The organism is Rhizobium sp. NZLR1b, assembly GCF_019685155.1.
In the GTDB taxonomy this organism is placed as follows: Bacteria; Pseudomonadota; Alphaproteobacteria; order Rhizobiales; family Rhizobiaceae; genus Rhizobium.
In genome coordinates, this window is record NZ_JABDWC010000012.1 from 1 (window position 1) to 57671 (window position 57671).

The 57671-nt window shown below is 59.5% G+C and carries 47 protein-coding genes and 1 tRNA gene (1 of these 48 running past the window's edge); 18 read left to right on the forward strand and 30 right to left on the reverse strand.

The window, feature by feature from the left end:
• The first annotated feature begins 49 nt into the window (after positions 1-49).
• Positions 50-126, forward strand: a tRNA-Met gene (locus HJB84_RS17965).
• Positions 127-556: 430 nt separating this feature from the next.
• Here HJB84_RS17965 and HJB84_RS17970 read toward each other — a convergent pair.
• From HJB84_RS17970 to HJB84_RS17990, 5 genes are all read right to left on the reverse strand, one after another.
• Positions 557-1876, reverse strand: coding sequence for a glucoamylase family protein (locus tag HJB84_RS17970; RefSeq protein WP_221116511.1), 1320 nt, complete (start codon positions 1874-1876; stop codon positions 557-559).
• The gene (locus HJB84_RS34120; RefSeq protein ID WP_259671115.1) at positions 1873-2625 is read right to left on the reverse strand and encodes a hypothetical protein; all 753 of its coding nucleotides are present in this window, start codon (positions 2623-2625) and stop codon (positions 1873-1875) included. The genes HJB84_RS17970 and HJB84_RS34120 overlap by 4 nt, the downstream gene beginning before the upstream one ends.
• Positions 2626-2688: 63 nt before the next feature.
• A complete protein-coding gene (locus HJB84_RS17980) occupies positions 2689-5151 on the reverse strand; it encodes a phosphoketolase family protein (RefSeq protein ID WP_221116512.1) in 2463 nt (820 codons plus the stop codon).
• 69 nt (positions 5152-5220) lie between these two features.
• Positions 5221-6249 carry an alcohol dehydrogenase AdhP gene (adhP, locus tag HJB84_RS17985; RefSeq protein WP_221116513.1) on the reverse strand — a complete coding sequence of 343 codons (1029 nt, stop codon included), beginning with the start codon at positions 6247-6249 and terminating at the stop codon, positions 5221-5223.
• A 78-nt stretch (positions 6250-6327) separates the two neighbouring features.
• Entirely contained in the window at positions 6328-6996 is a 669-nt protein-coding gene (locus HJB84_RS17990) for a CBS domain-containing protein (protein ID WP_221116514.1), read from the reverse strand.
• 465 nt (positions 6997-7461) lie between these two features.
• Between HJB84_RS17990 and HJB84_RS17995 the strand changes: the two genes are divergently transcribed.
• Positions 7462-8427 (forward strand): phosphate acetyltransferase, encoded by a 966-nt coding sequence (locus HJB84_RS17995; RefSeq protein ID WP_221116515.1) that lies wholly within the window; start codon positions 7462-7464, stop codon positions 8425-8427.
• Between the two features lie 4 nt (positions 8428-8431).
• The gene (locus HJB84_RS18000) at positions 8432-9604 is read left to right on the forward strand and encodes an acetate/propionate family kinase (RefSeq protein WP_221116516.1); all 1173 of its coding nucleotides are present in this window, start codon (positions 8432-8434) and stop codon (positions 9602-9604) included.
• Positions 9605-9672: 68 nt separating this feature from the next.
• Here HJB84_RS18000 and HJB84_RS18005 read toward each other — a convergent pair whose 3' ends face one another.
• The 3 genes from HJB84_RS18005 to HJB84_RS18015 all read right to left on the reverse strand — a co-directional run bounded on the left by HJB84_RS18005 (position 9673) and on the right by HJB84_RS18015 (position 15687).
• On the reverse strand, positions 9673-11361 hold the full coding sequence (locus tag HJB84_RS18005) for an ABC transporter ATP-binding protein/permease (protein ID WP_221116517.1): 1689 nt from the start codon (positions 11359-11361) through the stop codon (positions 9673-9675).
• Positions 11362-11431: 70 nt separating this feature from the next.
• Positions 11432-13225 carry an adenylate/guanylate cyclase domain-containing protein gene (locus HJB84_RS18010; RefSeq protein WP_221116518.1) on the reverse strand — a complete coding sequence of 598 codons (1794 nt, stop codon included), beginning with the start codon at positions 13223-13225 and terminating at the stop codon, positions 11432-11434.
• A gap of 143 nt (positions 13226-13368) precedes the next feature.
• Positions 13369-15687, reverse strand: a complete 2319-nt coding sequence (locus tag HJB84_RS18015; protein ID WP_221116519.1) for a membrane-bound PQQ-dependent dehydrogenase, glucose/quinate/shikimate family — start codon at positions 15685-15687, stop codon at positions 13369-13371.
• Positions 15688-15941: 254 nt separating this feature from the next.
• Between HJB84_RS18015 and HJB84_RS18020 the strand changes: the two genes are divergently transcribed.
• Both HJB84_RS18020 and HJB84_RS18025 read left to right on the forward strand, forming a co-directional pair.
• Complete coding sequence (locus HJB84_RS18020; RefSeq protein ID WP_221116574.1) at positions 15942-17051, forward strand: acyltransferase; 1110 nt, start codon at positions 15942-15944, stop codon at positions 17049-17051.
• Positions 17052-17643: 592 nt separating this feature from the next.
• Positions 17644-17943 carry a hypothetical protein gene (locus tag HJB84_RS18025; protein ID WP_221116520.1) on the forward strand — a complete coding sequence of 100 codons (300 nt, stop codon included), beginning with the start codon at positions 17644-17646 and terminating at the stop codon, positions 17941-17943.
• Positions 17944-18155: 212 nt separating this feature from the next.
• On the opposite strand, the gene HJB84_RS18030 is transcribed toward HJB84_RS18025, so the two are convergent.
• Positions 18156-18806 (reverse strand): sugar transferase, encoded by a 651-nt coding sequence (locus HJB84_RS18030; protein WP_221116521.1) that lies wholly within the window; start codon positions 18804-18806, stop codon positions 18156-18158.
• Between the two features lie 450 nt (positions 18807-19256).
• On the opposite strand from HJB84_RS18030, the gene HJB84_RS18035 reads away from it, so the two are divergent.
• Complete coding sequence (locus HJB84_RS18035) at positions 19257-20009, forward strand: Crp/Fnr family transcriptional regulator (protein ID WP_207581607.1); 753 nt, start codon at positions 19257-19259, stop codon at positions 20007-20009.
• Positions 20010-20057: 48 nt separating this feature from the next.
• Here HJB84_RS18035 and HJB84_RS18040 read toward each other — a convergent pair whose 3' ends face one another.
• Positions 20058-21080 carry a glycosyltransferase family 2 protein gene (locus HJB84_RS18040; protein WP_207581606.1) on the reverse strand — a complete coding sequence of 341 codons (1023 nt, stop codon included), beginning with the start codon at positions 21078-21080 and terminating at the stop codon, positions 20058-20060.
• A 135-nt stretch (positions 21081-21215) separates the two neighbouring features.
• A complete protein-coding gene (locus HJB84_RS18045) occupies positions 21216-22127 on the reverse strand; it encodes a glycosyltransferase (RefSeq protein WP_221116522.1) in 912 nt (303 codons plus the stop codon).
• Between the two features lie 305 nt (positions 22128-22432).
• Here HJB84_RS18045 and HJB84_RS18050 point away from each other — a divergent pair, with 305 nt between their 5' ends.
• The gene (locus HJB84_RS18050) at positions 22433-22732 is read left to right on the forward strand and encodes a hypothetical protein (protein ID WP_246762687.1); all 300 of its coding nucleotides are present in this window, start codon (positions 22433-22435) and stop codon (positions 22730-22732) included.
• Positions 22733-22836: 104 nt separating this feature from the next.
• Here HJB84_RS18050 and HJB84_RS18055 read toward each other — a convergent pair whose 3' ends face one another.
• From HJB84_RS18055 to HJB84_RS18075, 5 genes are all read right to left on the reverse strand, one after another.
• Positions 22837-24306, reverse strand: a complete 1470-nt coding sequence (locus tag HJB84_RS18055) for a hypothetical protein (RefSeq protein WP_221116523.1) — start codon at positions 24304-24306, stop codon at positions 22837-22839.
• 125 nt (positions 24307-24431) lie between these two features.
• Positions 24432-25811 carry a polysaccharide biosynthesis/export family protein gene (locus HJB84_RS18060; protein ID WP_221116524.1) on the reverse strand — a complete coding sequence of 460 codons (1380 nt, stop codon included), beginning with the start codon at positions 25809-25811 and terminating at the stop codon, positions 24432-24434.
• A 4-nt stretch (positions 25812-25815) separates the two neighbouring features.
• A complete protein-coding gene (locus HJB84_RS18065) occupies positions 25816-26838 on the reverse strand; it encodes a glycosyltransferase family 2 protein (protein ID WP_221116525.1) in 1023 nt (340 codons plus the stop codon).
• Positions 26835-28589: a GNVR domain-containing protein gene (locus HJB84_RS18070; RefSeq protein WP_221116526.1), complete on the reverse strand. Its 1755-nt coding sequence runs from the start codon at positions 28587-28589 to the stop codon at positions 26835-26837. Before HJB84_RS18070 ends, HJB84_RS18065 begins: the two co-directional genes overlap by 4 nt.
• Positions 28590-28722: 133 nt before the next feature.
• On the reverse strand, positions 28723-29424 hold the full coding sequence (locus HJB84_RS18075) for a sugar transferase (RefSeq protein WP_207581599.1): 702 nt from the start codon (positions 29422-29424) through the stop codon (positions 28723-28725).
• Positions 29425-29895: 471 nt separating this feature from the next.
• On the opposite strand from HJB84_RS18075, the gene HJB84_RS18080 reads away from it, so the two are divergent.
• The 5 genes from HJB84_RS18080 to HJB84_RS18100 all read left to right on the forward strand — a co-directional run bounded on the left by HJB84_RS18080 (position 29896) and on the right by HJB84_RS18100 (position 35664).
• Positions 29896-30633, forward strand: coding sequence for a Crp/Fnr family transcriptional regulator (locus HJB84_RS18080; RefSeq protein ID WP_207581598.1), 738 nt, complete (start codon positions 29896-29898; stop codon positions 30631-30633).
• Entirely contained in the window at positions 30633-31979 is a 1347-nt protein-coding gene (locus HJB84_RS18085) for a glycosyltransferase family 4 protein (protein ID WP_221116527.1), read from the forward strand. The genes HJB84_RS18080 and HJB84_RS18085 overlap by 1 nt, the downstream gene beginning before the upstream one ends.
• Entirely contained in the window at positions 31976-33220 is a 1245-nt protein-coding gene (locus HJB84_RS18090; RefSeq protein ID WP_207581596.1) for a glycosyltransferase family 4 protein, read from the forward strand. Before HJB84_RS18085 ends, HJB84_RS18090 begins: the two co-directional genes overlap by 4 nt.
• Positions 33221-33303: 83 nt before the next feature.
• Positions 33304-34785, forward strand: a complete 1482-nt coding sequence (locus HJB84_RS18095) for a lipopolysaccharide biosynthesis protein (RefSeq protein WP_221116528.1) — start codon at positions 33304-33306, stop codon at positions 34783-34785.
• 51 nt (positions 34786-34836) lie between these two features.
• Positions 34837-35664, forward strand: coding sequence for a glycoside hydrolase family 16 protein (locus tag HJB84_RS18100; RefSeq protein ID WP_221116529.1), 828 nt, complete (start codon positions 34837-34839; stop codon positions 35662-35664).
• A gap of 27 nt (positions 35665-35691) precedes the next feature.
• Here HJB84_RS18100 and HJB84_RS18105 read toward each other — a convergent pair whose 3' ends face one another.
• The 6 genes from HJB84_RS18105 to HJB84_RS18130 form a co-directional block, all read right to left on the reverse strand.
• Positions 35692-36771 (reverse strand): ABC transporter ATP-binding protein, encoded by a 1080-nt coding sequence (locus HJB84_RS18105; RefSeq protein ID WP_221116530.1) that lies wholly within the window; start codon positions 36769-36771, stop codon positions 35692-35694.
• Positions 36768-37697 (reverse strand): PfkB family carbohydrate kinase, encoded by a 930-nt coding sequence (locus HJB84_RS18110; protein WP_221116531.1) that lies wholly within the window; start codon positions 37695-37697, stop codon positions 36768-36770. The genes HJB84_RS18105 and HJB84_RS18110 overlap by 4 nt, the downstream gene beginning before the upstream one ends.
• On the reverse strand, positions 37698-38720 hold the full coding sequence (locus HJB84_RS18115) for an SIS domain-containing protein (RefSeq protein WP_221116532.1): 1023 nt from the start codon (positions 38718-38720) through the stop codon (positions 37698-37700). It lies immediately after the preceding gene.
• On the reverse strand, positions 38717-39562 hold the full coding sequence (locus tag HJB84_RS18120) for a carbohydrate ABC transporter permease (protein WP_207581590.1): 846 nt from the start codon (positions 39560-39562) through the stop codon (positions 38717-38719). The genes HJB84_RS18115 and HJB84_RS18120 overlap by 4 nt, the downstream gene beginning before the upstream one ends.
• A complete protein-coding gene (locus HJB84_RS18125; RefSeq protein WP_207581589.1) occupies positions 39562-40446 on the reverse strand; it encodes a carbohydrate ABC transporter permease in 885 nt (294 codons plus the stop codon). The genes HJB84_RS18120 and HJB84_RS18125 overlap by 1 nt, the downstream gene beginning before the upstream one ends.
• Positions 40447-40521: 75 nt before the next feature.
• On the reverse strand, positions 40522-41760 hold the full coding sequence (locus HJB84_RS18130) for an extracellular solute-binding protein (protein ID WP_207581588.1): 1239 nt from the start codon (positions 41758-41760) through the stop codon (positions 40522-40524).
• A gap of 193 nt (positions 41761-41953) precedes the next feature.
• On the opposite strand from HJB84_RS18130, the gene HJB84_RS18135 reads away from it, so the two are divergent.
• The 5 genes from HJB84_RS18135 (at position 41954) to HJB84_RS18155 (ending at position 48037) form a co-directional block, all read left to right on the forward strand.
• The gene (locus HJB84_RS18135) at positions 41954-43159 is read left to right on the forward strand and encodes an ROK family transcriptional regulator (protein ID WP_221116533.1); all 1206 of its coding nucleotides are present in this window, start codon (positions 41954-41956) and stop codon (positions 43157-43159) included.
• Between the two features lie 362 nt (positions 43160-43521).
• Entirely contained in the window at positions 43522-44877 is a 1356-nt protein-coding gene (locus HJB84_RS18140) for an extracellular solute-binding protein (RefSeq protein ID WP_221116534.1), read from the forward strand.
• 227 nt (positions 44878-45104) lie between these two features.
• Entirely contained in the window at positions 45105-45989 is an 885-nt protein-coding gene (locus HJB84_RS18145; RefSeq protein ID WP_207581585.1) for a carbohydrate ABC transporter permease, read from the forward strand.
• Positions 45990-46000: 11 nt separating this feature from the next.
• The gene (locus HJB84_RS18150) at positions 46001-46915 is read left to right on the forward strand and encodes an ABC transporter permease subunit (protein WP_164016154.1); all 915 of its coding nucleotides are present in this window, start codon (positions 46001-46003) and stop codon (positions 46913-46915) included.
• Positions 46916-46927: 12 nt separating this feature from the next.
• On the forward strand, positions 46928-48037 hold the full coding sequence (locus HJB84_RS18155) for a sn-glycerol-3-phosphate import ATP-binding protein UgpC (RefSeq protein ID WP_221116535.1): 1110 nt from the start codon (positions 46928-46930) through the stop codon (positions 48035-48037).
• 48 nt (positions 48038-48085) lie between these two features.
• Here HJB84_RS18155 and HJB84_RS18160 read toward each other — a convergent pair whose 3' ends face one another.
• Positions 48086-48559, reverse strand: coding sequence for a cupin domain-containing protein (locus tag HJB84_RS18160; RefSeq protein ID WP_207581583.1), 474 nt, complete (start codon positions 48557-48559; stop codon positions 48086-48088).
• 174 nt (positions 48560-48733) lie between these two features.
• Between HJB84_RS18160 and HJB84_RS18165 the strand changes: the two genes are divergently transcribed.
• A complete protein-coding gene (locus HJB84_RS18165; RefSeq protein ID WP_207581582.1) occupies positions 48734-49276 on the forward strand; it encodes a hypothetical protein in 543 nt (180 codons plus the stop codon).
• A 3-nt stretch (positions 49277-49279) separates the two neighbouring features.
• On the opposite strand, the gene HJB84_RS18170 is transcribed toward HJB84_RS18165, so the two are convergent.
• The 7 genes from HJB84_RS18170 to HJB84_RS18200 form a co-directional block, all read right to left on the reverse strand.
• Positions 49280-51382: a beta-galactosidase gene (locus tag HJB84_RS18170; RefSeq protein ID WP_221116536.1), complete on the reverse strand. Its 2103-nt coding sequence runs from the start codon at positions 51380-51382 to the stop codon at positions 49280-49282.
• Positions 51383-51491: 109 nt separating this feature from the next.
• On the reverse strand, positions 51492-52367 hold the full coding sequence (locus HJB84_RS18175; RefSeq protein WP_207581580.1) for a 2-hydroxy-3-oxopropionate reductase: 876 nt from the start codon (positions 52365-52367) through the stop codon (positions 51492-51494).
• Positions 52364-53158, reverse strand: a complete 795-nt coding sequence (otnI, locus tag HJB84_RS18180) for a 2-oxo-tetronate isomerase (protein WP_207581579.1) — start codon at positions 53156-53158, stop codon at positions 52364-52366. Before otnI ends, HJB84_RS18175 begins: the two co-directional genes overlap by 4 nt.
• A gap of 10 nt (positions 53159-53168) precedes the next feature.
• The gene (locus HJB84_RS18185; protein WP_221116537.1) at positions 53169-54893 is read right to left on the reverse strand and encodes an ABC transporter ATP-binding protein; all 1725 of its coding nucleotides are present in this window, start codon (positions 54891-54893) and stop codon (positions 53169-53171) included.
• A 10-nt stretch (positions 54894-54903) separates the two neighbouring features.
• Positions 54904-56094, reverse strand: a complete 1191-nt coding sequence (locus tag HJB84_RS18190) for an ABC transporter permease (protein ID WP_221116538.1) — start codon at positions 56092-56094, stop codon at positions 54904-54906.
• Between the two features lie 10 nt (positions 56095-56104).
• Positions 56105-57091 (reverse strand): ABC transporter permease, encoded by a 987-nt coding sequence (locus tag HJB84_RS18195; protein WP_170278817.1) that lies wholly within the window; start codon positions 57089-57091, stop codon positions 56105-56107.
• A gap of 101 nt (positions 57092-57192) precedes the next feature.
• Positions 57193-57671: the 3' end of a family 10 glycosylhydrolase gene (locus HJB84_RS18200; RefSeq protein WP_221116539.1), read on the reverse strand. It continues 1630 nt past the right edge of the window; only the last 479 of its 2109 coding nucleotides appear in the window; its start codon lies off the right edge, out of view; the stop codon is at positions 57193-57195.

Genomic DNA, 57671 nt, shown 5'->3' on the forward strand with positions numbered 1-57671 from the left:
CGGCCTTTCGTGTTATAATACTCAAGCAGATCCAATGGATTTGCCATGGCGCGGGGTGGAGCAGCCCGGTAGCTCGTCAGGCTCATAACCTGAAGGCCGCAGGTTCAAATCCTGCCCCCGCAACCAATCCTTCCATGATCAAACACACAATACCCAAAAACCCGCCTCATGGCGGGCTTTTGCGTTTACGGGGTGGCCGGGAAGATCCAGTAGGCGACCAGGATCCCTCAGTTCGGACCGCTGAAGCGTGGGAATTCGCCACCGTGCTCCACGGAAACGCTTCCCCACGAACCATAGATATTTTGCCTTCGCGGCAGACAGCCGAGGAAGTTCGTGAGCAGCCTGAGCGCATACGCGAAAGCTCGAAATTACTTCACTCCTAACGATTAAAGCATGTCGCGCAAAAGTGTGCAGCGGTTTTGCGCTAATGACATGCGTAAAAACAAAGACCTAAAGCGCGAGGAGCAAATCTGAAAGATCGCGACCCGCTTTAGGCCCGAGATCGTTGACGCTGTTTGTAACATTCGAACCGAGGCCTGTTGCCTCTCGGTTGTTTTCACAGCCACCCGCCTGCAAAACCTGCTTTCCTCAATCCCACCACGATTGGCCGGCAGCGACGCATGATGCTCCACAGCAACCCGCTCCTGTAGTTCTCGATCATCAGAACGACGGGACCTTGATCGATTCCAAAGTGATAGGGACTGACCCATCGTCCGGTGTCACTGTTTTTCACGGCATAGGTTTGGTTGAAAGACGGCTTGAAGCCATAAAGTCGCGTCATGCCAAGATCCATGCGTGCGAAGTTCCAAAGTGTCGGTATGACTATCTCTGGCGCAAAGGGTAGAGAGGCAACAACTGCCCATGGTGATACCGTTCCATCGTCCGGCCCGTATGGCGCGCCGCGAGCGATGTAGTCGAAGAACTCCACCTCTACCCCCCCAACGTTTCGCTTGGTCCAGCCCGGTCCGTCGCTTGCGGTGAAACCCCAGCAATGCTCGCCGTATCCGGCGAAATTCTTGGGATTGCGGATCGCATATTCCTGCTGGACGAATGTCGCGTGGCGACTGTTCTGGAAATAGTCGCTGTCGTGCTCTCTCATAAATTCGTCACGGATGCCACGAAAGTCGATCCACATATGCGAAAGCTGATGGGTAAACAGCGGTCCGGAGTAGAGCAGTTCGCGTCCGTAGATGTTACGCCATTCATAGCTGGCGGTGTAGGCCGCATAGGATTCAAAGGGCAACGGATGGGTCGGTGACCCGAGGCCCAGAATATAGAGAAGCAATCCCTCGTCGTAACCGCGCCAGCGGTAGGGGATAAAACCGATTTCCGGCCGCCAGCCGTGGGTCAAGGTGAGGCCGTGATCACAAGCCCAATCCCAGTCAGCGCGCTCGTAAAGTGCATTGGCCAGGCGGCGAACTTCAGCCTCTTCCACGGAATCGCCATCAAAATAGGCGGCAACGGTCAATGCTCCGGCAAACAGGAACGCGGAGTCGATCGTCGACAGCTCGCATTGCCAAACGCGTCGTCCGGTTTCGATGTCAAGGAAATGGTAGAAAAAGCCCTTGTATCCCGTTGCATCGGGCTCAGGTCCTTGTGGACTATCCAGCAAGAACTTCAATCGCATGCGTGCGATCTTCACCGCGAACTCTCGAATGATGATGCCACGCTCCACGAGAACGGGAATGGTTGCGAGAGCCATGCCTATCGCGGCAATGCTCGCAGGCGCGTCCGGCTGCGTCTTGTCGCGGACAAGGCCGTTGTCCGGATTCGTGCAGTGAAGATAGTAGAGCAGGGTCGTGAACTGCAGACGAGCCAGGTCCTCCTCGGCCGGCATCCTGTTCAGTTCGGGATCCGTCGAGAGCTGCTCTGTCATGGCGAACCAAGGATAGTGCGGACATCATGACGGCGGCCGTCATCTGACAGCGTTATCGTGCTTCCATCGATCCCTTTGCCATCCACGACAAACGAAAGCAGGCTGTGCCCCGGCCCGCTCTTGTTGTCCACATGGATTTTATGGGTTGCTGATCCGTGCTCGAAATCGAGCTCGTAGCCCGGCCAATCCGCCGGATTGCAGGGATCGACCGAAAGAAACTGACCTTCTCTTCGAATGCCGAGAATAGCCTCAAGTTTGGCAAAGGCCGGATGCGCACTGTCGGCACGACGGTTGTTCAGGCAGATTTCGCTATAGCTTGTCAGTTCGAGCTCTTTTGCCTTTGAGCCAAGATTGGAAATTCGAAGCAGGCGCACTTCCGCATCGCAATCTGTCACGACGCATATCGAACTCCGAATATCAATGTCTTCGGTAGAGCAGCGGAGTTCCGCTCGATCACTTTGAAAGGAGTGTTCGTAGATGCAGTCTGTCCGATGGATCGGCTGCCCGCCGACTGACCAGATCTTGTTGTCCGCAAGATCCCTGACGTAGCAGAATTGCCCCCAGCAATCGCGCGTGCCATCCTCGCGCCAGCGAGTCACGTCGAGGTCGAACCGGGATGCGTAGCCCGCGCCTGCCTCGGTGACGAGAGTGCGACCGTTGGAGAGCAAGCCTACCTCTGGAAGCATGCCCATACGGTCATGGCTTCCTTCGGCGTCGTGAGCGCCAACATCCTTGTTTGATCGCATCATAAACGGATCCTTCAAACTAGATCGGTCCCGCGGAGCGATTGATTGGAAAGCCCGCCAATGTCTTCAGGCGTTGTCGCCTTCGGTGGAGGTTGATTTCGGTGCCTTCGTCGTGCCCCTTGTTCCCCATTTCCAGCCGCTGATCGACGGCATGTCATCGCCGTATTTCTCGATGTACTCCTTGTGTTCAAGCAGCTTCATCTGAATGGCCTGTTTGAAGTAGGCGGCGCGGGCACCCAGTTGCGGCAACCGGTCGATGACGTCTGCGACAAGGCTGAACCGATCGAGTTCATTAAGAACCACCATGTCGAAGGGCGTGGTTGTGGTGCCTTCTTCCTTGTAGCCGCGGACATGCAGGTTGCCGTGGTTCGTCCTCCGATAGGTCAGCCGGTGGATCAGCCAGGGATAGCCGTGGAACGCGAAGATGATGGGCTTGTTCTTGGTGAACAGGCCGTCGAAATCCGCATCGGACAGCCCGTGTGGATGTTCCTTGGCCGGCTGCAGCTTCATCAGGTTGACGACATTGATGACCCGCACCTTGATCTCGGGAAGATGCTCACGGATCAATTGGACCGCGGCCAGCGTCTCGACGGTCGGAACGTCGCCACAGCAGGCCATCACCACGTCCGGCTCGCTGCCCTTGTCATTGCTGGCCCATTCCCAGATGCCAATACCCATGCTGCAATGCCTGACGGCCTCGGACATCGTCAGCCATTGCGGCGCGGGTTGCTTTCCTGCAACCACCACGTTGACGTAGTTGCGACTGCGCAGGCAATGATCCGTGACCGACAGCAGTGTGTTGGCATCCGGTGGCAGGTAGACCCGCACCACCTCCGCCTTCTTGTTGACGACATGATCGATGAACCCGGGGTCTTGATGGCTGAAGCCGTTGTGATCCTGGCGCCAGACATGAGAACTCAAAAAGTAGTTCAGTGACGCGATCGGCCTTCGCCACGGGATTTCATTGCATACTTTCAGCCATTTGGCGTGCTGGTTGAACATCGAGTCGATGATGTGGATGAAGGCTTCGTAGCAGGAGAAGAAGCCGTGACGACCCGTCAGAAGGTAGCCTTCCAGCCAGCCCTGGCACTGGTGCTCGCTCAGCACTTCCATGACACGGCCATCAGGCGAGAGATGGTCGTCCTCCGGATAGATCTCGGCCATGTAACAACGGTTGGTGACCTCGAGCACGTCCTGCCAGCGGTTGGAATTGTTTTCATCTGGACTGAAGAGGCGGAAATTTTCGGTTTCGAGGTTCAGCTTCATTACGTCGCGCAGGAATGTTCCCATGACGCGCGCCGCCTCGGCCGTCGTTTCGCCGGGACTCGGAACATCGATCGCGTAGTCCCGGAAATCCGGCATCTTGAGATCGCGCATCACGAGCCCGCCATTGGCATGGGGGTTATTGCTCATCCGGCGCTGCCCGGTCGGAGCCAGTGCCGCCAGTTCGGGCTTGAACCGGCCGGAATCGTCGAACAGCTCCTCGGGACGATAGCTCTTCATCCATTGCTCGAGGATCCGGATGTGTTCGGGCTTGTCCATGTCGCCCATCGGAACCTGGTGCGACCGCCAGTAGCCCTCGGACTTCTTCCCATCTATCTCCGCCGGGCATGTCCACCCCTTTGGCGTTCGAAAGACGATCATCGGCCAGGCGGGGCGCTTCAGGTTGCCGTTCGCTCGCGCATCTGCCCAGATGTTGCGGATCTCGGCAACGGCCGTGTCGAGCACAGAAGCCAGCTCCCGGTGGACCTTGTCGGGATCATGCCCCTCGACGAAATAGGGCTTGTAACCCATGCCCTCGAAGAACTTCCGCAGTTCCTCTTTCGGGATTCTGGCAAGGAAGCACGGGTTGGCGATTTTGTATCCGTTGAGATGGAGGATCGGCAGAACGCAGCCGTCGCGCGCCGGGTTCAGGAACTTGTTGCCTTGCCAGCCGGTCGCCAGTGGCCCGGTCTCGGCTTCGCCGTCACCGACGACGCAGGCAACGATCATGTCGGGATTGTCGAAGGCGGCGCCATAGGCGTGGCTGAGCGCATATCCGAGCTCACCGCCCTCATGAATGCTGCCCGGCGTTTCCGGAGCAACATGGCTTGGAATGCCGCCCGGGAAGCTGAACTGCTTGAACAGCCGCCGCATGCCCTCCGTATCCTTGCTAATGTTCGGATAGAACTCGCTGTAGGTGCCCTCCAGATAGGCATGGGCGACCAGTGACGGCCCTCCATGACCAGGACCGATCACGTAGATCATGTTCAGGTCATCGCGCTTGATCACCCTATTCAGGTGCACATAGAGCATGTTGAGGCCGGGCGACGTGCCCCAGTGGCCGAGCAGCCGCGGCTTTACGTGCTCGCGCTTCAACGGCTCCTTCAGCAAAGGATTGTCCAGGAGGTATATCTGGCCGACCGAAAGGTAGTTCGAAGCGCGCCAATAGGCATCCAGCAGACGAAGTTCTTGTGCTGAAATCGCACTTGGTGGCGGGGGACCGCCCGACACAGTTTCGTTCATTGCTGCCATCTCAGTCGAACCCATCTCAACCTCCCGATCAAACTGACATTTGCCAACCCGTAGATCTATGCAGCTCGCTCCGACGCTCTCCGGTTATGAAAGGGGAATGACGACGCGACCATCGATTTTGCCCGCTTCCATGCGGTGGAATATGTCGTTGATGTTTTCCAAGCTGTCCCAGGAAAAATGAGGCGTAACCTTGCCCTCCGCCGCGAACTGCAGGGACTCGTCCAAATCCTGGCGCGTGCCAACGATTGATCCACGCACGGTGATGCGTTTCAGAACCGTTTCAAAGACGGGTAGTGCGATTTTCCCAGGCGGCAAGCCGACGAGGACCATCGTGCCCTTTGACCGCATGAACCCGAAAGCCTGCTCCATTGCCGGCGGTGAGACCGCCGTCACCAGTACTCCATGAACGCCGCCATTTGTGGCAGCTTGTACCTGCGCGACCGCATCTACAGCCTTGGCGTTTATCGTGATATCCGCGCCGAGTTGCTTTGCCAACGCCAGCTTGTCTTCGAAAATGTCGGCAGCAACAACGTTCATGCCCATCGCCTTAGCATACTGAACGGCCATGTGGCCCAAGCCTCCCACGCCCGAAATCGCCACCCATTCACCGGGGCGCACCTCTGATTCCTTGAGGCCTTTGTAAACGGTCACCCCGGCGCACAGCACCGGAGCGGCGGGACCGAAATCCAACCCGTTTGGCAAATTGCCGACGAAATCAGGATCAGCCAGCCCGAACTCGGCGAAGGTTCCATTCACCGAATATCCAGTGTTGGACTGAGACGCGCAAAGCGTTTCCCAACCGGTTCGGCAATGGGGGCAGTAGCCGCACGCGGCATGGAGCCAAGGCACGCCGACTCGGTCGCCCTCCTTTACCCGCTTCACGCCCGCTCCTACCGCAGCGACAAAGCCGGCACCTTCATGTCCAGGTATGAACGGCGGGGAGGGCTTCACTGGCCAGTCGCCATTGGCCGCATGCAGATCGGTGTGGCATACACCAGTCGCTTCGTATTTCACGAGAATCTGACCGCTTCGCGGACTTGGGATCTCCATCTCTTCGATAACTAGCGGTGCGCGGAACTGTCGAACGACGGCCGCGTTCATGAGCTTTACCATGCGATGCCTCCGTCGGAATATGCCAGCTCCGACAGTCCGGAGCGGCAGTAGGCCTCTATATCGGCAATGCAGTGCTGATCAGCTATCCGGGGCGGTGAAGTGCTCGACTATTCCCCTGACCCCATGAACACCTTCTGCGAGAACCCGCGCCGCTCTTCGGCATTCGGTGGTCTCGACGTTCCCCCAGATGTGCACGATCCCGTCGGTAACCGTCACGCTTAGATCCAAACCTTCCAGTCCGGTGTTTTCTCCGAACCGTGTGACGATACTGCGTTGGATGCCCTCATCCCCTCCACCAGTTTCGTCTTGCCGCGCCACCAGAATTGCCTGAAGCAGGTCTGCGCGACTAACTATGCCGACCAGCTCGCGACCTCTCACGACAGGAATTCGCTTGATGCTCCGCTCGTGCATGAGCTTCGCAACGCGCGCCAGCGAGGCTTCCTCGTCAATGGTGAGAGGATCCGGGGTCATTGCATCACCGACCCGCCACGAGGTGCGCCTGACATAGGCGTTGGCTCGAGCTTCCGATGGCAATGCCATTTCCTCAAGCGAGGCTATCGCTCCAGATACCAACTCCGTTCTGCGGATCAGATCCCCTTCGCTGAGGACACCCAGCAAATGCCCTTCGTCATCAACGACTGGGACGCCGCTGACGTGGTTATCAAGCATGATTTTTGCCGCCTGCCTGACACTGTTGTCAGGCGACACCTTGATAATTTTGACGGCCATTACATCTTTGACGAGCATTCGGCTCCAACTCCTGCATGGACCTCAGGGCGGCGATACGAATTGAGCTAGCTGTAGGCTCGGTAACCGTTTATCGCCCATGGGCAAAGTTGCAGACAGGCGGCATCAGATAACTCCCTACGGGTATCTGGCAAGGTGTATGTTCCCGTAACATACGTGCAGTGGCTGGAAGGAGACGATAAACCGTCACAATGGGTTACTAGGATGGCTTCGGTCGCCGGCTTGTCCTGCACGCCGTCGGGTTTTTCCCGTTCAATTGCGGCTGCCGCAAAGCGGGGCTGGCAAGAAGCAATGTGGGTGCGCTCGCGGCGCTCCCGGCATGTCGCCTGCAGACACGCAGCTTAGCCGGCGCGCCATCCGATTGCCCGAAAACGGCGAGGATCGCACCGGACCGGCAGGTCCAGAACTCAGGATCACGACCCGATATCGGCGGCTGCGATAGAAGCTGTTCTAATGGGGGTTTTCATGACGGATACAGCAGGCATTGTACCGCCGGAGGCGCACCGGAAATATGAACAGCTCGTCGCGCGCGCCAAGCAGGCTCCGCGGATGAACACGGTCATCGTTCACCCCTGCGACGAAGCATCTCTGCGCGGCGCCGTCGAGGCTGCCGAGGAGGGGCTGATCACGCCCATACTCGTCGGTCCCGCCCAGAAGATTGAGGCGGTGGCCGAGGCACACCATCTCGATATCGCAGCCTATGAGATCGTGGACGTTACCCACAGCGATGCCGCCGCAGCTCGCGGAGTTGAGCTGATCCGCGAGGCGAAAGGCGAGCTTCTGATGAAGGGCAGCCTGCACACCGACGAGTTGATGCGTGCCGTGACCGCGTCAGCCACGGGATTGCGGACTGCCCGCCGGATCAGCCACGTCTTCGTCATGGACGTGCCGACCTATTCGGAGCCGCTGTTCATCACGGATGCAGCTATCAATATCGAACCGGACCTCGATGCGAAGCGCGATATCGTCCAGAATGCCATCGACCTGTTTACCCAGGTTGGCCTCGGCAAGCCGCGGGTGGCGATCCTGTCGGCCGTCGAAACGGTAACCTCGAAGATCCCTTCCACCATCGAGGCGGCCGCGCTTTGCAAGATGGCGGAGCGCGGGCAGATCACCGGCGGGCTGCTCGATGGGCCGCTCGCCTTCGACAATGCCATCGACCCCGAAGCTGCGCGGATAAAAGCTATCCATTCGCCGGTGGCAGGCAAGGCGCAGATTCTTGTCGTGCCCAATCTGGAAGCCGGCAATATGCTGGCGAAGAACCTTACATTTCTGGCGCGCGCAGACGCTGCTGGCATCGTGCTCGGCGCCAGGGTGCCGATCATCCTCACGTCCCGTGCCGATTCCGTGCGGACCCGCCTTGCTTCCTGTGCGGTGGCAGTCCTGCTCGCCGAAGCGCGCCGCCGAATGGCGACCATATCGGGTGCATAGTGTGATGGATGTCATTCTCGTCGTAAATGCCGGATCCTCCAGCCTCAAATTCGAGGTCTTTTCGGTCGAAGGTGGCCTTTCAAAACTTTTGAAAGGGCAGATGGAAGGCGTGGGTACCGCCCCGCGTTTACGCATCAAGGGCACCGGCTCAGAGATGCTTGCGGATCATCAGCACAGCCCGAGCGAAGTTCCCGACCTGCCGGCCGCCATGCGGCTCGTCGGGGACTGGCTGCGAGAACGACATCAAGATCGGCTTGTCGCGGTTGGTCACCGGGTTGTGCACGGCGGCCCGGATTATGATCGGGCGGTGCTCATCGATAAAACGGTGCTCGCGGATCTGGAGCGTTATGTGCCGCTCGCCCCGCTGCATCAGCCGAACAATCTGGCGCCGATCCGCGCGATCCGGCAGCGGCGTCCGGATTTGCCGCAGGTCGCCTGCTTCGATACATCCTTCCATCGCGGCCACAGTGCGGTTGCAGATCACTATGCCATTCCTGAACGGTTCTATGCCGAAGGCGTCAGGCGCTACGGCTTTCACGGGCTCTCCTATGAATATGTGGCAAATCGCCTGCGCGAACTTGCACCGGAGATCGCCGGTGGCCGCATTGTCGTCGCCCATCTCGGCAGCGGCGCCTCGATGTGCGCGCTGCTCGGTGGTCACAGTGTGGAAAGCACATTTGGCTTCACTGCTCTCGACGGGCTGCCGATGGGCACGCGTTGCGGTCAGATCGATCCCGGCGTCATCCTCTATCTTCTAGACCAGAAGGGCATGAAGCCCGACGGTGTGCGGGACCTGCTCTACAAGGAGTCGGGGCTCATGGGCCTTTCCGGCGTGAGCAATGATGTACGTGCGCTCCTGGAAAGCCTGCAATCGTCTGCGGCCTTCGCGCTGGAGCACTTCGTCCATCGCATCGGCTTGCATGCCGGCATGCTGGCAGCAGCCCTTGGCGGCATCGATGCCTTTGTCTTCACTGCCGGCATCGGCGAAAACTCGCCCGAGATGAGGAAGAGGATCGTTGCGAAACTCGAATGGCTGGGGGCGAAGCTGGATCCGGAAAGGAACGCCAAAGGAGATCTGCTGATCTCGACGCCAGATAGCAGGCTGCGGGTCTATGTGGTGCCTACGGACGAAGAACTGATGATCGCCCGCCATACGCTAGCTACGACCCGGACCTAGAATGGAATGTCCAACAGCGGCAATGGCGGCATGGAGGAAGTGCGGCAGCACTCGCCCACCATGAGCAATTAGGAATTGCCTAGTTGATCGATCCAGATCCAGGATCCGTCGGCATGATATTCGAGAACTGCATCATAGCCGCTGCGCGCTGCATCGGGCTCCGCGAAGTTGATGCATGCGACCGATCTTTCCGCCAGAAGCCCGAGGATCTGATTCAGCAGTTCCTGCCCGAACATGACCTCGCCCTTCTCCATCAGGACATAGTGCGGCTCGGCCACGAGCGCTCCCGCGATAGCCAGAAGGTGCTGCTCGCGTGGCGACAGCAGTGTCGCCCAGTTCTGTTCCTTGTCGATTTCCCCGGCATCCATGGCGCGTCCAAGACCGAGCTCTTTCAGCAATCGAAGGATTTGCTCTTCCGAGACGTCCCCGGATCGATCCGGCGGTACGAGGATCTGGCGCAACGTGCCGGGAGCAACATAGGGGCGCTGGGGAATGAAATGGATCAAATCCCGCCTTGGACGGTTGATGCGTCCGTTGCCTGATATATTGATCCCCGCTGTGGCCCGGAACAAAGCAATGCCTGCGGCGTCTTCATCGCCGACGACAAGCAATCGCGTGCCGAGCGGGATCGACGTTGACAGCTCTCGCAGCAAAGGCACATCCGAGGGTGCCGTCAGGGTCACATCCTCATAGGCAAGTTGCTCTCCGTTTTCGGTGAACTCAATCCCGGATTCTGCGGGTTCTTGCGCCTCCTCTATGGCGTCCAGCAGAGAGCTGATGCGGGCCACCACGGCGGCGAAATTGGAAATCGAATGGAACTGGCTGACGATGAACGAGAATGCGCCGACCAGCGTCGCAAACGCTGCAGCCGACTGCGTGATGACGCCGAATTCCATGTCGCCATTCATGAAGACTGGAGCAATGATGACGACCGGAATGATCTGTATCATCCAGTTATAGCCGGTGGTGAAGAAGCCGACATTGCGATTGATGAGTATTATTCTCCTGAAATTGCTGGCGAGCTGATCGAACTGTTTGATCAGGAATCTGGCGTGGCGCTCCTCTCCGCCTGCGATCATGACGGATTCCGCGTTTTCCCGCATATGGATCAGGCTGGAGCGGAAGGCCGCTTCGGAGTCGAGCTGGTTGTAGTTCAGGTCCATCAACGGTCGGCCGAGCGCGATCGTCATGTAGGAGCCAAATGCCGCATAGACGACTGCAGCAATGAACAGCAGCGGACTGATCAACCACAGCACACCTGAAAAGGTCAAAATGGTCAACCCGCTGTTCAACAGCATCAGCACGAAGGAAAGCGTGGCAATGGTAAACGCCTTGATGTCGTCTGCGATTCTCTGGTCCGGGTGTGAGAGCTTGCCTGATATGCCGACCCGATAAAAGGTGCCGTCGCTCATGTAAAGCCCGATGGCGCGATGTGTCAGGAATCCCCTCCAGAGCAGAGCAAGACGTTCCTCCGCAAAACGCGCGATCACCGAGACAATCGTCGAGGCGCCAAATACCCCAGTATAAAGCAACGCCTGGCGGACGAATTCGGCAGTTTGCTTTTCGGCAATGGCGGTCATGAAATGTCGCCCAACAAAGCTGTTGAGGACATTCAGTGCGCTGATGCCGCAGAAGAGCGTTACCAAGCCAAGGAGGAGCAGTTTTGCTCTTCCGCCGACATGCGAAGTCATGAAGATTTTCACCGCGTAGGAAAACCTGGCCACGGTTACCTTGAGCGGAGTGTATTGCTGGCTCATGCTCTTCCTCCACAACTACATATCTGCGGCGGATGCAGCTATCGGCATCGTAACCACGGCCGAAGGCGGTTCATCGATCGAGATTCGCGATCGTCAATCCGGCCTTACGCAGTCCTTCCACACGGCGGTTAAAGTCCTCGGGGTTTCGGAAGGGAAGGACGCGGCGGCGGCGCTCGACGGAAAAATTGGGATTGATCTGGAGTGCCTTTTCCCACGCGCGTCGGCACTCCTCCGGCCGGCCGAGGTGGCCGTAGCATGACGCCAGCAGGGCATAGGCGGTTTCCGATTGGGAGTTTTGTTGGAGCCGCAGCTCGATCGCGACGATCGCTTGCTCATATTCACCGAGAGAAAAGCGCGCGTCAGCGAGAAATTGGAAAAGAATTTCCGGATGATGTGGGTCAAGCCGCATCGATGCATCGAGTTTTTCCAAGGCGCCTTCGGGATCGCCGGAGAATATCTGGATATGGGCCATCAGCATCAGGAGCTCGGCGGAATTGGGAGAAAGCGCCAGGCCTCGCAGCACTTCTGCCCGGGCCCGGTCCAGTTCGCGGTTCCACATGCAGGCCATGCCCAGCGCGAAGTGGCTATTGGGTTGTTCTTCCGCCATTTGCACTGCCTGCTGCGCGAGATCCAGCCCGATCTGCAGCGAAGCCTCCGGATCGTCGCTCCAGGCGTTGACGTAGTCGAGCACATGCGTGAAGGAAATGAGGGCTTGGGCCGCCGCGTAGTCCGGATCGATGGCTATAGCGTCTGCAGCCAGGCTGCGGGCGGCTCTATTTCCGGCTCGGGTATGGGCCGACGCCTGCTCACGGCCACGCAATAACAACTCGTAAGCGCCGACGTCGACTGCGCGCCCCTGGCCCAAACGGTCCTGGTCGCCATGGGTGAGGTTCAGCTTGAGCGCTGTCACGATCTCCTGTGTTAGTTCATCCTGAACCGCAAAAATGTCGGTAAGGTCGCGGTCGAACCGGCTGGCCCAGATATGTCCGCCATTGCTGGCGTCGATCAATTGGGCGGTAACACGCACGCGGTTGCCAGCCTTGCGCACGCTGCCTTCAAGGACATAGCGGACACCAAGAGCCTTGGCCATCTCAGGCACGGAAGCTGTCACGTTCTTGTAGATGAAGGATGAATTGCGGGCGATCACGTGCAATTCGGACAACTTCGAGAGGTCGGTGATGATGTCCTCGCTGATCCCGTCGGAGAAATATTCCTGTTCGGCGTCGCCGCTCATGTTGTTGAACGCCAGTACGGCGATGGCGGGCTTGTCATGAACGGCTGCGGCCCATGTCGGTTTCATCGGGGTCGGCTCTCCCGGCTGCCATGCCGGAAGCGGCTTTGAGACAGTTCCGATCTGAAGCAAATAGGCCCGCATCGGCTCCGCGATATTCTTGAGAGGGATTTTGCCGAGATCGGTCACGGCACATTCAAGCCGCGTTTTCACCTGGCGATAGGCATCTTCGGAGAGACAGATGGCGCCGGGCTGGGCAATTCCCTCCAGCCGTGCGGCGATATTGACGCCGTCGCCCATCAAATCGCCGTCGCTCTCCTCGACGACATCCCCCAGATGGATACCGACCCGGAACTCGATGCGATTCTCGGGGGACACGCCGATATTTCGCTCGACCATGGCAGTCTGCACTTCGATCGCGCAGCGCACGGCGTCGACGACGCTGCGAAACTCGATGAGGCTTCCATCTCCGGTACGCTTGACCACACGGCCATTGTGTACGGCAATGGTCGGATCGACCAGATCGCTGCGCAACGTTCGCAGCCGCGCCAGGATGCGATCCTCGTCCGCACCGGCGAGGCGGCTGTAGCCGACCACATCCGCGACCAGGATCGCCGCCAGTTTTCGCGTCACGCTCGTAGCCTCAGTTCCCTATCGGACCAAAATAACACAATGCGGCCGGCAACGTCGCCAAATCCTGATTGCCTTTGCTGCGGGTCTCGTGATGAGTTCGTTTGAGGTGGAGATGGTCGGGTAAGCTTGTGCGCTGACAGCGGCTAATGTTCGTCTTTGAGAGTGAAGGCGAGCACGTAGTCGCCGACGTCCGTCGAATATGGCGCTCCACCAACGGATATCAGGACATACTGCTTTCCGGTTTTAGGTGAGACATAGGTCATGGGCGTGGCGCTCGAGCCGACCGGCAGGGGATATTTCCAGAGTTCCGAGCCGTTCTCGGCGTCATAGGCGCGGATATAATAGTCCTGAAAGCCGGCGAAGAAGACGACACCGCCGGCAGTCGCCGACGTGCCGGCATAACTCGGCAGGCCCATCGGCATCGGCAGATTGGTTTTGATCTTAAACGGCCCTAGTTCTTCGGCGGTCCCGGCCGGAACCTGCCATGCGATCTTACGGGTGTTCAGATCCACTGCCGTGACGGTGCCGAAAGGCGGCTGCGTGCAGGGAACCCGGAGCCTCGAGGTCCACATTTCGGTAGCCATACCATATGGTGTACCGCGCTGCGGGGCGGAGGGGCCATGCGCGGTCGTGGTGAGGGCAAAATCGACATACTCTGCGCGTGGGATGAGTGCGAAGAGACTGGGCACGCGGATATCGTTTATGAAGACCCGGTTGTTCGGCAGATCAACCGATACGCTTCCCCAGTTGAGGCCGCCCAGATTTCCCGGCTGCTGGATTGCATAGTGCGGGCCGATCGGGGTGAAATCGCCATCGTAGCGCATCTTTCGGAAGGCGATGCGGCATGCCAGTTGATCGAACATCGTCAGGCCCCAGGCCGTCTGCTCCGTCACCCGCTCGGCACCGATTGTCGGCATGCCGACGGAATAGGGCTGTGTCGGAGACAGCTTCTCCCCCGGCGCGCCGCCGCCCTGCGGCACCGGATTCTCCTGAACCTCGGCAAGCGGTGCGCCGGTCTGCCGGTTGAGCAGGAAAAGCTGCCCGCGTTTGGTGGTCTGCAGGAGAGCAGGCATTGTGGCGCCATTGCCATCAGGCAGGTCGATCAAAACCGGTTGGGCCGGGAGGTCATAGTCCCAGAGGTCGTGATGCACGGTCTGGAACTTCCATTTCTCTCGTCCCGTCGTGACATCGAGCGCTACCAGTGTGGCATTGTATCGATCGGCGAAGGCCGGGCGATTGACGCCGTAGTAATCCGGGGTGGTATTGCCGAGCGGTGCATAGATGAGCCCAAGCTTGTCGTCGAATGCGGCCGTCGTCCACATGTTGGGCGTGGCCCGCGTATAAGTCTGGCCCTTCGGCGGGAGTTTGGTGATCTCAGGATTGCCGAGATCCCACGCCCATTCGAGCTCGCCGGTGACGACATTGAAGGCGCGGATGACGCCCGAGGGTTCGCCGACCTCCTGATTGTCCATGACCCAGCCTCCGACGACGATCAGATTGCGGGCAATCAGCGGCGCTGATGTTTGGAAATAATAACCTGTCTTGACTTCGCCCATGCCCTGGGAGAGCTGCACGGTGCCATTGTCTCCGAAGCCTTTACAGGGCGCGCCGGTCCTGCTGTCGATCTCGAGGAGGCGGGCATCAATCGTTGTCTGCACCAGACGCTCATTGCAAAGACCGTCGGCAGATGGGGCCTCCTGGGGCATCTTATAGTAACCGAGGCCGCGGCAGCGCTGCCAGTAAGGCGCCGTTGCCTTGGGGTCGAAGGTCCAGCGGGGTTTGCCGGTATCTGCATCGAGCGCTGCGATCACATCCGTCGGCGTGCAGCTATAGATCGTATCGCCGATCTGCAGAGGCGTGTTCTGATCGGCGCCTTCTCCTTTTCCTGTGCGATATGTCCAGGCAAGGTCTAGCTTGGCAACATTGCCGCGATTGATCTGATCGAACGGCGAGTAGCGATCTCCTGCCGTGCTGCGGCCATAGGATGTCCAGTCGGAGGGAGCATTGTCGCCTTTGGCGATTTTGTAGGCGGGGATGTCGGCGGAGGGGCGGATCAGCCCATGCGGCGTGAAAGCAAGGCTAAAGCCCGCAACGAACAGGACGACGGCAAGCAGGGTGCCGCCATAGAAAAGTTTCCGGTTGGCGGCTGGCAAAAGCGAGGGCGCAAAAAGAAGTGCAAAGCCCGCCAGTGCAATGGGAGACATCAAACGTGCAAAAAGTGCCCAAAAATTGAGACCCGACTCCCAAAGTGCCCAGGGAAGGGTGAAAACGGCAACAAGAAAGACGATGAATGCGCCTGACGCTTTCCGGCGCCATAGCAGGAGCGCTGCAATCAGATAGGCAATCCCGACGATCGCGTAATAGGGCGAGCCGCCGAGGCTGAGCAGCACGGCGCCGCCTCCCATCAAGCCCAACCCGATAAAGGCGAGAACAATACAGAATAGGGTGGCCAGAAATTTCATCGTTTCCTCATCCAATCCGCCGCCCGATCGCCTGGATTTAAAATCTGACCGTCGCATGGCACCTCGGGAAGCACAGGGCCATTGGGTTGATGGTCAGCTATCTCGTCTTTAGGAGAGGGGAGCTCTCTCGTTCAATTTTTCCTGGTGTACCTCTGGTCACTGACACGCGGCTCCGATCTGGCAATGATGCCGCCGCCGCTCTGCGGCAACAGCTTGCCATTCCAAATCGAGTAATATTTCTGAAAGGGGCACAGATGTTTCTCGGCGAAAAGCTTGATCTAGCGAACGGGCGACCGGCAGGATTCGACTATATGCGATTACTGTTAGCCTTTTCAGTGCTTTGGATACATACGGCCCGCGTCACCTACGGCGATGACCTCTTCCTCTGGGAGTCGCCCTTCCGTCCTGTCATCAAATCAGTGCTCCCGATGTTCTTTGTCTTGAGTGGATTCCTGGTGGCCGGCAGTCTTGAACGGTCGAAGACATTAATCTCATTTCTCGGTAACCGATTTATCCGGATCTACCCTGCTCTTGCGGTGGAGGTATTGCTGGCTGCCTTTATACTCGGAGCCATCTATACAGAGTATGACCTGCGTGACTATTTCACCGACCCACAGTTCTTTACCTATCTGCTGAATGTCACAGGGCACATTCACTTCAATCTTCCAGGGGTATTCCTGGATAATCCCGACGCCGCGATGGTGAACGGGCAGCTCTGGACTGTACCCTTCGAGCTCGAGTGTTATGCTGTGATCGCCGCCCTGTTTCTGCTTGGCGTGGTCAGGCGGCGCGTGATCGCCCTTATCGCAACGCCGGCTTTGATCGTAAGCTTCGGTATCGCAAGGTATTGGAAACATGAAAGTGATTGGGCGACGATGCCCACGACCGCATCGGGCAATCTGCTTATTTGCGCTTTTCTCGTGGGGGTGACTTTCTATCTCTACAAGGACAAGGTTCTTTGGGACGTGAGAATTTTCCTTGCCTCTGTGGCAATGATATTCTGGGCCTACTGGTTCACCTCCTTTGGGGATTTCGTAGCCATTCCAGCCATGGGATATGTCACGGTTTTCCTCGGCCTGACCTCGCCCCGCAAGCTTGGCGTTTTGCGCGGGGCCGACTACTCCTACGGCGTCTTCCTCTATGGATATCCCATCCAACAAGCGTTCGTAGCGCTCGGGCCTTGGGCGCATAACTGGTTGTTGAATGGCATTGTCTGCAGCATCGTTGCGACTTGCTTTGCTGCCTTCTCCTGGATATTCATCGAAAAGCCGGCGTTGAAATTGAGGAAACAAGTCACTTGGCTTGAAAACCTCAGTCTCCAACGCGGCGCAAAACGGCAATTGGCGGCTGCAGTCTCGAAATAGACTTATCGATGCCGGTCGCGAGACTGGCAACTTTATCGCCGGTGCTTAACCTGCAAAAGACATCAGCAGGGCTCACCAATCACCGGCGGGCCCTGTTTCGTTGTAACGTGGTCGACCGCCACGGGGGGAGCGTCCGATCCCGTCGTGAAAGCCGAGCTTGGAGCAGGCTTGCTGCAGATCACTGACGTCGTCGTCATCTCATGCTGGGTTGACAGGCGCTGTTTGGATCATCGCGGGCGCATAAGTGCCCATACGCAAGCTTATGTTCAGATTTATCTTTTTGGAACAATCGAACGAATGTTCAGTTAGGCGCTGGAACGTCGCGGCAGCACCGCGGCGCCTCGTTACTAATCCGATACCTAAACCTTCCTGCGTGCTCCAAGCATCTTTTGATTTTGGACGATGGATGCCCTGTCTGAGGAATAGCCAAATATTCTTCGCGTAGTTGATCGGGTTGCTAGGCGGTTCTTAGCAATATTTTAACAGTAATAGATAAAATACTTTGATCGGACTTCGTTTCGACTTTGAGTTTTGTCATGTCATTGAGGGCAGACGGCGGCTTGAAGGAGGCGTGAAGAGAGGAGCAGTATAAATGCTGAAGAGCACGCTCATCGTGGTTTCCATCTCCATCGCCGCCGGAGCGACCATTCGCGCCTGGGCTTTTGCAATCTTTGCATTTCTGCTGGTCGCTGCCCTGGGTGCTGTGATCCTGCTGAAAGGCTCCTCTTTTTCCGAAGCGATCGCCTACTCGCTCGAAGCGCTTGTATTGATGGAAATATGTTATCTGGCGGGTCTATTCGCCTACTCATTGTGGGTGCATATCCAAAAGCGGCGGAAAAAGGACTCTATCACCGAGCGCTCACAAGTGACCGGCAAGCCTCCCCACGGATAATGCAATGGCTGAGCAGGCAGGATGCGCCTCTGTGTGGTATCTCAGCCGTCCGGAACGAAGGCAACGTCCACAAAAAATGACGATTTGCGCCCACCAGAACAGGATGGTTTAAGGCTGCCTGTCTGCCTAAAATCCTGTTTTTAATCAGATATTTTGCACATTATTTCGTCCGAAAACCGCTTACGCTTTTCGGCGGGGAAAACGGAAATACTCTACCAGTCCACTTTCGGCAGCAAGGCGTGCCGGGAAAGCAGTGCCGACAGAGTTTTTGCCATGATCATGAAATCCAATGTGAGCGTCCATTTGCTCAGATACTCGACGTCGAGGCAAACGCTATTCTGATAGTTGGCGCGCTCGCCGGTCTGCCACTGACCGATCAGACCAGGACGGACCGCGATGTAAGCATAGGCATGTTCGCCGTATCGCGGCAGCTCTTCTTTGCTAACGGCGCGGGGTCCGACAAGGCTCATTTGCCCAAGCAGCACGTTGATCACTTTAGGAAGCTTGTCGAGGCTCGATCGCGTCAGGATGTCGCCGAGAACAGTCACATGCGGGCTGGCCGCTGCGTCAGCTCTCGTCGTCCGAAACTTGAGGCAACCGAACTCTTTTCCCCTATAGCCAATCCGCCGATGGGAATTGAGAATGGGGCCCCTATCGCTTAGCGTTATGATGAGTGCTACCGACAGAAGGAGCGGCGACAGAAGAAATAAGAGAGACGCCGCAATGGTGATGTCCAATGCGCGCTTCAGAATCCTGCTGATCGTATCGGATTTGGACGAGTTGAATGGATACCCTTCCTGTCGTCCCCTGGTGTAGTCCCGCCAAGGATCGTTTCGGTTGATACCCTGATTTTTTCCCGCCATCCGCGTCTCCGTTGGGCGAAGCCCAGAAATTACAGCGAAAGCTTGTTCTAATATAGGCTTGATGTCTGTGACCGAGGTCATAATGGTGAACAAATTCTTTATCTCCGAAGGTGTATTTGTGCATATTTAAAATACTGTTTGCACATCCGGTTAAGTAAACAAAATGTTATTAGTATTAATTGGTGGTAATGGGATTAATCGTCTGTCGCGCCGATTTGTCGTGTAATTGAGAAATTGTCATGGATCGTACAAAATCCAACCATAGCTTACGATCATGGCAGTTTATGGAATTCAGTATAGATCTTTATCTATATAAATGTGAGCATTCGTCATAGTTTATGTATAATTTCGACAGGATATCTTTATACTATCGTTATTCTACTTTCTAAGTTAACGTATTTCCAATGTCGCCGACGATAATAACGAATTAATCTGCGTGGAGTTGTGTGTATGGACGGGGCGATTAGCATCAGAGATAACAAGACTAAAGGAGGCGCGTCGCGAATAGAGGAGGCGGTTACTTCAGGGCCTGTAGGTATTATATACGGTGGGCGGGGGGATCTGGATCATGAATTCCCGTTTTGCCGTTCGAGTGTCCGAAAGTTTCGCCGCGGTGAGGTGATTGCCAGCGCCGGTGTCGTCGTCGACATATTCGCCCGCGTTCAGCACGGAATGGTGAGTGCAAGCACCCCGCTTGCAGATGGACGAGAGTTCATCGTGGAAATCGTTCCAAAAGGCGGCCTGATCGGCGAACTGGCGGTACTGCGCAAGCAGTCCCTCAGCCTGGAATATCGGGCCTCGTCCGACTGCGAACTGCATTATTTCGACGGTCGGTTGCTGCGGGACTTATGTGCAAACGATCCGCAATTCCAGGTGAAGCTTCTGTCGAAGGCGCTGGCGCGTGTTTCCGAACTCGAACTGCGGATCATTTCCAATGCGGGATCGAGCCTAAGGCAGAGACTGGCCGGGACGCTGCTGCGCCTTTCTGCCGTGTACAAAGTGGATGCGCAAAATAGCGGAGATGAGCTGATTATCTCCCAACATGAGCTGGCGGCGACGCTGCCGGCGTCGCGCGAAAAGGTCAACCAGTGTCTGCGGCGTTTGCGCGAGAGCAAAGTGGTCGACGGCACGCATGGCAAAATCCGCATTCTCAATCGGAAGGCGTTGGAGGCTTATGCCGAGGGTGCGGCGCACCTCGCTTGAGACGGCGCCGCGAGCACTTCCGGGGGATATGCATCTAGGTGACCTGCATCAGACTTCGCTCTCGGAGGCATTTCTCCAGTATTTCCAGCCTTCACCCTGGATGAGCCCGTGATCGGAGAGGTCCTTCCAGCTTCTGTAGGTCCCGGTATCGGCACAGACGAAGGCATCCACATTATTGCTCGAGGAATATACGGCATATTCCTCCGTATGTTGGGACCGGTGCGCCGCATCGGCAACCTTGTGCACGAAGGTCGACAGGAACTTAAAATGCAGAAGCGCGCCAGATACGCCGAGTGCGCCGCTCATGTCGCCCAAATTCAGGGAGAGCGGCCAGACCTGGTGGGATGATTTCAGAAAAAGACGTTCACCCCCGACATAGACAAGGGGTATCTTGTTGAGCGCAGGGCCATCCCAGAGCCGGTTGTTGAAATAGACCCGCCCGCGAACGCCGCCCTTGATCCAAATCGTCCAGTTGCGTTTGTCGAAATGCGCGACATAACCGGACCGGTCGAAGAGATTGCAGACTTCGAGCGGATTTCGACCGGGTTCACATATGTTTTCGAGAACGGGATGGGGGCTGTACATGTCGATCATCACCGAGCGGAGGGAATGGCCGCCCATGGAATCGATATAGGCGGTCAATTGATCGATCGGCCGTGTGTCGCAATGGGGATAGACCAGGAACTCGTCTGCATCGACATAGAGAACCCATTTCTCCCGACAGTGACGATTGATGACTTCGTTGATCCAGTCGTTTCCGAATCTCGCAGCCTTGTAGGACCCGTGGGCAGAAAGAAGTGAGACATCGTCGAAGCTGGACAGCAGCTCGACCGTGCCATCGGTCGAGCCGTTGTCGATGCAGATAAAATGCTCGAAGCCGAGATCACGATAATATTGCAGGAAGAATGCCAGCCGGTGCACCTCGTCGCGGATGACGCAGATGACGACGTGACGTGCCTGCGTGAGCCCATCGCGCAGCAGGTCATAGCGAACCTGCCGGGCCTTGAGCGACCGGCGCAGGCGGGCTTTTGCGTAATGCGAGATACTGGCGACGGAAGCCCTATAACTCATATTCTGTCCTGAACATTATCTATCCTGGTATGAATAGATGAATACTTGCGCGCGCGCCTGCAATCCAAAGCTCGACCGGCGATGCTGAGATCGGTCACGCCGACATTCACCTCTGGACGAACCAACGATGGGTCCTCATACAGCGTAGTCGCCAACCAGCAGCTTTTGGACCCGCGGATCAGATCCGTCTTTCTCAATTGCATGTTCGATGCGCGCTCGTATCGACCGGTACTTATACAGGATCTTACGATCGAAGCTTATTCCGCGATACAACGAGTTGTAAATCGGATGGGCTTTGCGAAGGTCGACGTAAACTTGGCTTTCCTTGTCGGTCCATGGAAAGAAGGTTCCGTGCCACGGCTTCGGATGCGCCATGTAATGCACGATCGCCAAGGAGGACATATTGACGAGATGAAGGAACTGCTTGGGAAAGTTCCAGCGGTTCGATACGAGGATCAGCGATGCGCCACAGACATAATTCAATGCGCCCTGATCGTGTTTGCCCTCGCAGGCCTCAGGATTTTTAGCAAAAAGCTCAAGCGCCTCCTGCCCGATCCAGCCACTGCGATGGAATTTCAGGACTCCCGCGTTGAAATAGTGGCTGCTCTTTCCAGTGTCGAGGAAATCATGGATCGCCGTGTAATCGCGCGCCGCGAAAAACCTGCCTTCGGGCACAGCGGCGTTTTCGAGCCTGCCGAGATCGCTGACGATCTGCGTATCCCCATCAAGGTAGATGATCTGGGTATAGTTGGCAGGCAGAATCTCGCAAAGCACCAACTTGGCCATCGTGCTGACGCTGATGCGTCCCCGGAAATGCGCCCCGTCGAGCTTGCCGAGCGAATCGTGCAGCGCTCCGGTCACATCCATCAAGTCGACCCCGCTCGTGGCGAGCAGGGCTTTCAATTCTACGAAATTATCGAGATGTTCCGACATGAGAACGCAGACATCAGTCGCGGGGCTTGCGAATTTGCGAGCCTGAAGCGCCGAGAGAATAGTCGGAAATGAATACTCGACATCCGTGACGTAGACGACGCACTGATTGTTCATGCCATCACCCTTCCGATTGTGCGCGATACAAATGAACCGGCATTGTCTTTCCAGTCGAGAGAACAGTTGTGAATTGAGCCGACGGGTCTGTCATATGAAGGCCCCGTTCGGTATATATAGCCCGCGTCCAGTCCGGTGGTGACCGAATCGGATCTGTCCGCCGGCGGCTTTTGTGTGATCATTGTTGAGATATTCACCATGAAGAGTGCCTTGCCTGTCACAAGGCTGTGTTTCGACATCTTGTTTCGCGGACCAACGATTGGTGCTGGGAGCCGTGTCGGCATGCAGAAGGAATGGGGATTGCGATGCTGATCACCACACTCGTGGCAGCTGTGATTTCGATCGTTGCCGGGGCTTCCATCCGTGCCTGGGGCTTCGCAATTTTTGCATTCCTCGTGGCAATCGGATTCGGCAGCGTGGCTTTCGCCGATGGGTCTTCCGTGATTGCGGCGGTCCTCTCCGGTATTGCTATCCTCATACTGATGGAAATTGGCTATGTGGCAGGCGTATTCGTGTCGGGGCTTTTGCGGCGTAGTGCCAGGTTGCGGGAAAATAATTCGGTCGCAGACAACGTCGCGACCAGCCGCGAGCGCCCGCAAGGCTGATGTTGATACAGACCTCTCAGCATATCCGTCTGCGGCGCGCTTTGTAGGAGCGCCTTTGGCCGACGGGCTCCTTCTCGTGCTGCGGCGGAGTTCGAGCGCGGGCATCATCGTGATGAAAACATCGGCGCTCTCATCAGAGATGTCGATGTCTCCCGTGGGGTTCGGTTGGCAAGCGACAGGGCTGCGCGTCGCGGTGAGATATTGGTTGGTGCCAGGCACCCGGCAGCCAGACCCGCCGTGGTGCTGAACAGCAGGCCGAGATCGGTGCCGCTTCCTGATATCGCCGCCGAGGCGACCTGGGCGATGCATGCCATAATCGCGGCATTTCCGATCGCGTGGGTTTCCCGATCGCCTGATATGCGCCGGCCGGAAGCCCTTAAAAGGCTGCACAGGAAAGTGGCGAAGAGAAGAGTGCCGGTTAATCCGACATTGGAAAGCAATGCAGCGATAAAACTCGAGGCTCGAACCGTGCCGAGCCCGGCGCCGAAGGTGGCGGTATCAACGAATGCGATCAATGCCAGCGTGTTCCAGGCGGTCCGTTCTTCGCCGGATTGCGATTGGAGCTTGTCCGACAAGGTGGTGTTCACCAGGCCGGCAATGGAATCCCACGCATCGGGGACGAGGCTGAGTGCAACGATGGCACAGGGAATCAAGAACAGCGTAATCACCAGGAGTGTCACGTGCGGGGTCGTTGCCGGGCCGCCGATCAGTCGTTTCAGGCAGAACAGCACGAACAAGCTGACAACGAAGATGCCGGCGATGTAGGCGGTTGTTGACGTGCAAAGCACGATCGTCGGGCCGATGAAAAGCGTTGCAAGTCCCGCCATGCGGCTTTGAACACGCTCCAGCCAGAGCATCAGCGTGAAGGAAAAATAGGCCAGCGCGACCGCGCCATAGGTGCTCGCTTCGGGAAAGGAACCGACGATGCGCTTGAACCCGCTGATCGTCTCGGCCGTATGCATCGTATAATTCGCATTCCTGATGACATCGAGCAGGTAGGACTGGCCGGTCAGGAAGGTTCCGATATCGATAAGCGCCAATGCAAAACATACTAGCGACGCCACGATCAGTTGTTGTGCAATGAAACGGGCATATCCGAGCCTGGTAAGCCCCGAGACGACGGCAAAGCAGGCGAGGTCGCCAAGCAGATAGACGGACTGGCTGAGATTGGACGAGCCTGGAGCCAGCGGAGCAGCCACTGTCGACATCATCCCCGAAACGTCTCGTGCAGAGGAGTAGACGAGGGTCGCGCCGGCAAAGATGCGGGGCAAGAAGAACGACGATGCCACGGAAAACAGGATGTAGCTGGCAAACCAGAAGCCAGGGCCTGGATAGGCGATGCTGGCCAGTACCGTCTGCGTTTGAGCCGGGCGCAGCAGGGCGGCCAGAACGAGAAAGAGCACCAAAAGATGGCTTGGCTGGATGCTGCTGCCGCCGAGCGCGGGCAATTGGAGAGCCGCTGCGGCTCCTAGCAGCGTCGACAGGCAGAGGGTCGTAAGAGCAAAGCGCGCGCCGTTGATCATGCCGAGCACACCAAGCAGCAGAACGATGAAACCGATCGGTTCTATCGACATGCTTCAGATCCTGATCCGGAGGGTAAGCGGCCAAGACCCCGCTTTTGCCGACAACCGGCATCCGTCTCTCGGCATGATGCTCGAGGCGAAAGCTGCCCGCTGTCGTCGAGGATCACAACCGCCACCTAATTCGATCCCGCCTGAGATACCCAGCCGGGGGCCGGCCGACTGTCCCCGGCCACATCGGACGACGAGACCGTCGAGCTCTGTTTCTGCGGCGCGGTCTGCGGCGACTGGGATGAGCCCTGAAGAGCCGTGTCTAAACCGACCTCGATCAGATCGTGCGGCAGCAATGCGGTTTGCTCATCCGCCACGATGTTGTGATAGGTTCCGTCGTCATTGCGGCGCACGATCCTGTAGTTCTTCTGCGCTCTGCCGAGACCCGGTGCGTCCGTGCTGATCTGGGCGAGTTGAGCGTCGTAGCCGGCCTGTTCGCCAAGAAGCTGGGCCACCTGGATATCGATCGCCGCCCTGCCGATCGCAAGATTGACCTGATTGAGCAGGTCCTGGTTTTCGCTGTTCTGCCTGTTGACGATGTTGATCTTGGAACGGTCAGCTTCGCTGAGGCCCTGACGAGCCGTGGTCAGGGCAACTTCGAGATCGATCAGGGTGCCCTGTGCATCCGCGACCCCGCGATCGACCGAGACCTGACGGGAATTGCTGACCAGGCCTTTGCTGACCAGGCTGTTGACATTGTCCAATTCTTTTTGGGCAAGATCGATCTGCCGTTTTTGCGAATTGATCTTGGCCGCAAGCGACTCGACCTGCTGGCCATAGAGGCGGGTGAGATCATTCGCCGCTTCGATCTGGCTGTCGATATCGACGCGCCGCAGCCGCATCAGGTTCAATTCCTGTGCCTTCAGCTTGTCTATATCGGGCGTTCCCACAAGTTCGTCAGGAATTTCAAAACTCTGCTCGCCAGCGATCTCCGCGCGCAGCCGCGCCTGCCGCATCAAGAGATCGCGCCGGTTGAGAACGGCCGTTCGGTAGGCGCCGGCAGCCTGGATCCGGTCGCGTTCGAAGTAGGTATTATCCTCGCGTTCCCGCAGGAAACCACCAGCGATGCTGACCACCTTCATGACGGTCATGTTGGGTTCAAAAGGATAGCGCCCGGGAGTTTGCACGGTTCCGGTGACGAAGATCGGCGCATGCTCGGCAATCTCCAAGGCGATGTACGGCTTGCCCGGGAGTTCCGCCTTTTCGGCCAGCGCGCCGGCGATAGCATCGGCGAGCTCTTCAGTCGTCTTTCCGGTCGCCTGCACGTGACCGGCGATCGGGATCGACAGGTCGCCGGTATCATCGACGGTATAGACGCCGTCGAGAGCCTCCCAGCTGGCATAGCGCGAATCCGACGAGCGCCATTCGACGACGCGCAGTCTTACCTTGTCTTCCGGTACGAGGGTGAATGTCTGCGCATGGGCGACGCTCCAGCCGGTCAGGCAGCAGAAGGCCAGCAAGGAGAGTGCCGCGGAGATGAGGCGATCGGACAAGGATGTAGGCTGCATTGATCTATCTCCGTTTCGTTGCGATCGACGGCGAAGGCATCTCGCGCGGCGACGGATTGCCGAGTTCGAGAATGCGGGACGGAGAGGCGCGGCCGACAAGAAGATCGGAAAGCGCCAGCAAATTGCCATTCAAACGTCCCCAACGGTCAATCAAGCGGTCTTTGAACAATAGGCCCGAGGCGTTCGCCAGGATGTTGCGGCCGATTTGTGCGATTGCGCGGGCCCTCGACATCGTGCCCTTGCGGATCAGATAAACAGGATTGGCAACCTGCGAATAGCCGAGTCTTCGGCCGGGCTGGCGCCCGGATCTGACGCCGAGATGCACGCCGCGGGCGCCTTCGACATGCACGGACCTGCCGTAGCGGGCGATGGACCTGCTGAAATCGACATCCTCGAGCCAGCCGTAGAGTGGCAGCTGCTCGTCAAAAGTCAGCGCATGCTCGACAACGGATGAAAGGCGAACCGCCATGTTGCATCCGTAGGCGTTATAGACCTCCGTCACCTGTTCGGCCGCTTCGCCGGCCGTTTCAAGAACCTGCAGGGCCTTTGACATGCTAAGGCCGCCATCGAGGATGCCGTCAGCCAGGACTTCGCCAGTGGCGATCGCGACGTCGGGCCTTAGCGTAAAGACCGCCGCAATCCGCGACAGGAAGGTTGCTGCGGGAATGAAGTCGTCGTCCAAGAAAATCAGAATATCCGTATCGGCCGCGGCGGCCTCGATGATCCTGTTGCGCTGAGAGGTCAGGCCACGGCTGCCGATGATGACGTCCACGTCGATGCGGTCGGCAAGCCCGGTGGCATCGTCGATCGAAGGCACGCAGACGATCAACCGCTCAGCCTGACCGGGCATGGTGGTGAGATAATCGATCGTCTCCCGCAGGATCGAGGGGCGGCCTGCCGAAGCAATCCCGATGGCAATCCGCAATGGGCGGCTCGCGGCCCCTGACGCGGCTTCAATGCCGCAAGGACCAGGCGCCGGCGCGATTGGCCCGTCCTGCCTGGTTGCTCCTGCCGAAGATGAGGTCATGACTGCATTCTCTTCGGTGCATGGTTGATGATCGCTCCGAGGATCTCCGCGCCGACGTTCCGCATCGTGTCGATGATGCGCATGGTATCGTCGATCGAGGTGCGGCCGTGCGAGGTGACGACGAGGACGCCGTCCAGTTCCGGCGCGATCGCATTGGCATCCGGAGAAGCGGAGAATGCGGAAATGTCGACGAATATGGCGTCGAATTCCTTTTTCAGATCGGCGAAGCTCAACTGCGTGCGACGGGAGCTTAGGCGAATGGCCGGCGTCACCGCTTCGACATCGCCGAGGGGAAGGAACTTCAGCGTCGGGGTGAGGGGCAGTGCCGCCGTCTGAATCAGTTCTCCATTGTCGAGGACATCGACGAGGCCGGTGGAACTATAGGGCGCGATCGATTTGCTGAGCGACGATTTCTGTGCAGCCGCATCGATCAACAGCGTCCGAGCTCCTGATATCGACGACAGCACGGCAAGTTCACACGCAATGGTCGATGCCCCGCTGCCGGGATCGATAGCGACGATTCCAATCACAACCCGGCGTTTGCGCCGAAGACCGACGACCGTCGCGCTCAGTTCCGCCATGCCTGGGATATCAGGATAGGCGGCTGCAGTGCTGCTATCAGTGCCGGCCGCAAGGAAACGCGCAGGGTGTCGATTGCTGGCCCTCTTCGATGTCGCCAGCAGAGTGACGAAGGGCAGTCCAGCGGCCTCCGCGATCTGATGGGGACGGATGATCCGGCGATCACCGGCGTGCCTTATCATGGCAAGTGCCAGGCCGAGACCAAGACCGACCGCCGCCGCAAAGGCGAGGATAAGCGCGCTGCGTGGCCTGGCCTTCGAAAGAGGCAGCGTGGCCCGCGAAACGATCGTGGCATCGGACACCGGGTAGGTGATGCGCTGCTTGGCTTCGGTAAGCTGGTTCAAGGTGCTTTCATAAAGGGTGCGGCGGGCGTCCGTCGCGCTTTGCAGCTCCGCAAGCTTGAACTGATCGCGCGGATTGCTCGTAAAGCCAGCCAAAGCGCTAGCAGCTTCGGCAAGTCCTCGCTGTTGCTCGGTTATGAACTTCGCCAGCCAGTCGCTGTATTGGCGGGCGGCGCTGGCCTTCATGGAGATATTCTTCTGGATATACTGCCTGGCGAGCGTGTCGGCGATATCGACGGCTTTCTGAGGGGTCGTTGCCGCGGCCGATATCTCGATGACCGTCGAACTTCCGATCCGGCGTATTTCCATCATGTTCAGCAGGGTGGCGGTCGCCCAGTCATGGAGCCGCTCCCCCTCCGGCTGCGCTTCTCTCGTTCCCTTGCCCGTCGCTTCCTGCGATGGCGTATCCAGTTGCGAAGAAAAGCCCGTCAGCCAATTCTTTGCCCTGTCCTGCAGCGAAGGCGCCTGATCGACGAATTCGGGATCGGTGTCGAGATCCAGCGCCGTTACCGTTCCGCCGACGACGTCGCTGGATCTGGCGATTTCCAGCTGTCCCTCTATGAATGCGTCTTCCGCAAAGGCCCTCTGTGTTTCGGAGCCGCTCACCTGGGGAAAGATCAAAAGTTGCGTGCTGGCAACGAATGTCGGCTCGGCGGTCAGTACATAGCTCCCCGCCATTACGAGGAAGGCTATCGTCGTCGCCGCAATCCACAGCCAGCGCATTCTAAGAAAGAAAAGCATATCCCGCAAAGTCAGCGGTGAATTCGCCCCAGTCGTTGCGGCAGGCAGAGGTATCGAAGAAACGCCGCTGAAGATCGTGCTCGAGGTCATGTCGTCCTAATCCAAAATGGCGATATCAAGGAGTAACCAGGTATCGGGTGACCAGGTGCCTGCAGCTTGGAGGGGACGGAGGAGGTGTATGTCTTCCGATTTCAGGCATGATCGGCAGCTCTCTCCTAATTGCTCAGTACGAGCCCCGCTGCGAAAACAGTGCGGGAATGGTCTTGGCAATGATGATTAAGTCCCGGCCTAGCGACCAGTTATCGAGATAGTGAACGTCGAGGGAAACCCGGTGCTCATAGCTGACATCGTTGCGCCCGCTGGTTTGCCAGTGGCCTGTCAGGCCGGGGCGGACTGCCATGTACGCCCAGATATGCTCGCCGTAGCGCGGCAATTCCTCGACGGTGATTGGCCGAGGGCCGACGAGGCTCATTTCGCCACGCAGGACATTGAACAGCTGGGGAAGCTCGTCGATGCTCGACCGCCTCAGGATGTCGCCGACGGCCGTAATCCTCGGATCGTCCTTCAGCTTGTGGGTCGCCTCCCACTCGGTTCGTGCAACTGGGTTGTTTTCGAGCAATTCGGCAAGCTGAGCACTCGCATCGGTCTTCATCGTGCGAAATTTGAGGCATCCGAACGGCGCGCCGCTGAAGCCGATGCGCGTATGGGAGTAGAAGACCGGGCCGCGGTCGGAGACCTTTACGATCAAGGCGACGACCAAAAGAAGCGGGGAAAGCAGGAACAGGGCGGTGATCGCCATCAGAAGGTCGAGTGCGCGCTTGGACGATCTGCCTGCTGCACGAGGCCGGGACGCATTCAGATCGCCGCCTTTCGCAGACCTTCCGACACGCGACCATGCTTCGAAACTATGTGCATCCCATGCCATAGGGGGTCTCCAAAACTTTCCGATTAAGAACCGTTCAAAGTTTGCTGCGCCGCACTCTTGTTGTCTGTTACCAAGGTCATAATCCTTAATAAATTCTTTATGCTACTAGACGGCAGAAGAGAACTCCGATTGTACCTTTGGGCGAATTATTTTCATTCTAAAGAGCAATCTAACATACTCAAAGGTGATTAATTCACTGAAATTCAATTATATTTTTGATATCACCTTTTCGATTATGACTTTTTTTTAACTAGAAAGACTTTTTAATGAGCACCTCTTTCCAATCATACAATCGTTCTTCGGTTACGCCGAGTTTTCGATTGTCGATGATGGTGTATTTTTGTTTTTCACCCAAATGTAGTCTTAATCTTTACGCTGTCTATCGGGGATGTTATTTGACTTGGGTATTAAGGTAATATAAATGATGCGGTGCAGCATTGCCTATCGTTATTCGAGTACTGGAGTATGCGCATGGACGGGGTGACTCACGCATCAGATCGCAGGGCCGGGGTCGGCAAGGCGGCGATATCGGCTAGTGGCGGCATTCATCTCGGCAGCCGCATAGTGCTCGACGACGAATTCCTTTCGTGCCGGTCGAGCGTTCGGCGTTTCCGGCGCGGCGAGGTCATCGCCGGGGCCGGCGTCCTGATCGATATGTTCGCTCGCGTACATTCGGGAGTGGTCAGCGCAAGCACGATGTTGCCCGACGGCAGAGAATTTATCGTTGAGATCATCCCAAAATCGGGCCTGATCGGCGAACTCGAGGTTTTGCGCAGACAGACGTTGAGCCTAGAATACCGAGCCGGTTCCAACTGCGAGTTGCACTTCTTCGAAGGCCGCCTGCTGCGCGACATGTATGCCAGCGATCCTAGCTTTCGCGAAAAGGTCTTCTCCAGGGCGCTGGCGCGTATTTCGGAGCTCGAACTCCGGATCATTGCGAATGCGGCGTCGAGCCTGCAGTCGAGGCTGGCCAGCACACTGCTGCGGCTCTCCGCCGTTTATGGAAAAGATGCGGCAAACAGCGGGGACGAACTGATCATTTCGCAAAATGATCTGGCCGCGACGCTGCCGGCGTCCCGCGAGAAGGTCAATCAATGCCTGCGGCGCCTGCGTGAAGGCAAGATCATCGACGGGGGGCAGGGCAAGATCCGTATTCTTAACCGAAAGGCGCTGGAAGCCTGTGCCAACGGTGCGGTTTCGGTGAAATGATGCGCCTGTCGCCTTGCGAGGCCAGCCGATCCACCGCACGCGTCGGCCGGTTTCTCGGCCCTGGCACGACAAAGATCGATCGCGTGGTCATTATCGACGACTACTCGGTGGCCAGAGGCGGGGCGACAGGCCTGGCGGTGCTGTCTGCCAAGCTTTTTCGCGGGCTCGGCATTCCGGTGACCTATATTTGCGGAGATAACGCCGCCAATGCGGAGCTTGCCGCGCTCGGAGTCTCGATGGTCGGACTGAAAAGCCGCGACCTGCTCAGTGCCGAGCGTGCGAAGGCGTTCGTGACCGGCATTCACAATGGCGCCGCCGTCCGCATGGTCGCGAACTGGATTGCTGCAAACGATACCGCCAACACCATCTACCATGTGCATGGCTGGCACCAGATCCTGTCCCCCGCGATTTTCAGGGCGTTGGTGCCGGTCGCCAGACGATGCGTGGTTCACGCGCATGATTTCTTCACGGCTTGCCCGAACGGCGCCTTCTTCGACTATCAGGCGCAGGAGATCTGCCTGCGACGCCCGCTCGGCGGAGGCTGCATTGCGACGGCTTGCGACAAGAGAAGTTATTCGCACAAATTGTGGCGTGTCGCCCGAGGCTCGAATATCCTCCGGCTCCTGAAGGATCAGGCCAATTTCGGCCGGATAATTCTGCTGCACGAGAAGATGGCGAGCTTTCTCGTCGGCGCCGGCTATCGGCCCGAAAGGCTGACGACGATCCGCAATCCCGTCGCTCCACTTTCCATCAAACGGATCGTGGCAGAGGCCAACGACGAGTTCGTGTTCATCGGACGGTTGGACGAGGAGAAAGGCGTGGAGGACGCCCTAGCCGCCACGCGCAGAGCCGGCGTCCGGCTCTGCGTGATCGGGGACGGGCCACTGATGCCGCTGGTCGCCGCGTCAGGAAATCACGTCAGGGCCGTCGGCTGGCAGTCGCATGCGGAGATCGGCCCGACCATCCGCAAGGCGCGTGCGCTGTTGATGCCCTCGCGTTATCCCGAGCCGTTCGGTCTCGTCGCTATCGAAGCGGCCAGGAGCGGTCTGCCCGTGATCATGTCGCGCAGCGCCTTTCTCGCCGAGGAAATGGAAAGAGCCGGCATGGCACTTGCCTGCGATACGGCCGATCAAAGTGCCTTTGCCGACACTCTGGCGAGATTTAGCCAAATGCCCAAGCAAGAGGTCCGCGCCATGAGCGAGCGGGCTTTCCGGCTGTCGCCGGATCTCGCCTCGACACACGAGGAATGGCGCGATGCGCTTCTTGCCGAATACCATAGCCTGATTTCGACGAATACGGTTTCCGAGCTGACAGACGGTGTGGCGATACAAGGAGTATTGAGTTGACCCTTAAAGCAACAACCTCTCTTCCCGACGCGAGGGCTTTTCTTACCGATGCACCTGTCATGGCGAAAAGGCGCGTCACCGAGGGCGGAAGCACAAGCGAAACCGGGCAACTTCGGGTCGCCATCGTGCATTACTGGCTCGTTTCGATGCGCGGCGGCGAAAAGGTCCTTGAAGAGCTGTGCCGCATGTTTCCGCAGGCCGATATCTTCACCCTCGTCTGTAACCGGGATCGCATCAGCGATTTTCTGAAGACGCGGAACATCCGCACCTCTTTCCTGCAGAAGATCCCTGGCGCGCAGCGGCATTATACCAAGATGCTGCCGCTGATGCCCTTCGCGCTCGAGCAGTTCGATCTGCAGGATTACGACCTGGTCCTGTCGAGCGAATCCGGCCCCGCCAAAGGCATCATCACGCGCGCCGACGCTCTCCATGTCTGTTACTGCCATTCGCCGATGCGCTATATCTGGGATCAGTTCCATGTCTATCGCCATGGCCTTCCCTGGTTGGGACGCGCCTTAATGTCGATTACCGCGCCGATGCTGCGCGCCTGGGACGTGACGACGTCCTCGCGCGTCGATGTGTTCGTCGCCAACTCCGATTATGTCGCAAGCCGCATCCGCCGCTTCTACGATCGGGACTCCGTCGTCATTCATCCGCCCGTTGCGACCGACGATTTTGCGGTGGGGAAGGGGAAAGGCGAATTTTACCTTTATGCGGGACAGCTGACCACCTACAAGCGGCCGGATATCGCGGTGCGCGCCTGCACCGAGGCCGGCCGGAAGCTGGTCGTCATCGGCGAGGGAGAACAATTATCTTATCTGAAGTCGATCGCCGGCCCGACCGTTGAGTTTCTCGGCCATCAGCCTTTCAACGTGCTGCGCGACCATCTGTCGCGATGCCGCGCGCTGTTGTTTCCGGGCACGGAGGATTTCGGCATCCTGCCGGTGGAAGCCATGGCATCGGGGCGGCCGGTTCTGGCTTTCGACGCGGGCGGCGCCCGGGAAACCGTATCCGCGCCACAGGTCGGCTTTCGCTTCGCGCAACAGACGACGGAAGCCCTTTTGGAAACGATGGCAGCATTCGAAGCGGTCGAGGACGATATCGATCCGCATGCAATCCGCGCGCACTCGCTGAAATTCTCCGCCGCCGTATTCCGCGATCGTCTGTCCAGCCTGATCGAGCGACAGTTGTCCAGCCATGGAGACGGATCTGCCGACGTCTTCAGAAGACGGCACGGTTGAGGGGGAAGGAACGGAGCTGCCTGCCTTGCCGCGCCCCGCCCGAATCCGTCTCAAGCCCCCGACGAGGAATAGATAAACAGATCATGTCAAGCGTATCTCAGAGGACGGCGACGGCGAGCATCTGGACCATCAGCGGAAAATTCCTCGCGCGGATGCTCGATTTCGTCAGCCTCCTTGTCCTGGCAAGGCTGCTGAGCCCTGAGGATTTCGGCCTGGTCGCCATCGCAACGTCGGTCTTGGTCATCGTCGAGGCGATCCTGGACCTGCCGTTGACGCAGGCCCTGATGCGCCAATCGTCGCCTTCGGACGAGATGTTCGCCACGGCCTTCACCCTCAGCCTGCTGAGAGGGCTGGCTATCAGCCTGCTGATGATGATCATCTCCTGGCCAATGGCGCTGGTCTACGCCGATCCGCGGCTTTTCGCCCTTGTCGCCGTTCTATCGATCGCGCCTGCCATGCGCAGCATGATCAGCCCGCGTATGGTTCTTTTCATGCAGCGGTTCGATTTCAAGCGTGAGTTCGCGCTCGATCTTATTGCCAAGGGATCGACATTGTTGTTCGGGGTGGGTGTAGCTGTGGCAACAGGCAGCTACTGGGGGCTGGCGATCGGAGCGGTCGCCGGCCCGACGGCGGCGATGATCACGTCCTATGTCTTTGCGCCGATGCGACCGACGTTCAGCCTTTCCGAATGGAAGCATTTTCAGGACATGATCAGCTGGAATACCGTGTCGCAGGTGCTGAATTCGATCAATTGGCAGCTGGACCGGCTGCTTCTGCCGCGTTTTACGGGCTTGTCGACGTTCGGCGCCTTCAGCGTCGCCGACAATATCGCGGGCATTCCGTACCAGACCTTCGTCGGACCGTTGCTACGCCCGCTGATGGCGGCATTCTCCACCGTCGAAGACCGCCGCAACCTGGTCGCCGCCTATCTAAAGGCGACGAATGCGATCACCTTCGTCGCGGCACCCATTCTCATCGCGCTTGCCCTCCTCGCAGAGCCGACCGTGCGCATCCTCGTCGGCGAAAAATGGGCATCGTCCGCACCGATCCTGCAATGGCTGTGCCTTGTCAGCCTACTCGGTCTTCCCACGAACATGATGCCGCCATTGGCCATGGTCATGAACAATACCCGCTATGTCGCTCTCAGGATGTTTGTCGAGTTCGCCGTCAGGGCTCCGGTTACCATTCTGGCTATCGCCTATTTCCAGGTGGCGGGGGCGCTGGGGGCGCGGTTCGTGGCAGTCCTCGTCGCCTATGGCGCATCGCTCGTCATCACAAGGCGTCTGATCGGCGCGAGTTTTGCCGCGCAATTGATGTCCTTTTTCCGGCCTCTGCTCGCGAGCTTGCCGATGATCGCTTTCCTGCTCTGGGCGGAGCCGATGCTTGTCGCCATGCCTGTCGGTCTCAATCTTATCGTCGGCGTCGCGCTTTTCGGCGGGGCGGCAGCGGGGATTTTCTGGGCTGTCGCCTTGCTGTTGTGGCAGATGATCGGAAGGCCCGACGGTATCGAGACCATCATCGTCCAAAGGCTCATGCCACGACGAAACGAGGTCTTCACCTCATGATCGAGAAGAGTGCATCCCAATGATTGGTTCGGCGTTTCCAGAGGAGTAGTAATGCGTTACGGGATATCTGCTAAGGGGCTCGGTTTGCTCCTCGTCCTCGGTCTGGGCGCATTGCGGGGCCAGCCCAGCGTGGCCCAGGAACCACTCAATATCGATGCATACCAGCTGACGTTCGAGGAGAGTTTTGACAGCCTTGACGTTTCGGCCTGGGGAGAGAAAAGCTCCCGCTGGATCGCCCATACGCCCTGGAACGGTGATTTCGGTGATGCCCGTTTCACCGATCCGGCCCCCGGCTTTCCATTTACCACCGATCAGGGAATTCTGAAGATCGAGGCGCGCAAGGAGGCCGACGGCACCTGGCGCTCGGGCTTGCTTTCGTCGGTGAACCCGAAGGGTGAAGGTTTCTCGCAGCAGTTCGGCTATTTCGAAGCACGAATGAAGCTGCCGCCGGGCAAGGGAGTCTGGCCGGCATTCTGGCTCATCGGGCTCGATCGGTCGAAATACACCTCCGAAATCGACGTGCTGGAATATTATGGACGCGCGCCCTACGAATTCAGCATGGGCTTTCATGTCTGGCGTCAGAGCCAGGGCGGCGAGAACAGCACCGGTGGCCATTGGCAAAGCGTCCAGCACGGAATTTTGAACAGCGAATATCACACCTACGGCGTCGATATCCAAGCTGACAAGACGAGTTTTTACTTCGATCGTCAGTTCATCTGGAGCTTCGACACGCCGAAAGAGTTCCACATGCCATTTTATCCGTTGGTAAACTTGGCGCTTGGCTCGGGTTGGCCGATCGATGAAACGCCGAACCCTTCCATTCTGCTCGTCGACTATATCCATGTTTACAAGCGGAAGCCTGCCGACGCAGCGAATTGAACGAGTGGCTCGTGGTGCGTGACCGGCCTATTGCTCGCGGAGACAGCTGAGACCGGTTTCAGGGTCGAAGAGATGCATTGCCTCCTCGTCGAAGAAGAGGGTCAGCTTTTCGTTGTCGCGGATCGGCGTGCGCGGCGGCAGGCAGGCCATCAGACGCTGATTTCCGGCAAGGGCGGTGACGACGAGTTCCGGGCCGGTCAGCTCTGCGACCTCAGCGGTGGCCTCGATCGACGGGCCGGAGCCGTCTGTGCGAAGCGCCTCGGGGCGGATGCCGAGGACGAGGTCGCGGCCATTGCCGGCCGCATCGCGGAAACGGGCGGGCAGGGGCAGGCCAGTGTCGGAGCCTGAAAGCACCAGGCGGTTGTCCCGAACGGTGGCCTTCAAAAGGTTCATCGGCGGCGCGCCGACAAAAGTGGCGACGTAAAGCGTTGCCGGGTGGTTGTAGATCTCCTCCGGCGTGCCGAGCTGCTCGATACGGCCGTCGCGCATAACGGCGATGCGGCTTGCCAGCGTCATCGCCTCGATCTGGTCATGGGTGACATAGACGACCGTCGTCTTCAGCATCTGGTGCAGCCGCTTGATCTCGGTGCGCATCTCCATTCGCAGCTTGGCGTCAAGGTTGGAGAGCGGCTCGTCGAACAGAAACACCTCAGGTTTGCGCACCAGCGCACGGCCGATCGCGACGCGCTGACGCTGGCCGCCGGAAAGCTGACTCGGCTTGCGGTCGAGGAGGTTTTCGATCTGCAGGAGCTTTGCCGCATCGCGAACGGCCTTGTCGCGGTCGTCCGCCGGCACCTTGCGCATTTCCAGCCCGAAGCCGATGTTCCTGTGCACCGTCAGATTAGGATAGAGCGCGTAGGATTGAAAGACCATGGCGATGTCACGGTCCTTCGGATGCACGCCGAGCACCGAGCGCCCACCGATCCTGACATCGCCGCTCGTTGCCTCGGCAAGTCCGGCGATGATGTTCAAGAGCGTAGACTTGCCGCAGCCGGACGAGCCGAGCAAAACGAGAAATTCACCGCTTTCCAGCGAGATGTCGATGCCTTTCAGGGTCTCGACATCACCATAGGACTTGCGGATGGTCTGGATTTCGAGCGCACTCATCGCACCGGCTCCTGAAGAGTTGTCGGGCCGCCATAATTGCGGGGAAGGGTTGAGATGGCGCGCGAGGCAACCTCCGTTCCGGCTATCAGGCAGGAAAGCAGCGGCGCATCGCCTGCGAGAGCCGCGAGGAAAGCGGCGTTGAAGACATCGCCGGCACCGATCGTATCGACAACTTCGACAACGGGTGCGCCCACCGAAACCAACACGCCCTCCGGCCCGATCGCGATCGCGCCGTCCGGGCCACGCTTGACGACGACGATCGCATCCTGCGGCATATGCAGCCTGATGTGACGTGCGGCCTCGATCGGACCGACGATGCCGGCAAGCGTCGTCGCCTCGATTTCGTTCAACAGCGCGATGCCGCTGCGAGACAGCCAGGCGCGTGTCGCCGCGCAATTCCGCTGCGTCCAACCGTCGAGCGGCCAGCCGGTGTCGAGTGCGACGGTAACGTCATGGCTATCAGCCCAGTCGAAGAAGGCGTCGTATTGCTCGGTCAGATCGTCGGTCAGGAACGAGCCGCAAAGGAGGGCGTAACCGCTGCTAAGGCGCGCTGCGTCGAGGACCGCGAAGACATCGGCCAGACTGAAACGCGGCAGATGGCCTTTGGTCGTGAAGAAGGTGCGCTCGCCGTCCGGATGGATGATGCCGACGGAGAGCGTCGTTTTCTCAGGACGTATGGGCCACTTCTCGGAACGGTGGCCGAAGGCTTCGCGCAGCCAGTGGCCGAATTGGTCACTGCCGATATTGGCGGCGATCTCGAATTCGACGCCAAGCGCCTGCCAGGTGAGTGCGCTGTTGCCGGCCGCTCCGCCGACCCGTAGTTCGTCGTGATCGACGATGATTTCCGTCCCGGCCCTCGGCCAGGCGGCTGCCGGCCCAAGGATCAGATCGACGTTGACGTTGCCGATGACTGCAAGCGGCCGCATTCATTCACTCCGGGTGATCTTGGTGGATCGAACCGGCGTTCCGGCATTCTCCACACGGGCGTCGGCAAAGGCGATCATCAGCCGCTGGGCAACCGGCAGCATGGCGAAGATCGCGGCAAGGCCCGTTACCGGGGTAAAGCGGATTGTCACCGCGCCGGCGACCGGCGCTTGCCCGGATGCGTCGAACAGGATGACGGGGGCGCCGGTCTCGACGGCGGAGATCGCCATTGCGGTCACCAAGCCGGATGTCTCGTCCAAGCCGCGGAACAGCACGACGCCGATTTCCGGCCCCAGCATCTCCATCGGCCCATGGCGCAACTGGCCGCCTTCGAGCGAGAAGCAGGGGCGGCGCGACAATTCGGTCAATCCGAGCGCCAATGCCTCGGCGATGCCCTGCAGCCGGCGGCCTGAGGTGACGACCGTTGCGACGTCTTCGAGCGCGGTGAGGGCGGCGGCGATGTCATGGTCTTCAGGCGCGTTGAGGATCGCAAGTGCGGCCCGGGGATCTTCGCCGAGGGCGGCGAGGATTGCCAGATGCAGGGCGAAGGTTACCGTCAGGCTGCGTGTCGCGGCGAAGGCAAGTTCGGTGCCGCCGGCGCCCACCAATGACGGGGCGGTTCTTGCGAGGAAGGAACTGGCTTCGAGCGTCAGGCCGAAGGTCTCCTCAGTGCCGCCGGTCTCATCGAACCAACGCACCACCTCGGCGCTCTCACCTGATTGCGAGGTGACGAAGATCGTCCTGCCAGCAACCGGTAGCGGCTGGCCAAGCTGCTCAGACAGTGGCAAGGCGACGGCATCGATGCCGAGGGCCCGATAGAGCGGCTCGACGGCGCGGTTGACGGCATGCGAGCCGCCCATGCCGAGCAGGAGCAGCCGGCCGGTTTTCTTCAGCGAGACGGCGGCTCTTGTCGCGCTCGGCCCGGCAACTTCATAGGAGGCGATCGCATCGGCATGCTGGCGCGCCATCTCGCGATCGATCGCGGCAAGTCCGGCCGGCCGGATTATTTCTGTTGTCATGTTCATCCCTTGACGCCGCCGCTGGTGAGCCCTGAAACCAGGGCACGTTGCATGATGAGACCAATCAGCACCGGAGGCAGGGCGGCGAGCACGCCTGCCGTGGCGATCAGTCCGTAATCGGAAACGCGGCCACCGGCGAGATCCGCGATGGCGACGGTCAGCGTTTTGGCGCGCTGGTCGGAGGTGAAAAGCAGCGCATAGAAGAATTCGTCCCAGGCAAGCAGGAATGCAAACAGGCTTGACGTCGCGACCACGGGGCCGGCGAGCGGCAGCGTAATGATCCTCAGCGTCTGGAACAGGCCGGCGCCGTCGATCATTGCGGCGGATTCGATTTCGCGTGGGATGGAATCGAAGCCCGATTTCATCAGCCAGGTGGTGAAGGGCGCCAGGATGCTGAGATAGACGAGGGCCAGGCCGAAGACGTTGTTCAGCATGCCGAGATGGGAGAGACCCATATAGAGCGGCACCGCAAGCGCCACCGGCGGCAGCATATAGGTGCCGATCACCATCGACAGCGACCATCCCACAGAAGGCGTGCGCGACACCGCCCAGCCGGCCGGAATGGCGAGCGCGATCGACGCGATCGTCGCCATGCCAGCCACCTCGATGCTGTTGCGCAGCGACGAGGTGAAGGCGGCGCCGGCGCTGTTTTCGATCGTCGAGAGCAGCACGGCGTAGCGAGAGAAATCCGCCGTTTGCGGCCACCAGCGCAATGGCTTCGCCGCAAGGTCGGCGGCGGGCGAGATGCTCATGATGAACAGCCACAGGATCGGCGCCAGGATGACGGCGGCAAGAAGCAGCGCGCAGACATAGATGAAGGCGGTAAAGATTGGGCTTTGGCGTTCCATCAGGCCGCACTCCCGGCGGTCTTGCGCACCAGGGCGGCGTAGCCGGCGGCAAGCAGCGTCACCAGCAGCGTCACGATCAACGCCAGCGATGCGCCGGAGCCGGCTCGCTGGAAGGAGAAGGCTTCCTGATAGACGAGGATCGACAGCGTGCGCGTGCTATTGGCCGGGCCACCGCGGGTCATGACCCAGATGATGTCGAACACCTTGAAGGCTTCGATCGTGCGCAGCACCAGGGCCACCATCAGCGGGCCGGCGAGATAGGGCAGTATGACGAAGCGGAAGCGGGCGAAAGCGCCGGCGCCGTCGACGAGCGAGGCGGCGGTGATGTCGCGCGGCACGGCCTGGAGTGCGGCCAGCGCGATCAGCGCCACCAGCGGGAAATTCTTCCAGCAATCGGCGACGATGAGGGCTGCCAACGCCGTGCCCGGTTCGCCGAGCCAGGAGCGGTAGGCATCAAGCAGGCCGAGCTGGGTCAGCGCCGCGTTCAGCGCGCCATATTCCGGGTTGTAGATCAGCCGCCAGAGCGTGGCATTGACGACGGTCGGCAGCGCCCAGGGCAGGATCATCAGGGCGCGAAGCGCGGCGCGGCCGCGGAATTGCTGGTTCAGTAATAGGGCGGCGAGAACGCCGATCACCATTTCGGCGGCAACCGAGACGATCGCGAACCATGCGGTGGTGATGAGGGTGCGTTGAAAATTCGAGCCGGAGATCATCTTCGCGTAATTGCCGATACCGACGAAACTTCCTTCGGTGCCGACGAGCTTGGCATCGGTGAAGGAGAGGCCGACAGTATCGATCAGGGGCCAGCCGATGACCGATATCATGACCACGAGAAGCGGCAGCATCAAAAGCCACGCGCGGGTTGTCAGCCAAGTGCCCGACATCAAGGCGACCCTTCTTCATTCTTAAGTTTTTGGAAACCGGGCGACGGCAGGCGCCGCCCGGGGTTCTGAGCTGGATCAGAGACCGCTATTATCGGCCGCCGATTTCAGCGCGTTCTCGGGAGAGGACTGGCCAAGCAACGATTCCTGTATCGCCTGCTGCAGGGCGGTCGAAAGCTCCTGATATTTCGGTGTCGTCGGACGCGGATACATGGCGGCGAGGCCGACCTTGGCGGCGGAGATCAGCTCTTCCTGACCCTTGGTGACGGCCGGGTCCTCATAGGAGGAGGCCCAGATCGGCAGGCTGAGCTTGGCATAGGCATTCTGCGTCGCCTGCGAGGTCATGAAGGTGATGTATTTCCAGGCCTCATCCGGATGCTGGCTGGCCGAGGTGATGCCGAGGCCCATCGAACCGTTGACGGCCGAAGCCGCGCTCTTGCCGGCCACACCCGGTGCCGGGACAACGCCGACCTTGCCCGCGACCTTGCTGTCCTTCGGATCGTTGGCCATATTGTACATATAGGTCCAGTTCAGCGCGAAGGCGGCATCGCCGTTTTCGAAGACCTTGCGCACGTCCTCTTCCAGGAATTCCTTGGAGTTCGGATTGGTCAGGCCGGAGGAATAGCTGGAGACCATATATTTCAGCGCATCAAGACCGCCGCCGGTCTGGAAGGCGGGCTTGCCCTCCTTGAGGAAATCGCCGCCATAGGCGCTGACGAGCGTTGTATAGTCGCAGATTGCCGCTTCGGCCTGCGACCAGCTCCAGGCGATCGGCGTAGCGAGCAGGCCCTTGTCCTTGATCGTCTTTGCCTGCTCGGTCAGCTCGTCCCAGGTTTTCGGTGGAGCCTTGATGCCGGCCTTTTCAAGGATCTCCTTGTTGTAGAACAGGTATTTGGTATCGAGGATCCACGGCATGCCGAAATATTTGCCGTCATACTGCACGGTGGTCCAGGCGCCCGGCAGCACGCCTTTCTTCATCTCGTCGGTGATGTGCGAGGAGACGTCGACCAGCACCTTGTTGGTGGCGTATTCCGCCGGCCAGATAACATCGAAGAGGACGACGTCATAGCCGCCGCCGGAACCCTGCGCCAGCACCGTCTTGTCGTGCAGGCCTTCATAGGGAACGAATTCGAGATTGACCTTGATATCGGGGTTCGCCTTGGCGAAGGCATCGGTCATGGCCCGCACGTCGGCCTCGCTATAGGCGGCCTGCGCCATGAAAAGCGCGTTCAGCGTCGTCTCGGCGAAAGCGTGCGGTGCAAGAGATGCGCCGATCAAGGCCGCACCGAGAAGCGTCTTGTTAAAGGATTTCAGCATTGCAGCCTCCAGTTTTTGACATTTACGCATTGCCGAGGGCTTCCGCCATCGGTGTTCGAGAAGTCGTCTCGGAGCGTCGTCGGAGCCCTTGTCGGCGTCCTGCGTTCCCTGGAACTCTCCGGTCCCTTATTAAGTCAAGTGTCTTGACTTATTACTTCTTCAACATTCTATTGGAGTCAAGAGGCAATTGCACATGAATGACAGCCGTCCGATCCGGGCCAAGAGCGGCACCAACCACGGGGGCACCAGTGCCCATAACCGGCGCGTGATGATCGATGCCCTGAGAATCAACGGTGCGCTTTCCCGCGCCGATCTGGCGCGGGCGACGCGGCTGACCAAGCAGACGGTGTCCAATATCATTGAGGAACTCGAACGCGACGGTCTCGTCAGTTCGCAGGAGGCGGTGAGGAAGGGCAGGGGCCAGCCCTCGACGCCCTATCGGCTCGTGCCGGAAGGCGCCTTTGCGATCGGCCTGCAGATCGACCGGCATGTGACGCGTGCGGTTGCGGTCGATCTTGTCGGTAGCGTTCTCGTGCGCGACGAGGCCGGGCTCCCACCTGGAGGTCCGTCGCAGGGGGCGAAGGTGATCCTCAATCTTGTCGCCAGCGTGCGTTCGAAGCTTGCCGGCGTCGTCCGGCAGTCGGAAAAGCGGCTTGTCGGCCTCGGCGCGGCCATGCCTGGGCCCTTCGGCGTCGCCGGTAGCGGCGACGATCCGTGGATGATGGAGGCTTGGCAGAAGTTTCCGCTGTTGGAAACGCTGACTGCCGGCACCGGGCTCGATGTCGACCTGCAGAACGATGCGGCGGCGGCGGCGACCGCCGAGCGCATGGTGGGGGCGGCCCATGGGCTCGACCATGCCATCTGCCTCTTCGTCGGCTATGGCATCGGTGCCGGGCTCATCCTGAATGGCGAGCTCTACCGCGGCGCGAACGGCAATGCCGGCGAGATCGGCATGGCGCTGCTGTTTGCCGACGGCAAATCGACGCCGCTCGAACATCGTGCCTCCCTCGCCTCGCTCTATCAGCATCTCTCGGCCGATCCCGCCGATCCCGACCTCCACGCACGCATCAACGACCTTACCTTGAGCGGCGATCAAAGCATCGACGCCTGGGTCGAGGCGGCGGCGGTCGACCTGCGCTGGAGCATCCATCTCATCGAGACCCTGTTCGATCCGCAAACCGTTATCCTTTGCGGCAGCGCGCCGGAAGCGCTGGTGAACAAGTTGATTGCGGCAATCGGCCGGTTGCTGCCCTCGATCGCCGAACGTCGCGGTCGCATACTGCCGCGCCTGCAGCCCGGTATGGCCGATCCCTGGTCGGTCGCACTCGGTGCTGCCGCCGGGCCGATCAGCCACGCGTTCGATCCGCGTTTTGCTGCAATTTTGAAGGATTCCCTTTGATTTCAAGGCTAAAACCAGACGTTGCACACGAGTGCAGTGGCAGAAAGATAGCCGTTTCTGCCAGTTTCATGTGACGGTATCCCCGAATAAGGATGCTCTGTCGCAATATAGGCAAATATTGAAAACCCTTGATAATTATAATTATTCGAATATGAATATAACTGTTCGGCAGTGCGCTGGGGAGGCTGGCGAGGCTTCTCTAAATATAGCCTCGGCTGCGGCAAATAACATCCGAATGAAGGTTTTGTGACGGCACGATTTCGATCGTTTCATGTCATGTAATATTCATTAGCCGCAGCAATTTGAACCAGCTAATAGGGCGTGCGCTGAAAGTGCGCGTCTCTTTTACGTTCGAGGTTCTCATGCAAGCCAAGCTTCTCGGCGCCGTAGGCGCCCTTCTCGCTACAGCGTTTCTTGCTGGTCCCGCTGCCGCCGCCGATAAGACCAAGATTGACTTCTGGTTCGGCAATTCCGGTGACATCGCAAAGCGGGTCCAGGAACAGTGCGATCGGTTCAACCAGTCGCAGGCCGATTATGAAGTCGTCTGCACCAGCCAGGGCAGCTACGACGCTTCCCTGCAGAACACCATCGCCGCCTTCCGCGCCGGCAAGCAGCCGACCATCGCCCAGGTCTCCGACGCCGGCACGCTCGACATCATGCTTTCCGGCGCCTACTACCCGGCCAACAAGCTGATGACCGACATGGGCTACAATGTCGACTGGAAAGATTACTTCTCCGGCATCGCAAACTATTATGCGACGTCGAAGGGCGAGATGTATTCGTTCCCCTTCAATTCCTCGACCGCTCTGCTCTATTGGAACAAGGATGCCTTCGCCAAGATCGGCAAAGACCATGCTCCCGCCACCTGGCAGGAAGCCGGCGAAGACTTCAAGGCTCTGAAGAACGCCGGCTATGCTTGCCCGCTCGCCTTCGACATCTCCAACAACGAAGTCTGGCAGTACATCGAGCAGTTCGAAGCCGTCAACGGCGAAGCGATCGCGACGAAGAAGAACGGCTTTGAAGGCCTCGACGCCGAGCTGGCGTTCAACAAGAACCCGCTGCTCGTCAGCTATGTCAAGGACCTCAAGTCCTGGTACGACAACAAGCTTGCCTTCATCAAGAACAAGGCCGTCGGCCAGACTTTCGTCGAGGCTTTCGCCGCCGGCGATTGCCAGGTCATCCTGACCTCGGTCGGCGACCATGGCAATGTTGGCCGCACCGCCAAGCAGGGCATGAACTGGGGCGTTGCCATGCTCCCCACCTACGGCAACGCAACCCGCCACAGCTCCTACGTCGGCGGCGCTTCGCTCTGGGTTCTGAAGGGTCACTCCGACGCCGAATACAAGGCTGCTGCTGCCTTCTTCAACTTCATCGCAAAGCCGGAAGAAGCTCTCACCTGGTCGACTGTTACCGGCTATATCCCGGTTCGCAACTCCGGTTTCGAATACCTGAAGAAGCAGGGCTTCTACGACAAGGCTCCCTATGCCGGCCGCGAACTCGCCATTCAGAGCCTGACCGCATCGCCTGCTGACGACACGGCTGCGCACGGCATCCGCCTCGGCGGCCTGCTGCAGGTTCGCACCGAAATCGCAAACAGCCTGCAGGCAATCTTTGTCAACAACGCTGACGTCCAGGCTTCGCTCGACGGCGCGGCCGAACGCGGCAACCAGCTCCTGCGTCGCTTCCAGCAGACCTACAAGAACGTTCAGCTTCCCTGATCATCCGATATGAGCCGCACCCAGCCCGCGTTTGGCGCGCTGGGTGCGTTTTGCAGGTTCTTCAATCGGACGCGGATGCGAACTCGCCGCCCGCGCCTACTGCATAATCCCTTAAATCGGAATCGATTTAGGGATAAATTATGCAGCAATTCAAAAGCTGCAGCGTCCTTTGCGCGTCTGAAAGAGGCGCGGCGCTGTGGGTCAAACCAGGGCGAAAACGACCACTCATGGAAAAGCGCGTCACTTTCTCCTCGACGACGATCGGACTGCTCTTTGCATTTCCGATGCTGCTGCTGATCTTCGTATTCTTCTATTGGCCTAGCGCCCAGGCGCTCTATTGGGCGTTCACGCTCGAGCAGCCATGGGGCGGCGGCAATGCCTGGGTCGGTTTCGACAATTTCAAACAGCTGCTTACCGACCCGGTCTATTGGGACTCGATTTCCCGCAGCATGATCTTCGGCTTCAGTTCGACGGCCATTGCCATGGGTCTGGCGCTCATCCTAGCGCTTTTGACAGATCGTGAACTGCGCGGCCATAAGATCTACCGGTCGGTCTTCATCTGGCCCTACGCGATTGCCGCGCCCGCTCTCGGTCTCGCCTTCCGCTTCATCCTGGCGCCGGAGGCAGGCCTTCTGTCGGTCATCAATCACGTCTGGCCCGGTCTCTGGAATCCGGCGCTCGACGGCAAGGATGCGATGATCGCCGTCATCGTTGCATTCTCCTGGAAATATATCGGCTACAATTTCATCTTCTTCCTCTCGGCGCTGCAAGGCATTCCGCGTTCGCTGATCGAGGCCGCCGCAATGGACGGTTCGGGGCCGATGCGCCGTATCTGGGATATTCAGCTGCCCTTGCTGACGCCGACGCTGTTCTTCCTGCTCGTCATCAACATCACCGAGAGCTTCCAGGATTCCTTCGGCATCGTCGACGTCATGACGCAGGGGGGGCCGGCGCGCGCGACGGACCTCATGGTTTACAAGATCTATTTCGACGGCTTTAGGGGCCTCGATTATTCGGGCGCCGCAGCCCAGTCGATCATTCTGATGGTGCTCGTTGTTCTTCTTACCATCTTTCAGTTCCGCTTTATCGAGCGGCGCGTGCACTACAAGTAAGGCCCCTGCACATGATCGAACGCACCCCAATATTCAATTTCATCTGCTATACGCTTCTCGCGCTCGGCATGGTCATCGCGCTCCTGCCTTTCGCCATTGTCATCATCGCGTCGACCCTCGATCTGGAGACGGTCAATCGTGTGCCGCTGCCGCTCACGCCGGGCTCGCATTTCTGGGAAAACGTCCAGACCGCCTGGGTCCGTGCCGATCTCGGCAACAAGCTGTTTCACAGTATCATCTTCGCCGCGGCGGTCGGCGCCGGCAAAGTGATCCTTTCTGCCATGGCAGCCTTCTCGATCGTCTACTTCCGCTTCCGCGGCCGGTATGTGATTTTCTGGATCATCTTCATCACGCTGATGCTGCCGCTGGAGGTCCGCATCGTGCCGACCTATTCGATCGCGGCCAATGCGCTGCAGCCGTTCCAGACGATCCTTGATGTCCTCGGCATAAGCTGGCTCGTGGCGCAGATCACCGGCATCCAGATCAAGCTCGAATGGGGCCTGCTGAATTCCTATCCCGGTCTCGTTCTGCCGTTGGTCGCAACGGCGACCGGCACTTTCCTTTACCGGCAGTTTTACCTGACGGTTCCGGACGAACTTGCCGAGGCCTCGAAGATGGACGGATCGGGTCCTGTCCGGTTTTTCTGGGACATTCTGGTGCCGCTTTCGCGGCCCAACATGATCGCACTGTTCACGATCATGTTCGTCTGGGCATGGAACCAGTATCTCTGGCCGCTGCTGATTACTACCGATCCGAATTTCGGCATTGCTGTGACGCAGCTCAAGACCCTCATTCCCTCCGAATTCGGCCTGCCAGACTGGAACGTCGCCATGGCAGGTACACTTATCATCATGTCGCCGCCGCTGGTGCTCGTCATCCTGATGCAGCGTTGGTTCGTGCGCGGCCTTATCTCTACCGAGAAATGAAGGAATAGTCCTGTGGCACCTATCTCAATCCGTGATGTGAAGAAGAGCTACGGCAAGAATCCCGTCGTTCACGGCGTCGATCTCGAAATCCAGTCCGGTGAGTTCATCGTCATCCTCGGCCCGTCCGGCTGCGGCAAGTCCACACTGTTGCGCATGATCGCCGGCCTGGAGGAAATCAGCGGCGGCGAAATCGCAATCGATGGGCGCGTCGTCAACCGGCTTGAGCCGCGCGAGCGCGGCTGCGCCATGGTGTTTCAGAACTATGCGCTCTATCCGCATATGAGCGTCGCCGAGAATATCGGTTATGCCCTTAAAGTGGCCGGCGTCTCCAAGGTGGAGCGTGAGCGCCGCATCGCCGAAGTCGCCAAGGCGCTCAGCCTGGAACCCTTCCTCGACCGCCGGCCCGCCGCCCTTTCCGGCGGGCAGCGCCAGCGCGTCGCCATGGGCCGTGCGATGATCCGCGAACCGAAAGTGTTCCTCTTCGACGAGCCGCTTTCGAACCTCGACGCCAAGCTGCGCATCGCCATGCGCGCCGAAATCCGCCGGCTGCATCGCCGCCTTGGCGCCACTTCGATCTTCGTCACGCATGACCAGACCGAGGCCATGACGCTGGCTGACCGGCTGGTGGTGATGAACGGCGGCAGGGTCGAGCAGGTCGGCACCCCGGAAGAAGTCTATCATCATCCGGTGTCGCGTTTCGTTGCCGGCTTCGTCGGCACGCCGGCGATGAACCTGCTTGAAGGCACAATCAATGACGAGGGTGTCTTCGTCTACGACCAGAGCCGCAAGATCGCGCTGCCGCGCGAGCGCGCAGCACCGCTGAAAGGCAAACGCGTCGTGCTCGGCATGCGCGCCGAAGCGGCCCGGCTGGTGGCCCCGGATGCGCCCGGTGCTCTCACTGCAACGGCCGATTTCATCGAAGAACTCGGCGCGAGCCGTGTCGTTCACGCCGATTTCGACGGGCTGCCCTTTGCCGTGGCGCTGACCGAAGCCGTGAAGGTGAAGTCCGGCGATCCGATCGGCATCGCGATCGACTATAACGCGATCCATCTCTATGCCGCCGATACCGGCCGGATCATCAAGAACCCTGTGATGAGCAGCGCTGGCGCCGTTCACGCGTGAGGGGACGCGCCGAGGTTGCTTTCTTTCCAGCGGGCGTGGCGGCATGCATCAGCGATGGATCGGGTCGATCCAGGGCACGTCTTCCGGTTTCTCGATCGGCTCGATGTCGAGATTGACGACGACCGGCTCCTGGCCTGAACGGACGAGCACGCATTCCAGCGTCTCGTCGCGGCTGGCGTTGATCTCCTGGTGCGGCACATAGGGGGGAACATAGATGAAGTCGCCGGGACCGGCCTCGGCGGTATATTCCAGATGCTCGCCCCAGCGCATGCGGGCTTTGCCCTTGACCACGTAGATGATGCTTTCGAGGTCACCGTGATGATGGGCGCCGGTCTTGGCGTTGGCATGGATCGTCACCGTGCCGGCCCAGATTTTCTCGGCCCCGGCACGCGCATTGTTGATCGCGGCGGCGCGGTTCATGCCCGGCGTCTGCGCGGTGTTCGGATCGAGCGAATTGCCGGGAATGACCTTGACGCCATGTTCCCGCCAGTCGACGTGATGATGCTCGTGATCGTCGCTCATGCCTTGCCTCCACCTTCGATGAGATCAATCTAGGCGGAGGCGGCGCGAGGGCCAAGTGGATTTGCCGGTCACGCGGGCCGGAATATCTGATCGAAACGAAAAGCTGAACGAAGTTGGGTTGCACACTATGCCGGTGCATCGATAACGTCTGCGCAAAACGAAAGAGCGGACCCGATGAGCCACCTCCCACAGATCGACTACGACACTGCTTCGCAAGAGGTTCGTGCGGCGCATGACGAGGAAGTCAGGCTGCGCGGACGCATGACCAACATGAAGCGCACGCTGCTGCATTCGCCGGCCGCCCATCGCATCTATGCCGAATGGTTCACGCTACGGGCAGAACTCGATCCTGCTATCGGCGACCGGGCGATCTGGATCTTCTCGCATGCAATCTCGAAGGCGGCGAAATCGAAGATCGCCGTCACCTTCTTTCGCCGGGCTTTGATCAACAAAGGTTTCAATCCCGACGCGCTCGAACTTTCCGAGGAGGAAGCGCTGCTCGAGGCCTTCGGCAAGGCGACCGTCGCCGATTCCAATGCCGTTCCCGCCGAACTCTGGGCGAAGCTGAAAGAGCGCTACGAGACGCGGGTGCTGGTCGATCTCGTCGCTTTCGCCGGCATCATGCTGGCTACCGCCGTCTTCAACAATGTCGTCGAGGTCGATTTCGACCCCGAGCTTGAAGCCTTTGCCGAAAGCGCCGATTCACCGGCATCCTGAAACTCAACGATCGAGCGGCAGGATCAGCACATCGCGCGCCGGCACCTCGATGCCGCCATTGTCCATATGGTCGATCGGCCAGACGGGTTGGCCTCGCGCCAACATTCCGCGGGCAAGCGTCACCTCTGTTTTCTGTGCAGTTCTCGTCGGGTTGACGAGCCAGAGAAAGCTGCCTTTCTCCCCGACGTGAATGCGCGGGAAGAGCGCGCCATTCGAAAGCGTCGCATGCCGCTTCTTGCCGCTCCATGTTATTAGTTCGGCGAAGAAAGCCCCGTTCGCCTTTCCCAGCGTGCGGTAATAGGCGACGGAGGGATTGGTGCCAATTAGCAGCGTGCGGCCGTTGCCAAAGGTATTTTCGACGACGGCAAGACGGCCGTCGGTGAAATGCCCACGTGCCGCGCCGCCCGCCAGCCGGTAGGACTGCAGGAAACCGCCGCCGTCGACAGCTGCGCCGTCGAGATCGAAATGGATGCGGTCGCCGATATCGGGCATGAATTCGACTTCTTCCTCGCGCGCACCGAAGACCTCGTCGAGGCCCATGTTCGGCTGCACGGTGCCGACATGGCCACGATCGCCGAAATAGCCGGGGCATGCTTCGGCAATCAGTGTGCCGCCGTTTTCGACCCAGGCTTTCAGGCGTTTTGCCTGTTCTGATGTGAACATGATCGGGTAGGGGAAATAGAGGAAATCATAGGGGTCGATATCGTCGATATGCACCCAGTCCGGTTGCGCGCCCTGTTCGAGGAAGGCGCGATAGGCGCCCCACATGGCTTCGGGGTAGGGCTTTTCCTTACGATCGTGGTTCAGGAGGTAATCGAACTCCTGCGTTTCGCGGATAAACAGGATGCCGACCTCGCCGCGCACCGGCTTTGCCTCCCAGAGGGGACCTTGCGCCGTGTCGTTTGCCCACTTTGCCATGGCGCTCGCCATGTCGGAGCGCGGCGTGCGCGAGCCGTCCATGCCGTAGGAGCCGAAGGCGCCGAAAAGGGGGCCGTCAAGCAGCGGGCGCCAGCGAAGGTTTAGGACGCCGCGGGCGCCGCCGGCAAGCGAGGTCATGCTCCAGAGGCGGATATCCTCGGGCTCGGCGACACGGCCATCCTCCTTGTCGCGGCCGATCACCTGCGGCTGCAGCCAAAGCGGGCCGCCCTGGCGCTCGGCATGCCAGAAAGGCTTGCCGCGGGCGGCGGCGCGGTTGATATCGACGCCGTACCAGTTCTTCCAGGCTTCCGAGCCCTTGCGCGCCTGGATCCAGGTGAAGCCGTAGACTTCGACCTTGGAAGCGGCGAGCCAGTCGTCGCAGCCGTTGGCCGCCATGTTGGGAATTGCGCCCGATATGCCATGGGCAACGATGGTGTTCTTCAGATCGACGGCGCGGAGTGTGTCGATGCGCCACTGCATCTGGTCGTAGAAGTTGTCGCGCTTGAACTGCAGCCAGTCGATGCATTCGGGATAGGGCGCCATGTGGACCGGCGGCTCGATATCCTCCCATTCGGCGTAGCTGTAGCGGTGCCAGGCTGTCGCCAGGGCCTTCAGGCTCCCGTATTTCTTCTCCAGCCACTTCCGGAAGGCTGATTTGGCGTAGCTGCTGTAATCGACATCGGCGGAATAGTTGCACTCGTTCCAGACGTCGTAGCCATAGATTGCCGGGTGATCCTTGTAGCGGGTGGCGAGCGCGGTCAGGAACTTGCCCGCAGCTTCCTTGACCTCCGGGCAGTTCAGCGTCAGGGCGCCGGCACCGCCGCCATTATTGGAGAAGCCGCCGGTCGCCGCCGAGACGCCCATATAGGAACCGAGCTTGTTGCCGTCGGCATTGACCTGCAGCGCATGGGCGTATTTGCGAACGGCCCAGTCGGGCACGGCATGGATCAGTTCGGCGATGACTGTCTTGATGCCGTTTGCGGCGGCAAGGTCCAACTGGCGGTCATATTCTTCCCAGTCGTAAACGCCGGGTGCTGTCTCGATCGCGCCCCACATGAACCAGTGGCGGAAGATGTTGAGGCCGTCTTGCCCAGCGGTCGCGTAGTCGCGCTCCCAATCGTCGCGGGGCGGATTTGATTTGCGAAAATAGACGGCGCCGTAGGGCAGTTGGATATCTTTATTGAGCATTGTCTTGTCCTTTTCTATCGATGTCCGGACATGGCTTCGCCGTCCGGAGAAGAGGCTCCGGCAATAGGCAATCGAGGATGTCGTCCGGCTATTTTAAAAAGCGTTTCTTCTAGCGCGGCCCTCCGGCGAGGAGTTCGAGCGTGCGGATGAGGGCGGAATGGTCGCGTTCGCCGTCGCCAATGGCGATGGCGGCATTCATCAGTTGCTGCGTCGCGGCGGTGTTCGGCAGCGACAGATCGAGCGCGCGGGCTGCATCGACGGCAAGTGTCATGTCCTTGCGATGCAGGCGGATGCGGAAGCCGGGCTCGAAGGTCTCCTTGACCATGCGCTCTCCATGCACCTCGAGGATGCGCGAGGCGGCAAAGCCGCCCATCAGTGCGGCGCGCACCTTGGCCGGGTCGGCGCCGGCCTTCCTGGCAAACAGCAGCGCTTCGGCAACCGCTTCGATCGTCAGCCCGACGATGATCTGGTTGGCGACCTTGGCGGTCTGGCCGTCGCCACTGCCGCCGACATGGGTGATGTTCTTGCCCATCTTTTCGAAGAGCGGTCTGGCGCGCTCGAAAGCCTGCTCCTTGCCACCGACCATGATCGTCAGCGAGGCGGCCTTGGCGCCAACTTCGCCGCCGGAAACCGGAGCATCGAGATAATCGCAGCCGAGGGCCTCGACGCGCTTGGCGAAGCTCTTCGTCGCCACCGGCGAGATCGAGCTCATGTCGATGACAAGCTTGCCCTCGGACAAGCCCGAGGCGACGCCGTTCTCGCTGAAGAGAACCGTCTCGACGTCAGGCGTATCCGGCAGCATCAGGACGATGATGTCCGAGGCTTCGGCCACAGCCTTGGCGCCTAACGCCGCCTTGCCGCCCTTGTCGACGAGATGCTGCGAGACCTCCTTGACACGGTGGAGATGCAGCGTGTGGCCGGAATCGATCAGGTGTTCCGCCATCGGGCGACCCATGACGCCCAGTCCGATGAATCCTATATTCATGCTGTTCTCGCTTGCTTCCGGTAGGGTTTCATCCAGCCGAGGCCCTCGCTGGTGCCTGATTTCGGCTTGTATTCACAGCCGACCCAGCCGTCGTAGCCAAGGCGGTCGAGTTCAGAGAGGATGAAGCGGTAATTGATCTCGCCGGTGCCGGGTTCGTTGCGGCCGGGATTGTCGGCGATCTGCACATGGGCGATCTTCTCCTGCAGCCTTGTGAAGGTCGGCATCAGATCGCCCTGCATGATCTGCATGTGATAGAAATCATACTGGATATAGAGATTGTCGGAGCCGACCCTGTCGAGGATGCGTTCGACATGGGCGGTGCTCGACAGGAAGAAACCCGGAATATCGCGCAGGTTGATCGGCTCGATCAGCAGCCTGACGCCGGCATCGGCGGCGCGCTTTGCTGCATATTTCAGATTGTCGACCAGCACCGTTTCCAGCGTTTCGAGGTCCGCACCCTTCGGCACCAGGCCGGAGATGACGTTGACCTGCCGGCAATTGAGCGCCTTGGCATAATCGAGCGCCTGGGTCACACCATCGCGGAATTCCTGCACGCGATCCGGCAGGCAGGCAATGCCGCGCTCACCGCCGGCCCAGTCTCCTGATGGCACGTTGAAGAGCGCCTGTTTCAGGCCACTTGCCTTCAGCGTCTCGGCGACCTTCTCCTTCGGCTCGGCATAGGGGCCGAGATATTCGAGCGCGCCGAAACCGTCCCGTGCGGCAGCGGCGAAACGATCGAGGAACGGTAGGTCCTGATAGAGGAAGGAAAGGTTGGCGGAGAATTTCGGCACTGGACAGTCCTTAGATGGCGGGCGCGACGAAACGATGCCGATGCAGCATGCGCTTGTCGCGGGGGTCAGGATTGGGAACGGCTGATATGAGGCTCTTGGTATAGGCCTCCTTGGGAGCGGTGCAGATCTGCTCGGCCTCGCCGAGTTCGACGATTTTGCCGCGATGCATGACGGCGACCCGATCGCAGAAATAACGCACGACTGAAATGTCGTGCGAGATGAAGATGAAGCTAAGGTTCAGCCGCTGGCGGATATCGAGCAGCAGATCGAGAATCTGGCTGCGGATCGAGACGTCGAGCGCAGAGGTCGCCTCGTCGGCGATGATGATGCGCGGATCGAGCGCAAGCGCGCGGGCGATGCCGATACGCTGGCGCTGGCCGCCGGAGAAGGCATGGGGGTAACGCTCCATGCCCATCGGATCGAGGCCGACGAGCCGCATCAGCTCGGCGACGCGGTCCTCCAGCGCCTTGCCCTTGGCGAGGCCGTTGACGATGAGGGGATCGCCGATCACCTCCTTGACGGTCATGCGCGGATTGAGCGAGGCGAACGGATCCTGGAAGACGAGGCGGACTTCGCGGTGGAAGGTGCGCAGCTCGCGTTTCGTCAGCTTGGTGACGTCGATCTCACGGCCATCCCGGTTGCGATAGCTGATGCTGCCCGATGTTGGCTCGATGGTGCGCAGGATGAGCCGGCCCAACGTCGTTTTGCCGGAGCCGCTTTCGCCGACGATGCCGAGGTTTTCGCCCGGATAAAGATCGAAACTGGCGTCGTCGACCGCGCGTAGCGTGTTGGCCTGGCCCTGCCAGCCGTAAATCTTGCCGAGGTTGCGGACGGAAAGGATCGGCTTCGGCGCCCGCGGCGACGGCGCCACGGATGGCAGCTTGTCTTCGACATGGTGGGTGAGTTTCACCGTTGAGGCGAGCAGCTGGCGGGTATAGGGATGCTCGGCGGCGTGATAGATCGCGTCGACCGGACCCCGTTCGACGATGCGGCCGAAGCGCATGACGGCGACGTCGTCGGCCACTTCGGCGACGATGCCCATATCGTGGGTGATGAGCAGCATGGCCATGCCGCGTTCGACCTGCAGGCGCTTGATCAGGTCGAGGATTTCGGCCTGGGTGGTGACATCGAGCGCCGTGGTCGGTTCGTCGGCGATGAGAATATCGGGATTGCCGGCAAGCGCCATGGCGATCATAGCGCGCTGGCGCATGCCGCCGGAAAATTCGAAGGTGTAGCGGTCCGCCATCCTGTCGGGATCGGGGATTTCGACCTGGCGCAGCAGTTCGACGGTTCTTTCGCGGGCGGCGCGCTTGTCGAGATCGCTGTGCAGGCGCACGGCCTCGATGATCTGCGAACCGATGGTATGGACCGGCGACAGCGAGCTCATCGGCTCCTGGAAGATCAGGCCGATGCGGCGGCCGCGGATGGCGCGCATCGCCCGATCCGACGGCTTCAGGGCGGCGATATCGGTGACCCCGTTACCCCCGGTGACCTCGTCGCCGTTGCGCAGCAGGATGCGGCCGGAAACGATGCTGCCGGGGCTGTCGACGATCTGCAGCAGCGAGCGGGCGGTGACGCTCTTGCCGGAGCCGCTTTCGCCGACGAGGCAGAGCGTTTGGCCGCGTTTCAGCTCGAAACTGACATTTTCGACCGCGTGCAGGATGTGGGTGCGCAGCCTGAAATCGATCGAGAGGTTTTCGACGGAGAGAACGACGTCTTCGGAAAGATCGGTCACGATTTCCTCCTCAGCTCTCATAGGGGTCGGCGGCATCGCGAAGGCCGTCGCCGAAGAAATTGAAGGACAGCACGGCGACGACGACCGCGAGCGACGGCCAGATCAGCAGCCATGGCGCGGTGGCGACCGTGCGAATGTTCTGCGCGTCCTGCAACAGCACGCCCCAGCTGACGACCGGCGGCTTCAAGCCGATGCCGAGGAAGGAGAGCGACGTCTCGGCGACGATCATGGTCGGCACGGCAAGGGTGACGACCGCGAGGATGTGGCTCGTCAGCGACGGCAGGATGTGGCGGAAGATCAGCCGCGCTTCGCTCGATCCGTCGAGTCTGGCGGCAACGACGAAATCCTCGCTGCGTAGCGCAAGAAACCGGCCGCGCACCTCGCGGGCGAGGCTGGTCCAGCCGAGCAAGGAGACGATGATCGTTATGACGAAATAGACGTTGACCGGCGACCATGTCAGCGGGATCGCCGCCGCCAGACCCAGCCAGAGCGGGATGGTCGGCATGGCGCTGACGACCTCGATGAGCCGCTGCATCAGGGTATCCACCCAGCCGCCGTAGAAGCCCGAGATCGAACCGAGTACGACACCCAGGATCAGCGACATGGCGACGCCGACGAGGCCGATCGACATAGAGACTCGGGTGCCGTAGACGAGGCGCGAGAAGACGTCGCGGCCGAGACGGTCGGCGCCGAGCAGATACATCGGGTCGTTCTGGTTGAGAGGGCCGATCAGGTGCCTGTTCATCGGGATCAAGCCCCAGAGATCATAGGCGGCGCCTTTGACGAAGAAGCCGATCGGCACCACCTTGGTGTCGTCGACGACGAAGGTGCGGCGCAGCGCCACCTTGTCGATCTCGACCTTGTAGCCCTTCACGTGGAAATTGAATTCCGAGCTGCCGTCCGGTTTTTCGACGAAGAAGCTGAAGCCCTGCGGTGGGGCATAGGTGTATTGCGGCCGCGAGGTCGTCGGTAAGGCGGGCGCCAGAAATTCGGCGAAGAGGCCGACCAGATAGAGGAAGAGAATGATTGCGCCGGCTACCATCGCCACCTTTTGGCGGACCAGCTTGCCCGCGACCAGCCGCCAGGGGCCAATCGCGGCGGTCGAGACGGTCTTGCCCTGTTTCAGCGGGCTGATCGAGGGACCGTCGGCGACGGCATGGAGCGGGCCTGCATGGGTTCCGAAGGTTTCGTGCGTGCTCATCGCATTCCCCTCAATTGAACCGGATGCGCGGATCGAGCAGCGCCAGCAGCAGATCCGACAGCAGCATGCCGACGAGGGTGAGGGCGCTCAAAAGCAGGATGAAGCTGCCGGCGAGATACATATCCTGTGAGATCAGCGCGCGAAAAAGCAGCGGGCCGGCGGTCGGCAGGTTCAGCACGATGGCGGTGATGGTGACGCCGGAGACGAGGTGCGGCAATACCCAGCCAATTGCCGAGACGAAGGGATTGAGCGCGATTCTGACAGGATATTTGAGGATGACCTTGTACTCCGGCAAGCCCTTGGCGCGGGCGGTGACCACATAAGGCTTGTGCAGTTCATCCGTCAGGTTGGCGCGCAGGATGCGGATCATCGCCGCCGTTCCCGATGCGCCGATGATGATAATCGGGATCCAGAGATGGGCGAGGAAGTCGCCGACCTTGGCAAGGCTCCACGGCGCTTCGGCATATTCCGGCGAGATCAGCCCGCCGACGCTCTGGCCGAGATATTTATAGGCGATGTACATCAGCGTCAGCGCGAGGATGAAGTTCGGCACCGCCAGGCCGATGAAGCCGAGGAACGTGAAGACGTGATCGCCGACGGAGTGGCGGCGGACGGCGGAATAGATGCCGATCGGCAAAGCGACGATCCAGACGAAGAGCAAGCTCAAGAGCGAGATCACCAGCGTCGAGCCCATGCGGGCCCAGATCAGGCCGGAGACCGGCTGGCCCCATTCGAAGGAGTAGCCGAAGTCGCCGCGGCTGACGATGCCCCAGATCCATTTCAGGTATTGGACATAGAAGGGGTCGTCGAAGCCATAAATTTCCTTGAGGCGCTCGATCTGCGCGGGATCGACGGTCTGGCCGCTGTCGCTCATGGTGGCGATCATCGAGGTCAGGTAGTCACCCGGCGGCAGCTGGATGATCAGGAACGAGATCAGCGACATGCCGAACAAGGTCGGGATCATGTAGAGCACGCGCTTGAAGATATAGCCAAGCATCGGAATGTTTCTCCTCCCGTCGGGAACACCGTGAGGTGCTTCCCCCGGATCTCCATCCGCTTTCGGCCCCTCCAGGCCAAAAGCGCTCCTCGCGTATCACCTCATTTCCAGGTGAGGTGCAGCACCTCCAGCCGATCAATGCTCGGCACCTCCACCTGTGCGCGGCCATTCCCGAGGGTGAAGCTTGCGGCGCGGTCGGCAACGACAAGCCACGCCTTCGCCATCGATCGGCCCTCTGGAATCTCCACCGAAACGGTCTGTGTAGCCAGAGGGTAATTCTCGCGGATCGGACCTTTCATCATCATCGGGTTGGTGAGGTTGAAGAGGCTAAGTGCTAGGCCATGATCGTTTTCTCGAAGCGCCAGATCGACGACGCCCTTGCCCTTGACGGTGATGCGCGGCGTCTTGCCGAGCGCCCAGTGGACGGCATTGGCAAGCAGGCGGGCGTGGTCGACAGCAAAGACTTCCCAGAAGATCTCGCCGATATTCCAGGGGATATAGACTGTGCGTCCGCCCTTGCCGGTTTCGCGGGCGATGACGGCCGCTCCTTTCGGGTCCTCACGCGGATAGACCTCTTCCA

What these genes read in the sequence shown, in the direction of transcription:
- HJB84_RS18060 (WP_221116524.1), bottom strand. Translation starts at nt 25,811, where the DNA reads ATGCAGCCTACATCCTTGTCCGATCGCCTCATCTCCGCGGCACTCTCC.
- HJB84_RS18175 (WP_207581580.1), bottom strand. Translation starts at nt 52,367, where the DNA reads ATGAATATAGGATTCATCGGACTGGGCGTCATGGGTCGCCCGATGGCG.
- HJB84_RS18140 (WP_221116534.1), top strand. Translation starts at nt 43,522, where the DNA reads ATGCAAGCCAAGCTTCTCGGCGCCGTAGGCGCCCTTCTCGCTACAGCG.
- HJB84_RS18030 (WP_221116521.1), bottom strand. Translation starts at nt 18,806, where the DNA reads ATGGCGGGAAAAAATCAGGGTATCAACCGAAACGATCCTTGGCGGGAC.
- HJB84_RS18015 (WP_221116519.1), bottom strand. Translation starts at nt 15,687, where the DNA reads ATGAAATTTCTGGCCACCCTATTCTGTATTGTTCTCGCCTTTATCGGG.
- HJB84_RS18080 (WP_207581598.1), top strand. Translation starts at nt 29,896, where the DNA reads ATGGACGGGGTGACTCACGCATCAGATCGCAGGGCCGGGGTCGGCAAG.
- HJB84_RS18070 (WP_221116526.1), bottom strand. Translation starts at nt 28,589, where the DNA reads ATGACCTCGAGCACGATCTTCAGCGGCGTTTCTTCGATACCTCTGCCT.
- HJB84_RS18120 (WP_207581590.1), bottom strand. Translation starts at nt 39,562, where the DNA reads ATGGAACGCCAAAGCCCAATCTTTACCGCCTTCATCTATGTCTGCGCG.
- HJB84_RS18165 (WP_207581582.1), top strand. Translation starts at nt 48,734, where the DNA reads ATGAGCCACCTCCCACAGATCGACTACGACACTGCTTCGCAAGAGGTT.
- HJB84_RS18095 (WP_221116528.1), top strand. Translation starts at nt 33,304, where the DNA reads ATGTCAAGCGTATCTCAGAGGACGGCGACGGCGAGCATCTGGACCATC.
- HJB84_RS18110 (WP_221116531.1), bottom strand. Translation starts at nt 37,697, where the DNA reads ATGCGGCCGCTTGCAGTCATCGGCAACGTCAACGTCGATCTGATCCTT.
- adhP (WP_221116513.1), bottom strand. Translation starts at nt 6,249, where the DNA reads ATGGTAAAGCTCATGAACGCGGCCGTCGTTCGACAGTTCCGCGCACCG.
- HJB84_RS18150 (WP_164016154.1), top strand. Translation starts at nt 46,001, where the DNA reads ATGATCGAACGCACCCCAATATTCAATTTCATCTGCTATACGCTTCTC.
- HJB84_RS18100 (WP_221116529.1), top strand. Translation starts at nt 34,837, where the DNA reads ATGCGTTACGGGATATCTGCTAAGGGGCTCGGTTTGCTCCTCGTCCTC.
- HJB84_RS17970 (WP_221116511.1), bottom strand. Translation starts at nt 1,876, where the DNA reads ATGACAGAGCAGCTCTCGACGGATCCCGAACTGAACAGGATGCCGGCC.
- HJB84_RS18045 (WP_221116522.1), bottom strand. Translation starts at nt 22,127, where the DNA reads ATGAACAATCAGTGCGTCGTCTACGTCACGGATGTCGAGTATTCATTT.
- HJB84_RS17980 (WP_221116512.1), bottom strand. Translation starts at nt 5,151, where the DNA reads ATGGGTTCGACTGAGATGGCAGCAATGAACGAAACTGTGTCGGGCGGT.
- HJB84_RS17995 (WP_221116515.1), top strand. Translation starts at nt 7,462, where the DNA reads ATGACGGATACAGCAGGCATTGTACCGCCGGAGGCGCACCGGAAATAT.
- HJB84_RS18170 (WP_221116536.1), bottom strand. Translation starts at nt 51,382, where the DNA reads ATGCTCAATAAAGATATCCAACTGCCCTACGGCGCCGTCTATTTTCGC.
- HJB84_RS18190 (WP_221116538.1), bottom strand. Translation starts at nt 56,094, where the DNA reads ATGAGCACGCACGAAACCTTCGGAACCCATGCAGGCCCGCTCCATGCC.
- HJB84_RS18025 (WP_221116520.1), top strand. Translation starts at nt 17,644, where the DNA reads ATGCTGAAGAGCACGCTCATCGTGGTTTCCATCTCCATCGCCGCCGGA.
- HJB84_RS18145 (WP_207581585.1), top strand. Translation starts at nt 45,105, where the DNA reads ATGGAAAAGCGCGTCACTTTCTCCTCGACGACGATCGGACTGCTCTTT.
- HJB84_RS18040 (WP_207581606.1), bottom strand. Translation starts at nt 21,080, where the DNA reads ATGAGTTATAGGGCTTCCGTCGCCAGTATCTCGCATTACGCAAAAGCC.
- HJB84_RS18195 (WP_170278817.1), bottom strand. Translation starts at nt 57,091, where the DNA reads ATGCTTGGCTATATCTTCAAGCGCGTGCTCTACATGATCCCGACCTTG.
- HJB84_RS18005 (WP_221116517.1), bottom strand. Translation starts at nt 11,361, where the DNA reads ATGAGCCAGCAATACACTCCGCTCAAGGTAACCGTGGCCAGGTTTTCC.
- HJB84_RS18105 (WP_221116530.1), bottom strand. Translation starts at nt 36,771, where the DNA reads ATGAGTGCGCTCGAAATCCAGACCATCCGCAAGTCCTATGGTGATGTC.
- HJB84_RS18115 (WP_221116532.1), bottom strand. Translation starts at nt 38,720, where the DNA reads ATGAACATGACAACAGAAATAATCCGGCCGGCCGGACTTGCCGCGATC.
- HJB84_RS17990 (WP_221116514.1), bottom strand. Translation starts at nt 6,996, where the DNA reads ATGCTCGTCAAAGATGTAATGGCCGTCAAAATTATCAAGGTGTCGCCT.
- HJB84_RS34120 (WP_259671115.1), bottom strand. Translation starts at nt 2,625, where the DNA reads ATGATGCGATCAAACAAGGATGTTGGCGCTCACGACGCCGAAGGAAGC.
- HJB84_RS18135 (WP_221116533.1), top strand. Translation starts at nt 41,954, where the DNA reads ATGAATGACAGCCGTCCGATCCGGGCCAAGAGCGGCACCAACCACGGG.
- HJB84_RS18075 (WP_207581599.1), bottom strand. Translation starts at nt 29,424, where the DNA reads ATGGCATGGGATGCACATAGTTTCGAAGCATGGTCGCGTGTCGGAAGG.
- HJB84_RS18130 (WP_207581588.1), bottom strand. Translation starts at nt 41,760, where the DNA reads ATGCTGAAATCCTTTAACAAGACGCTTCTCGGTGCGGCCTTGATCGGC.
- HJB84_RS18020 (WP_221116574.1), top strand. Translation starts at nt 15,942, where the DNA reads ATGTTTCTCGGCGAAAAGCTTGATCTAGCGAACGGGCGACCGGCAGGA.
- HJB84_RS18125 (WP_207581589.1), bottom strand. Translation starts at nt 40,446, where the DNA reads ATGTCGGGCACTTGGCTGACAACCCGCGCGTGGCTTTTGATGCTGCCG.
- HJB84_RS18050 (WP_246762687.1), top strand. Translation starts at nt 22,433, where the DNA reads ATGCTGATCACCACACTCGTGGCAGCTGTGATTTCGATCGTTGCCGGG.
- HJB84_RS18035 (WP_207581607.1), top strand. Translation starts at nt 19,257, where the DNA reads ATGGACGGGGCGATTAGCATCAGAGATAACAAGACTAAAGGAGGCGCG.
- HJB84_RS18085 (WP_221116527.1), top strand. Translation starts at nt 30,633, where the DNA reads ATGCGCCTGTCGCCTTGCGAGGCCAGCCGATCCACCGCACGCGTCGGC.
- HJB84_RS18055 (WP_221116523.1), bottom strand. Translation starts at nt 24,306, where the DNA reads ATGTCGATAGAACCGATCGGTTTCATCGTTCTGCTGCTTGGTGTGCTC.
- HJB84_RS18065 (WP_221116525.1), bottom strand. Translation starts at nt 26,838, where the DNA reads ATGACCTCATCTTCGGCAGGAGCAACCAGGCAGGACGGGCCAATCGCG.
- HJB84_RS18160 (WP_207581583.1), bottom strand. Translation starts at nt 48,559, where the DNA reads ATGAGCGACGATCACGAGCATCATCACGTCGACTGGCGGGAACATGGC.
- HJB84_RS18000 (WP_221116516.1), top strand. Translation starts at nt 8,432, where the DNA reads ATGGATGTCATTCTCGTCGTAAATGCCGGATCCTCCAGCCTCAAATTC.